Here is a 57,671-nt window from a genome sequence, read left to right on the forward strand (position 1 = left end):
GGTGGTTATATTCAAAATAGTCAAATATTTAGTGTTTTTAAATTTGCATCGCTGGCGTTTGAAAGGCTAGCGTTTGAATGCTTACCGTTTAAATTAAGGGTCTGTCTTAACATCAAACCACTTCGCCGCAAACAAAACCACTGGCCCACGCCCATTGAAAGTTATAGCCGCCAAGCCAACCGGTGACATCGAGCACTTCACCGATAAAATATAGCCCGTCTTGATATTTGCTTTGCATGGTCTTTGATGAGACTTCATCGGTTGTGATGCCGCCGCGTGTGACCTCAGCGGTTCGATAGCCTTCAGTGCCAGACGGTTTTAGCTGCCAGCCGTTCAGCGTCGCGCCAAGCTCTATCAAGCGCTCATCTTTAATATTGGCAAGCTCGGTGTCTTTGATATCGTCCCACAAATGCGTTTGTAGCGCTGCCAGCAGTTTTTTCGGCAAAGCATTGTTGGTATTGTCTGCCAAGACCGTGCGGATAAGCTGGCGTGGGTGCGATTTTTTATGAGCAAGTAAAAGCGCCGTCATATCTATTTCGGGTAGCAAATTGATGGTGATGGTTTCGCCAACATGCCAATAGTTGGACAGTTGCAGCATAGACGGACCAGAAAGGCCGCGGTGAGTAAAGAGCAAGGGCAGTTTAAAGGAGATGCGCTCATTACTGGCAATCACCGGCAGACTGATACCTGCAAGTGTTCGAATCAGCTCACCCGTTTTATCGGTAAAGGTAAATGGCACAAGGCTGGCATCAGTTGCGACTAACGTATGACCAAACTGCTGCGCCAGCTCGTAACCAAAGCCGCTCGCACCTAAGGTCGGAATTGATAAGCCGCCCGTCGCTACCACAAGCGACTCGCAGCGATAACTGGTTTGCGGCAGCTTACTTTGATTGCCGTTATCTTTTCTCTCTTGTTTTTCTTTTTTACTCAGGTTTTTGCTGGTAATTAATTCAAAACGGGATTTTTCATTATTCTCATCAGTTTTTACTTGTTCAATGTGGGTATTGAGCTTGACTTGTACACCCACAACAGCGCATTCATCAAGGAGCATAGTTAAAATATCTTGCGCCGAATCATCACAAAATAGCTGCCCATGCTCGCGCTCATGGTAAGGGATTTTATGCTGCTCAACCATAGCAATGAATTCCCAACTCGGATAACGGCTCAGCGCGGATTTACAAAAATGGGCATTGCTACCGATAAAATGCTCAGGCTCGACGAAGTAATTGGTAAAGTTACAGCGCCCGCCACCTGACATGAGGATTTTTTTACCAGCTTTATTGGCGTGGTCGAGCACCAAGACGCGGCGACCACGGCGACCCGCGGTGAGCGCACAATATAATCCCGACGCACCAGCGCCGATGACGATGACATCGTAGTGATTGTGTGCTGCTGTATTGCGCGGATTTTCCATGATAATAGGCTCCAAAAAGCGCTAAACTTTAAAAAATAGAAATAAAAAAGCGTAAAATTAAAAATCAGCCGAGTGGGCGTTTTAATGATAAAAGGTAGCTATTGTTCATGTTTTATAGCAGGTTACAAGGATTAAATATTTTTGCCCAGTCAACTTATAAAAGTCGCTACCCCTGATTAAGTATACAGCTGTGCAGCGAAATTGTTGTGTTTTGCGCTCGACGTCTTGCAACGACGCTGCTTATTTGTCAAACTAACTTAAGTGTCAGACATTATGGAAGATGACTCTTATCACTTGTATAGGCCACCGTTTGCCGTTCATATTTAACGCAAGCCGTTTAATGATAGTCGCAACGACAACCGCTACAAGTCAGAATAATTAAAAAAGGATGACTACGATGACTCAAAAATCATTTCCTATCGCGGCTGAGTTTGTCGCCGCTGCCAATACTAGCGCTGAGCAATACACCAAAGAATACCAACAATCTATCGCGTCACCTGAGGCGAACGATGCCTTTTGGGCCAAGCGTGCCGAGCTGATTGATTGGATAAAAAAACCCACCAAAATCAGTGATGTCAGTTATGACTTAGAAGATTTCCATATCAAATGGTATGAGGACGGTGAGCTTAATATTTCAGTCAACTGCCTTGATCGCCATGTCGAAAATCACCCTTATAAGCCTGCTATTATTTGGGAAGGTGACCATCCATCGCTACACAAAATCATCTCATTTAAAGAGCTGCACGAAGCGGTGTGTCGTCTCGGGAATGCCATGCGCAAACTTGGGGTCAGAAAAGGCGATCGCGTCACTTTATATATGCCAATGATACCAGAAGCGATGGTCGCCATGCTGGCGTGTACGCGCATTGGCGCAGTGCATTCGGTTGTATTTGGCGGTTTTTCTGCCGAGAGTTTGGGCAATCGTATTATAGATAGCCAATCAAAATTGGTCATTACCGCCGACGAAGGTATTCGCGGTAATAAACGCACACCGCTCAAAGCCAATGTCGACCGAGCGTTAGACATGGATGGTACGGAAAGCGTGACCAATGTCGTGGTCGTCCATCGTACGGGTAATTCTGTGCCGATGAGCGGTCGCCGCGATGTGTGGTATCACAGTTTGGTCGATGGCGAATCAAAGCATTGCGAACCTGAGGTAATGAATGCCGAAGACCCGCTGTTTTTATTATATACCTCCGGCTCAACCGGCAAGCCTAAAGGCGTGCTGCATACCACCGGTGGTTATATCACTTATGCGCTTTCGACCTTCCGTGATGTGTTTGATATCAAAGAAGACGATGTCTACTGGTGTACGGCCGATGTCGGTTGGGTGACGGGTCATACTTATGCCACTTATGCGCCGCTTGCCAATGGTACGACGACGGTTATGTTCGAAGGTGTGCCAGAATATCCAACCTGGGCACGTATCGGTCATATTATTGATAAACACCAAATCACGGTTTTATATACCGCACCGACCGCCATCCGCGCGATGATGAAAGAGGGCGATACCTTTGTCCGTGAATCTGACCGTTCAAGTTTGCGCTTGCTTGGCTCCGTTGGTGAGCCAATCAATCCAGAAGCGTGGGATTGGTACTATCATGTCGTTGGCGGCGGTAAATGTCCGATTGTCGATACGTGGTGGCAGACAGAAACCGGCGGTATCTTGCTGGCACCAATACCGGGTACTGTCGATATGAAACCAGGCGCGGCGATGAATCCGCTATATGGCATCGAGCCGGTCGTCGTCGATGCTGATGGCCATGTCTTAGAAGGTGCGGCAGAAGGTAACCTTGCGATTAGTGGCGGCTGGCCGGGGCAGATGCGTACCATTTATAACGATCACGAGCGCTTTTTAAAAACCTATTTTACAGAATATCCGGGCTATTATTTTACTGGTGATGGTGCGCAGCGTGACGAAGACGGTCACTACTGGATTACCGGACGCGTGGATGATGTGCTCAATGTTGCCGGGCATCGCTTGGGCACGGCAGAGATTGAAAGCGCGGTGGTTGCACACCCAGCAACGGCTGAGGCGGCGATTGTCGGTATGCCGCATGACATTCGCGGCATGGGGGTTTGTGCCTTTATCATTCTAAAATCGGGCGAAACCGCAACGGATGCTTTAAAATCCGAGCTCAATCGCCACGTGCGCGCGGAGATTGGCCCGATTGCTAACTTGGATGCTATTTATATGGTGGACGTCTTACCCAAGACGCGTTCTGGTAAAATCATGCGCCGTATCCTGCGAAATCTTGCCGCAGGGCAGTATGTTGGATTGGGCGATTTATCGACCCTCGCTGATAGCGCTGTCATCAATGAGCTGATTGACGTGGTCAAAGCGGAACGCGGAGATTAAAGAGTATGATTCGATAATTGGATATACTAAAAGGATATGCACTAAACTAATTTTTCCCTTCTTCAAAAGCCATACTATCGTAAATAGTATGGTTTTTTTAGCTAGAGGTTATTGCTATTGGCGCGCTTTAAAGTTTCAATAACTTTTGTTTTTCTCTACATTTACAAGGTTTACCGTCATTATGCCGAACTCTTCTTTGCAGCCTACGCAGGCATCAGCGCCAAAAATTGCTATTATCGGTGCTGGCTTAACGGGGCTATTTACTGCCACCTTATTAGAACGCGCTTTTAGCCAAATGAATGAGCAGAAAATTAATGACAAATCCTTAATACCAGAAATCACTATTTTTGAGAAATCACGCAGCGTCGGGCGTCTAGCAACACGTTACCGCAGCGATAGCCTTACTGATAAAAACTGGCAATGGGCATTTGGAGCGCAGTTTTTTACCACCAAAACCACAAGCTTTCAACAATTTATTGAGCCGTGGTTGCAGACAGGTTTGCTACAGCCTTGGTGCGCGCGAGTAGTGAGCTTAACGCCAATGTCTGAAAATAATCCCACAGCTGATATGCACCTCAAAGAGCAATGGGGCAGTACGCAATCGCGCTATATCAGCACGCCAAAGATGACCAGTTGGGGGCGAGCATTGGCTGATGAATTGCAGCATAGCACCATCAAGTTTAATACCCGCGTCGCGCCATTATCTCAATATAAGCAAACGCCAGATAGCAACAACAATAATAAAACTAACGACAAAACCAGTGAAAAAACCAGTAATAAAACTGAGCTATTCGATGAAAATGGCAACAGTCTTGGTCATTTTGATTGGGTGATTTGTACGGTGCCAAATGGTCAAGCCGTCGAGCTGATGGCAGATAGCGGCTTTAGTGAATGCGCAAAAATCACTGAGCCAACAATGCAGGCGTGCTATAGCTTAATGCTTGGTTGGAATGAGAACCAACCATTACCTGAGGCGCTAAGCTGTTGGGACACGGCGTGGGATGTGGCTTATGTACAGAATTCTATCATTGATAGAATATTTATCGAACATCATAAGCCTGAGCATCATGCGCTATTACCCAGCATGACCATTCATGCGCGCAACGACTGGTCAGAGCAGCACGTCGATGACGATATCGATACCATAAAAGCAAAGTTGTTAGAAGCCGCCAAGCAAGCACTAAACTGGCAAACCGACAGCGCGCCAAGCCAAGTTAACTGTCACCGTTGGCGTTTTGCTGCAACCGTAACCGCTTCTCATAAAGAGCAGTTAGGAGTATTGGTTGATGATAAGCAACAATGGATTGTCAGCGGCGATTGGTGCGGGCAAGGTAATATCGAAAGCTGCTATCAAATGGCAGCGCAGACGGTGGCAGCGATGGTTTAATTTACAGATAATAAAGGCTTTAAGGAATTAAACTTAGACGTATTACATCATAATAAATTTGAATTTATATAAATCATTAACTTACCGGCAAAAAAAGAGCCCACGAAGGAGGTGTCGTGGGCTGAGGAAAACTTATCATGCGACCGAGCTACTACTGAATAACGAGCCACAAGTAAATTGATCAAGATTTATTATTGTTAATATAAAGATGACGACAAAATCTATGATTTCAAGAAATTATCACATCTGCTTACAATTTCCAGTGTACAACTGTATTTATTACACAGTCATCATAACTGAAATTGGTCGATTTACCTAGCTTGCTTACATGTCATTACGTTTTGGTTAATTGTCCGCCGATTATTAGCTAAAAATCATCATCATAATCGTTTTGCTAAGCATCTTTTGCTCAAAAACACTTGCAATTGAGTAAAGCCAAAACCAACCGGCACAGAAGCATGACGACATGGCTGAAAAATGCTAAGCTAGCCACATTCTTATCGTTCACTATAAACTGGGTTTGTCATGACCGAGAGTACACCGCTGCACACACCAGAACAAAAACCGCTACCAACGCCAAACGACAGAAGTATCTTTAACTTACCCAACAATCTTACGATTGCGCGTATTTTAATGATTCCGCTATTTGTGGCGATTGCTTATTGGCCACCCGCCATGGGAATTGGCATGCCAGCGATTTCGGACAATGTCATCGCGCGGGTAGGTATGAGCGAATTTAGCGACAGTTTGCTGCGCCATTTGCTGCTAACCGGTGTGTTTATTATCGCCGCGGTGACCGATTGGCTCGATGGTTACTTTGCCCGTAAGCTTAACGTGGTCTCTGCGTTTGGGCGCTTTTTAGACCCAGTCGCTGATAAGCTCATGGTCGCAGCCGCACTGATTATCTTGGTACAATGGCATCCCAATATTATTATGGCGATTGCCGCGATTGTTATTATATCGCGTGAAATTGCCGTCTCGGCGCTACGGGAATGGATGGCAGAGCTTGGCAATCGTACCAGTGTTGCTGTCTCGTATGTCGGTAAGCTCAAGACTGCTTTTCAGATGATCGCCATCACTGTGTTATTGTTAAATTGGCAATCGCTTGAAATGATAGGGTATGTCTTGATGGTGGCGGCGGTGATTTTAACCTTATGGTCGATGATGATTTACTTAAGAGCTGCATGGCCGTATTTAAAACAAAGCGGTTAGTATGTAGAATAAATGCTATTAGTCATTAAGTTTACATGCTTAAGTTTAAACCGCTCATAAACAAATACGCCAGTCATGATAAGTGACTGGCGTTTTTTATTTATCATAGTTTTAACTGTATTTAATGATCAAATAATTACAACTCAATAGAGAAATTTTCCCCTAAGCTTTTTTCAATCGCCGTATCGGTAACTGCCGCCGCCGTCATTTTGACCGCGCTGGTAATGGCATTACCATTTGCCCAATATTCTGCGCCATGTGGCGTGACTTTTATCAGCTGTACCCTTGGATCTTCTTTGCCCTGCTCAAAATAGGCGTTATACATAACCGACCATAGTTCATCGAGTTTTTCCGCATCCTCGACCAACTCAGCAGTACCAGAAATAGACAGATACCTATCATCACCTTTCGAGGTATAAGCCAAATTTACTTCCGCATTTTGTTTAATGTTATCAACAGTCTCAGAAGGCGTATGACCAATAAACCAGATCTCTTTGGCGCCAATGCTGGTCTCCGTGGTATTCATTGGGCAAGAGTGCAGATGGTCTTCGCCATTGCGCGTGGTCATCATGGTATATTTAATGTCTTTTACCATCGCTTGGATGGTATCCATTTGCGCTTGTTTGTTCATAATAGTTGTCCTTTACTATTGAAAGATGCTATTCAAAATTTTAGATATAAAGCTAGCGGTAAATAATTAATGATTAATAGCTTTATACCAATCATTTGTTAGATGTAGAAACAGTTATTAATATAATAAAGTTGCTTAATAAAACGATATAGCTGCTCTGTAATACGCTGTGACGCTTTGTAAGCTTTAAGGTTTTGATAAAATAAAAAAACGCCAGTAAATTAATAACTTACTGGCGTTCAAATAGATGTCTTATTTTTTATTTTTTATTATTAAGACAGCAAAACTTACAGAAACCGAGGTTATAGAGAGACGGAGAAAGTCTCGCCTAAATCTTCAGCAGTTTTCCCTTCTTGCACTGCTGCGGTTGCCATTTTGAACATATTGACCACTGAACTACCGCTAATCCAGCACTCGGCACCATGTGGCACGACTTTAATCAATTGGACGTTTTCATCTTCTTTGCCTTCGGCAAAAAAGGCGTTATAAACAGGCGACCATAGCTCATCTAACTTGTCTTTATCGGTTGATAATTCAGCGTTACCACTAATAGAGACATAGTTTTTTTCATCTTGAGTAGCGTACGTTAATCCAATTCTTGCATCGTTTTGGATGTCTTTGACGACGTCTGAGGTTTTATCACCGATAAACCAAATTTCTTTGGCAGCAACATCCGCTTTATTGGTAGTCATCGGCCAAGCATGAATGTCACCTTTTTTATTGGTAGTACTCATCATGGCAAATTTTACGTCTTTGATAATTTCTTGAATTTTGGCGATATGCTCTTGGTTACTCATTGGGTTTGTCCTTTTATCATTATAGTAAGTGGTTCTTTGTTTAACTTATGGTTGCTTATTAATCGTCCAGTTTAGACAAGCCAGCGCCGTTTATAGTAATTTTTATGAGCAGATTATAGGTATAGTTATCAAGCTCGTTATGAGGCGCTTAACTCATCGCAACTGCCAACTATAATAGCGATTATCACTCTCTTATTTATATAGGTCGCCAGTAATGCGATGTGAGTGTTTGTAAGGCTTACAAGAATTAGGTAAAAATTGTGACGCCAGCTAAGCAATATTTCTGTTTTGAAAAGCTTTTTATCTCGGTTTTGACCTGCTTATTACAGGGCTTCTTGTTATAATACGCAGACCATTTACTTTGCATGGCAGAGATGCCTTGATCTTACGGATTATGCCTTTATGATGACCATCGCCGGACAACCGTTTCTTACCGATTTTCAGACGCAGCAACTCATCAGTCAGTTTCAACAAAAAACCGAGCTAAATGTCAGCCAAATTCATACTCAACAAGTTTATGTGTTATCGCGCGACCTCGTAGGTGATGAGCAGAAAAAAGCGCTGGACCTATTTGGGGTTAAGGCAGACACCCAACTTGCCGCTCCACAAAGCAACCAATTACAAGTCATCGTAGGCCCGCGTTTTGGTACGATTTCACCGTGGGCAAGTAAAGCGACCGATATCTTTAATAACTGTGACATTGAGATTAAACGCGTCGAGCGCGTTATCGTTTATACCCTAACGATTGATGCAAAAGCAGACGGCGACGTAGGTGCACCTAATAACAAGCTTCCTAAAGCCGCTGAGCAATTATTGTTTGACCGTATGACCCAAAGCCTAGTTTATGATTTAAATGACGTAAATAAACTGTTCGATGATGAACAGCTAGCGTCGCTTAATCGCATCGACGTCATCGGGCAAGGTCAATCAGCACTAGAAGCCGCCAATAAAGAATTTGGTTTTGCCTTGTCGAGCGAAGATATCGACTATCTAATGAATGCCTACGTCAATGAGCTTAAACGTAATCCAACTGACGTTGAGCTGATGATGTTTGCGCAGGCCAACTCAGAGCATTGCCGTCATAAAATCTTTAATGCCCAGTGGACGGTCGATGGCGAAGTGCAGCCAAAATCACTGTTTCAAATGATTAAGAATACTTATAAAGCCAATCCACAAGGTATCTTGTCGGCTTATAAAGACAACGCTGCGGTGATGGCTGGTGCTAAGGGGCTGCGTTACTATCCAGTGCCGACTGATGCCACGGATGTAAATTCTGCCCATCCTTATGACTTTCATCAAGAAGAAATCGATATCTTAATGAAAGTTGAAACTCATAACCATCCAACGGCGATTGCCCCTTATGCCGGTGCGGCAACGGGCGCGGGCGGTGAGATTCGTGATGAAGGTGCAACGGGACGTGGCGGTAAGCCAAAAGCCGGTCTGACGGGTTTTCATGTATCACATCTGCATATTCCAGAGCTTGCGGAAAAATGGGAGCAGTCGGGGCAAGTCAGCACGCAAGACTACGGTACGCCAGATCGTATGGCCACCAGCCTTGAGATTATGACCGAAGCACCACTTGGCTCAGCAAACTTCTCAAACGAATTTGGCCGTCCAAACCTATGCGGGTATTTCCGTAGTTTCCAATTAGATACCTCAGCGGCAAAAGATGGTAGCCAAATGCGCGGCTATCATAAGCCCATCATGCTGGCAGGTGGTTACGGCAATATCAAACGCAACCTGATTGAAAAAAATGCCATTCAACAAGGTGACTTATTAATCGTCCTTGGCGGCCCTGCGATGCAAATCGGTTTGGGCGGCGGCGCAGCATCATCTGTCGATAGCGGCGAACTGGATGAAGGTTTGGACTTCGCTTCTGTGCAGCGCGATAACGCCGAGATGGAGCGTCGCTGCCAAGAAGTCATCGATCGCTGCTGGGCCTTAGCTGGTAATGGACAGTCTGGTAACGATATTGACGCTAGTAGTAACAGTAAAGATGGCAACCCAATCGTCTCGCTACATGACGTTGGCGCCGGTGGTCTATCAAACGCCATGCCAGAATTGGTCAATGACCACGAGATGGGCGCCCATTTAAACCTGCGTAAAATCCCGTCGCTAGAAGCAGGCATGTCGCCGATGGCGATTTGGTCAAACGAGGCGCAAGAGCGTTATGTGTTAGCGATTCGCCCTGAAAGCAAAGAGCAGTTTGATGCCATCTGTGCCCGTGAGCGTTGCCCGTATGCCATCTTAGGTGAAGCGACGGAAATACGTCAGCTTATCGTTGATGATGAATTGCTCGATGAGCAGCCAGTCGATATGCCGATGCAAGTATTACTCGGTGGTACGCCGCAGATGCAGCGCAGCTTTGAGCGTCAAGAGAAAGAATTGCCGCCGCTTGAGCTTAATGACTTTAATTTAGCTGAATCTATCAAAGATGTGCTACGTCATCCAACCGTTGCCAGTAAGTCTTTCTTGATTAGCATTGGTGATCGCTCAATTACTGGTATGGTCGTTCGTGATCAGTATGTTGGTCGCTATCAAGTGCCGGTTGCTGATTGCGCCGTTACCGCGTCTGGTTTATTAGCGCTAGATGGTCAGCTAATGAGTGGTGAAGCAATGAGTGTTGGCGAGCGTACGCCTGTTGCTCTTATTAGTCCAAAAGCTTCTGCGCGCTTAGCCGTTGGTGAAGCGATTACCAATATTGCTGGCGCGCGTATTAACCAGTTATCTGATATCACTATGTCAGCGAACTGGATGGCAGCCTGCGGCGATGACAATGAGGACGCTGCATTATTTGACGCTGTGCATGCGATCGGTGAAGAGCTATGCCCAGCACTTGGTATTGCCATTCCAGTGGGTAAAGACTCGCTATCGATGCGTGCCAATTGGACGGATAGCACGGACGAAGGCAGCATTGATAAATCTGTCGTTTCGCCAATGAGCCTTGTGATTACGGCTTTTGCACCTGTTATTGATGTGGCAAAAACCTTAACGCCAGAGCTAATCAATGGTGATAGCGCCTTCTACCGTATTGATTTATCAAAAGGTAAACTGCGCCTTGGCGGTTCAATCCTTGCGCAAACGGCAAGCCAATTGGGCAATGAATGTCCTGACCTTGAAAAGCCAAGCGATTTAATAGACTTCTTTAACTTTATCCAAGCGGGTAACGCGCAAGGCGTTATTAGCGCTTATCACGATATCGGCGATGGTGGTTTGCTGGCGACGATTGCTGAGATGCAGTTTACCAGTCGTCAAGGTATCAAGCTGTCATTGGACGATAAAAACCTACTCGGTCAATTATTCAGTGAGGAGCTGGGCGCGGTTATTCAAGTATTACCGGAAAACGTCGCTGCTCTTATGCAATTGGCAGAAGAATTTAACGTCAGTGATATGCTAAGCCTTGTCGGTCAAAGCTGTGAGGAAGACAGCCTTATCATTCAAACGCCGCTACATATGGGCAATGATACTTTACGCTTTAGCCGTTCTGAGCTACAACAAGAGTGGAGTCAGGTCAGCTATCAAATTGCCCGACGCCGTGATAACCCAGCGTGCGTACAGCAAGAGTATGACTTGATTAGCGATGCTAGCCATCAAGGTCTTATCGCTGCACCAAACTTTGACCTCAATCAAAAAGTTGAAGAACCATACTTAAACAGCCGTGAAACTAAACCAAGAGTCGCCATCCTGCGCGAGCAAGGCGTCAACGGTCAGACTGAAATGGCAGCAGGCTTTACCCAAGCTGGCTTTGAAGCGGTCGACGTCCATATGAGCGACCTGCTAGAAGGTCGCATTAATTTACGTGACTTCGATGGTTTGGTCGCTTGTGGTGGCTTTAGCTACGGTGACGTATTGGGCGCTGGCTCTGGCTGGGCAAACTCTATCTTATTCCATGACGAATTGCGCATGCAGTTTGTGCGCTTCTTTGCCCGTCCTGATACCTTTAGCTTAGGTGTCTGTAACGGTTGTCAGATGATGGCGCAGTTAAAAGACCTCATACCGGGTGCGGAAAACTTCCCAAGATTTATTGCCAATAAATCTGCTCGCTTTGAGGCGCGTACGGTCAACGTCAAAGTCGAGCGTACCAAGTCTATCCTGTTCAAAGGTATGCAAGACAGTATTTTACCAATCGCTGTCGCGCACGGTGAAGGCTATGCCACGCTGGACAATACCGAAATCGACGGTATGGAAAAACACGGTCAGCTCGCCATGCGCTTTGTCGACAGCCACGGTCATCCAACCGAGACCTATCCGCTCAATCCAAACGGTTCGCTCGGCGGTGTCACGGGTCTGTGTAGCACCGACGGTCGCGTCACCATCATGATGCCGCACCCTGAGCGTACGCTACGTGCCTACAATCATAGCTGGAAACCAGAAGCATGGGATGAGGACGGTGCGTGGATGCGTATGTTCCGTAATGCTCGTGCTTGGTTGCGTTAGGATAATTTGAGTTAACTTTAGACATAAAAAAAAGGTGGGCCTAGGCTCACCTTTTTTGTGTTTGGGGTTTGAGTTTTAAGAAGTAGGCGGAGCTAATCCTGCTTTTCGCTACTATCTTGGTTAGCACAGGGGGATTCGCTAAGATTAGGATCGTTCCTGACTCAGCGATAACGCTCCTAATCAAGCGTCTGCAACCCTGTGCTGCACCAAGTATATCCGCTTCAATCAGGGCTAAACCGTGTCTCAAGGCAACTATTAATAGTTAACGAAGATTTTCAGACATCAATTTATCTTGATTATCCCAGTATTTAGCTTCACTTTCGTATGAGCGAGCTATATCTTCGAACATTTGAGCTACATAAGGATGAGAGATGATCCAAGGCTTAGCATATTCTCTATATTCATCTGCTAAAACCCTTTCTTGTTTTCCGCCTTTGTCCCTCCAGTGAGCCCCCCTTTGATTGACAGTACCTAAATAAAACCCTCGTCTCAAATTTTCAGCGTCAAATAAATCTAAAATATCTGCAACCATTGGCATTATACATTTGTCATTATCTTCACACGGTGAGTGAGACAATATCTGACCAAGTACTCTATCACAAGAATCTAAAATACCAAGACCTTCGCTTTGAGCTCTAACTTCCTTAATAAAAGCTTTAAAGTCAGGTTCATTAAGCTTCAAGTCTTTATTGATACTTGGTAAAAATGCACACTCATCAAGTATTTTATAGTTGTGCAGAGTTGTAGATTTATCTTGTTTCGGTGCATCATCATTTTTCAAGTAAAATGACTGAAGTAATTGCACAAAGAAATTTGGGTCATTCATTATATTTCTATAAAGAGTTTTTAGCCTGATCGCTTCATGGTACCCAAACAATGAAAACAGATGATACTCTATATACACCAATCTTGACTCGTCTAAACCATTTTGCTCTTCAAGATATTCGATCATCTCTTTGATTGCGTGACTGTCAAAATTTTGATATTGATCCTCAGGGTTGTTAATAAAAAGCTCTAAAGTTTGTAGAAGCTGTTCGACTGGTAAGACTGTAAAATTCAAGCTAATAGCATTTAATAAAGCCACTGGACGTTGTCTTTCTATAAGCTTCCCGACACAGTATTCCTTATCTTGTATGTTGCCTATCCAAGCTAAATAACCACTAAACCTATCCCAGTATTCATCTTCGAGGTTATATAGTCTTGCTGTATCCCATACATCTTTATTAAGTGGTAGGGGTAGGTTTAAAAGCAAACTAACTTTATCTTCATCATTCAACATAGAAGATATATTGGATTCATCCATGATTAATTTGAAGTTTGTAATAGCTTTTGAGCTACCCTCAGACCATACGATACTATCTAGAATACTAAGATCATATAAATCGATATTTCGAATTAATAAACCTATGATGTCTTTAGGTAGTAAAATTTTGGAATGAATAATTGCAGCTGAGCAGAGTCTTTTACTCTCTGATTTAGCCAATAGTTCAAATATTGCTTCTTCCCCATGATTTTCATTAATTGCTGTGATTGCCTCAACCCTTTTTTGATCGCCTATTTTTTGGCGCTCTTTGTAATCATAATCATTAGAATCCCTTTTAAAAAAGCTATCAGCTCGGTCAGTGAATAGCCATAAGCAATCATTAACTATAGACTTGGGTGTAAATAATTCAATATAGTGATCAAGCTGCTGATCTACTTCCTCAGATTTCAAAGAGGTTCTAGGGTTGCGATTTTTGAACTGTCTCAATTTATTTTGGAAACGTATACGAACATCGTCTTTTATCTCTGACTTGGCCAACTCATCAAGCAGTTTAAGTACTTTTTGCCATAAGTCAAAACTATCAAGTAAGTACAGCTCAAGAATTTTATAAATTCTATCTGGATTCAGGTTTGCTAAGTCTACTAATTTTTCGTTAGCGTATTCGATAGCTTTGTACCTATCAAATTCTAATACGATATGCCCAGCATTATCATCTCTATAAACGGGTTGGGCATTAGGGATTGCATGATCACCCCTCAAGTCTCTTTGTCTTAAAAGTATTTCAAAGCCAGTTTCTTCGTCAAGCGTGATTATCTGATTCAATAGTTCTATGCGTTGTTCTACCGTCGTATTAGTCTGTGGAAACCACGGTCTAAAGAAAGAATAAAGAGTATTAAATGGATTATTAGTCCAGTTTGAAGGAACTATGAATTTATCTAACTCGATTAAAATTTTGCAGACACGAGTGATATATCTAGGATTCCAAGCTAAAACTTCAAATGCCCACAATAGGTTGTTGAAGTAACGCTGACCAGTCATGACGTCACTACTACTTTCTGTAAATAAAGTTTGAATTAAAGGATTTTCTCTTCGAAGGTCTTTTTCGATTGAGCCCAAAAACTCTTCTGGACTCGCTTCTGCAAAGCTTCTAAAGTAAGGCTCTAGTGTCAACCAGTTTTTTCTACTACCACTTGATAAAATTTCTTTTATTAAGCGATTGATTCTAAATTGAAAGCTAGTAGAACTTAGTTCAATAAAATCATCTCCTATTACAGCCAATTTAATTAATGAGTTAGCAATACCTTCAAGTAATACTTCCGAATAAGGGAACTGCTTACCAATGACATTAGCCATATAACGTTGACTGACATCTAGTTCAAGTTTTGGATGCTTTATTGAAAATAATTCTAGTAAATTATCAAAGTAACGCTCGACTAACTCACTGCTAATAGCATTACTAACAAAAGGTAATACTTCTACAGGAGATTTTATCTTCCATACCTGATCAATTTTAATGACAGGCGTATCATCAACAGAAGCTAACTGTAAAAGCTCAGATTCGATATTTTTATATTCAGTTTGTGCAATAGAGGACACAAACGACTTATCGTTTTCATTGTTTCCATCCCATGAACCAGTTAAGGATAATAAATTAAGAGCCAAAGAGTTCCTTTCTGACCATTTAGGTTTCGAGATAGCTGGGTTGATAGCTTTAAGCCTTCGGTAAATGGACCATGACCTACCTGCTTGATGTGATAAGCGTTTTGCATCGCTTTCTTCTTCCCCTAATGCTACTAAAGCTTTCTCAAACTCTGAATAACTGGCTCGTTCTAGAATAATATTTTTCTCATCAATAGGTTTGTTGCCTAATGACTGAGGTGATATTAGTGTTAAGTCGTTTTTAAAACTAGGTTGTTTAGATATTTCAGGTGATGCACAAATTACGATTTTAACTTCTGGGTTATTTTGAACGTACTGCCAACCTTGTTCATCAGTAATTACTAAAGAGTTTAAGAGAAGCTTGTTATTATTCGTTACGGCAACGATAGCACTTATCACAGACTCTTCAATACTGTCAGAGTACACACTAATAACTGAATAATTATCCTTAGTAAAATTATCAGTAAATTCTTTATCCAGTGACTCGAAAGAGCTTTCCCTTCCCGATATCAGCGCTTCTTTAGTTATAGCTGGTTTACATTGATTTGCCCAATCATTAAAATAAGCTTCTGCGCTCTTAACGCCATAGCCACCAATTCCTAGTATCTCTGCAATATACACAGCATTTGAAGGTTGACTATCAATCCATTCTTCCAAATCAGTGGCATCGTATGCTCTAACCTCTTTCCAGCCGCCTTTATTTTTATTATCAGTAATCCACTTTTCTTTATTCTTCCAACGTCGAGGAGTAATAAAAATATAGGTGTTCTCAGCTTTGAAGTCTTCTGAACTATCTTCTGTTCTTTTTATAAAATCGCTATTTGCTTTGCTACCTACGGAGCTATCTGTACCTATTTCCCAAACTGATTCCCCAGCAGGAACCCAAGCACTGCCATTTATTGAAACAAGTGTGCCATCCCACGATGGCATGAAAGTAGAGTCGCCAGCAGGGAACGAGCTTGCCTTTGTATCTTGTGCATCAAAGCAGAGCCGTCTTATTATTTGAGGTAGCTCTTGTTGCGCCAATTTATTATTATTCTCTACCCAGCTAATTATATTTGATGCGGATACTTTCAATTTGAATCCTCAAAATTTTGTGAATTAATAATACATTATCATAGATTAAGTGAAAGCTTTAGTTTGGTTTTCAATCTATATTCAAAAAGAATGTGAGCTAAAAAACCTGCTTATTGTATTTTAGGTCTATATTTCACAGACCTACTTTTTACCTTCCTTCTTAGCCTCAGCAATCAACTCATGAATCCTAGCGCTTTCTTTTAGTACACAAGCTTCATACGCTGAAAGCTGCTCAGGTTCTTGTTCCTTTCTCATTTTCTCTTCTTGCTCCTGCCTCGCTTTTTCTTCTAGATATTTCTGTAGCTCGTCTTGTTCATTTTGCTCGTCTTGCTCGTTGTATTGTGAGTTGCTCATGGCTTATGTCTCCTAATATTTTTTTATCCATTAATAAAAGTCATCACGACCAGCATACTTCTTATTGAGTGCGCGTAGTATCGCATACGTTTCTAAATCCAGCTCGCCCGTTGGCTGCTGCGGACGGAAATGCAATTGAAAGGCATACACCACATTGCGACTGGCTTTATCCCACGCGTCTGTGTCATTGATTTGATAACCATAATCGCGAAACGCTTGCTTAATCTCAGGTATCGTTGCCGCTGCAAAAGCGTCTTGATTCATAAAGTATTGCTTATCAAATTCATCATACCAAGCGCCAATGCCGTAATCGAAATACAGTCGCTGCCAAGGGAACTTGGCACCGGGGTCGATTTTACGCGAAGGTGCCATATCCGCATGACCGATGATATTCTTTGCTGAGATATTATATCTTTTTGCCAAATCTTGTACCAGCTGCGCTAATTTTTTAATCTGCAACTCATCAAATTCAACATAGTGCTCATAAGGATGATAGTCGAGCGCGCCGTTTTTTAAGGCATCTCGATATTCAGGCTTGATGCCTGGGTTGACAATCTCAATGCCGATAGAGGTATCGTTGAGTATCGTTCTACCAGCAAAACCGCCATTGCCTGCATGCCACGCGCGTTCGCCCTCGGGCACTAAGTTATAAATTTTATTATCGTTATTATCCAATATTAGATAGTGGGCGCTGACGTCGCCGGTGGTCAAAAGCTTAATAGCGCGGGCATTATTACTCACCGTATAATGCAAAATGATAGTTTTAATACGCTCGCTTTTACCCGTCGCTTGATAGGTTTCGCTATCAATGACGAAAGGCTCGCTGGACGCTATTTGGACATTATGAGTGGTCACGCAGCCAATTAAAGGCAGCGTTAAGATACATGCTAATGCTAAAAAGATATTTTTTGCCATGAAATGCTAACCCTTCCTAATTTTCTTCGCCAAAACCGCTTTCCAACTGTCCTCCAAACACTCAATCATGAGCCACGGCTCAATCACCTTTGCAGCAAATTTCTCTTTTGAGTTTGATAATTGCCATAGCTTTTCAAGCGTCGCAAAAGGATAGGGGCGTTCGATGAGATAAACCGGCAAATCAGCGTGAATCATACCATCACGTACAACCTGAAAATACCAGCCAGCGATACCTTGCTTAGTCACCCAAGAGGCGATATTTGGCACTTTGTTCAGTTTAAACTGTCCAATTTGGTCATTGATTTTGTAGCAGGGGCGGCGCGGCTGCACGATGCGAAGTTGGACGCTGTCGTTATTATCAGTATTGCCATATTGCCTACCGTATTGAAAAACATCGCCGATACACACAGTCGACTCATCCATTGCAGGCAGACCATTTACTGCTTCAGTCGTTAAGTTTTCACCCAGTGTGCCAACGCGTACCTTTAAGCCAAACTCTGTATTTATCTTGTCATAAGTTGACGTCGCTAGCTGATGTACAGCTTTTAGCGGGCCGCCATGATGGCGTCGGTCGGCTTGTTCATCAGTGCTCAGACCCATAAAATTGACCGCAACAGGCGCGTTGATGGGTGCTTTATCAATGGCGCTCATCTGCTCACGGGCAAATGGCATGGCTTTGCCAGCGCGGACGCAGACTAGATTGGCAATATGTAGCGGTAAAGGTTGATTGAAATCAGCGCTATTTTTTTGGCTAGAAGATGCTATTTGCTCTATGCTCATGGATTATCCTAATCGATAGGGATTTATTAGGCGAGTGGTTAATTCATTAGTGATGTTAAAGATGGCTATTATCTTAGCCTAATCAGGCATGTGATTATATGGCTTTAGCGATTTAACCTTTATCTGTACCAAATTTTAGACAAAAAAAGACCAGAGTAGAATCTGGTCTTCTTCTTAAACAGTGCTGTTAACAAACAAGATTATTTGTTTTTATTGCGGCGACCTGCGGTTTTCTTCTCACGTGGTACAGCGACCAGCTCAGCCAATTGATCAGGTGACGACCATAGGCCTTCTAAGTCATAGAACTCACGCGCAGCTGGCGTCATCATATGCACGACAACAGAGCCTAAATCAATCAGCGTCCAGTCAGAATCGGTACCGCCTTCACGGCCAAGTGGCATAAAACCCGCTTGCTTAACTTCAGCGCCGACGCTGTCTGCCATCGCACGGACGTGGCGTTTTGAAGTACCGTCAGCGATGACGATGCGCTCCATCACGTCCGTTAGATTTTCTACGTTTAAAACAGTGATATTTTTTGCTTTCATATCATCAAGCGTGTTTTCGACTACCGCTAAGCATTCTTTTAAGCGTTCTTCAGTCATGGTATTGGTCATAAATGGTCTTCTCTTCAATCATAAATATTAAAAATAAAATAGTAAATCATCACATTGCTTGTGCTCACGCGCCCTTGAAAAATAGGTAAATAGGCAGGTGTTTTTGCGGCAACATGGATAAAATAGGTAAAGTTAAACGTATAAGGCGATTTTAACGGAATTGAGCAGCAGAATATAGCTGATGGTCGATAATATATTGATAAACGGCAGGATTTAGCCATTTAACGAATGAATTGGCTACAGTCGGGTTAATGATAGCATTTATTGGCTGTAAAGTTGCGTTTTGCGAACCTTGCTTGCGCAGCTGTTGACGTACTTGGGTGCTTGATATCGCTGCCACAGGGCGCGGGTCTATATAAATGCGTCCTTGAGCGGCGTTTTTCAAGTTACTGCTGTCTGTTAAATGCTGCAAAGCTGGCGCGACAAGGTCAGTAGCCGAGTCAGTGATGAAGTATTGCAAGGATACGGGCAATTGAGATTGCAGAGCGCTGGGGTTTGACGCGATTAAATCTGTATTAACGAGCTTTTTATTTGTCTCAGCGTTTGTATCATTATTAATAGGGTCATTTTCGCCAATACTCAGCCGATTAAATACCCATAAATTGACATGATCGGTCAGCGCCAGACCATTTTTCCATTTATCCAAACTCTGCGCACTGTCCATACCCATGATAAATATCAGGCTATCGTGCGGGTAGCGCGTGCGTAAGGTGTTTACGCTATCAATGGTATAGACCGGCGGTGTTTGCCACAGCTCAAGCTCATTGATTTGTAGTGGGGTATCTTTTATAGCCAGCTTTAGCATAGCTAGGCGGTGCTTAGGGTCGGTGCTGTCTGCTTTAAACGGCGAGCGCGCATTGGGCAATAATGACACCTGTAGCTCGCGCTGCTGTTGCTTTGCTATTGGTAATAAACTTTGATAAACATACAGCGCCATTTGCAAATGACCATTGTGTACAGGATCAAATGAGCCGCCCAAATAGGCACGAATGGCGGGTTTGGCGTTTTTCGTTAGGTGATAGTCTTTAGAATGAGGCATAAATAAATGAGCAAAAAGCGCTGCGAATGGACAGTGTCGTTAAATGAACTATAGCATTATTGGAGAGCGCTCAGTAGGGTCGTATGTTTTAAAGCCCTAAAGCTTTAACAAAAATAGTCCATAAAAAACCGACCATCATGATGATAGTCGGTTAAATGTAGAGCGATTAAGCATGACTGTAAAATATAAGCTGTAACGAGATTAAATCGCGTCGCTATGCGCTTGGATGGCGGTCAGGGCGATGGTATAAATAATATCATCGACCAAAGCGCCACGCGATAAGTCATTAACGGGCTTATTCAAACCTTGCAACATCGGTCCGACACTGACCACATTGGCGCTACGTTGTACCGCTTTATAGGTGGTGTTACCAGTGTTTAGGTCAGGGAAGATAAAGACGTTTGCTTGTCCGGCAACCGGTGAGTCAGGGGCTTTTTGTTTACCGACGCTCATGACCGAAGCGGCATCATACTGTAATGGGCCATCGACGGCGAGGTGCGGCGCACGCTGACGGACGATTTCGGTTGCACGAATGACCTTTTCGACATCAGCGCCCGTACCAGATGAACCCGTTGAGTAGCTAATCATCGCGACTTTTGGATTGATACCAAAGGCGGCGGCAGACTGCGCCGATTGAATGGCGATTTCAGCGAGCTCTTCAGCGTTCGGGTCAGGATTAATGGCACAGTCACCATAGACCACCACTTGCTCAGGTAGCAGCATAAAGAATACTGACGATACCAGCGAATACTGCGGCGCGGTTTTAATCAGCTGAAACGCCGGACGCACGGTATTTGCTGTAGTGTGTATCGCCCCAGAAACCAAACCGTCAACCTCGTCCATCTCGAGCATGGTCGTACCCAAATAAACCGTGTCTTTGAGGTATTCAGCAGCGACTTCGGCGTTGGTTTTACCCTTACGGCGCTCGACCACGGCATTGATATATTTATTCATATCAAGGGTATCGGGGTCGATAATCTCAAGGCCCTCAGGCAACACCAAATCGCGATTTTTCGCTACTTGCTCGACCTCACTACGCTTGGCAATCAACACGCAATTGGCGATACCGCGGCTTTGGCAAATGCACGCCGCTTCGACCGTACGCGGCTCTGAGCCTTCTGGGAGCACGATACGTTTTTTGGCGTTTTGCGCTTTTTTGACCACTTGATGACGAAATGCCGAAGGTGACAGGCGCATCTCATACTCTTGGCTAAAGTACTCTTTAATCCAGTTGAGGTCTAAATGCGCGGCAACATAACGTGCCACTTCTTCAGCGCGCTCGGTATCATCGCTTGGAATCTCAGAGCTCATATGCATCAGGCTTTGTACGGTCTCATAACTGTCACTTTCGACACTCATGATAGGGATGCCGGTTTTGAGCGCCGATTGCCAAAGCTCAGCGACTGTTTCGCTTGGGACTACGCCGCCTGTTAATACCAGTCCTGCTAAAGGGATGCCGTTGATACAAGCAAGTCCCGCCGCCAACAGTAAGTCGTCGCGGTCACCCGGCACAACGATAAGCGTACCACGTTTAAAGACTTCATCAACGCGAGCGACCGAGCGCGCGGTCAAACTGATACGGTTGATACGGCGCGATTTTGCTTCGCCAACGTTTAGCCAAGTGGCGTCGAGCTCAGCGGCGATATCCCACGTACGCGGTACAGAGAGCGAGTCACTAAAGGGTACCACGCCGATTAAGCGAAACTCTTCGGTATTAAAGTGCGGTGACAGGCGCTGCACTTCTTGCATAAAGCCTTCGTCTAAATTGACGATGGCTTCGCCTGGGGCGACCATTTGATTTTCGAGGGTGCTTTGGGCGTTTGGCAAATCGTGCATCCGCATCAAGATACAACCAAGCGTGCGCTCACTCGCGATACCGCCAAATTCACGGGCGTAGACGTCAAGCTTGTCAGCCAAATATGCAGGCTTACTGGTATCTGCGGTGCTGACAAAAATGACTTTGGCATCTAAAGCATGGGCAATGGCGCGGTTGATTTGTGAGGCATAAGATGTCTCGGTCGTCGATACTAAGCCTTCACAAATAACCACATCGTAGTCGTCGCCTAAGGTATGATAATTGACGACGACTTCTTCCATCAAATCATCAAGATTGTCGTCGCCAAGCATACGCTCAAGGCGCTGACGGCTGATAGATTTGGGTGGATTTAGACCAAATGCGTGCATTGCCAAAGCGCTTGAGCTGTCTAAACTGTTTTGCTTATCTAAGGTATCGTCTTGCAAAAACGGCTTCATAAAGCCGGCTTTGATACCGTTATAATCAAAGGCGCGAATCAAGCCTAACGCCGCTGACGTCACACCGATACCGCGACTGATGGGCACAAGTAAAAAAGTTTGCATAATGTATCCTACTATTTATTTTATTCTATTTTTTAAGCGCGTTTTATCCTTGTGCCATACAAACGCTTCTTGTTTTCTTATGGCACAAGTCATGGTTTGTTTAGCAATCTGACGCTTATAAACCTAAGGCTTCGCGCGTTTCTTGGGCAATGCGGCATTCTTCATCGGTTGGTACCACCCACAGCTCGATGCTGCTATCATCGGCATGGAAACTGCCTTCTTTACCACCGACCAAGCTGGCGTTTTTAGCGCTATCTACCTTGATGCCAAAATGCGGCATCATCTCTAAAATACGCGTCCGCGTGGTCACTGAGTTTTCGCCAATCCCGCCAGTAAAGACAATGCCGGTAAAGTCAGGTAGCGCACAGCTAAAGCTGGCAAGATATTTGGCAACGCGGTAGCAGAACATCTTAATCGCAAGCTTAGCGTCTTGATGACCTTCATTTGCTGCTTGCTCAATGGTACGTAAATCATTGGATAAACCTGAAATACCCAGCAGGCCACTTTCGTTATTGAGCATCTTATCGGTTTCTTCTAAGCTCATGCCTAACTGACGTTTAAGATGAATATGCAAGCTTGGGTCGACATCGCCGCTGCGCGTGCCCATCATTAGCCCTTCAAGCGGCGTCAAACCCATACTGGTATCGAGACTTTCACCATTATAGACAGCCGTCGCCGAGCAGCCATTGCCTAAATGCGCGGTCAACCAACCGTGTGGCCCTTTAGCACTGGTGATTTCGCTGGCGCGTTCGGATACGTACGCGTGCGAGGTACCATGAAAGCCGTAACGACGGATTTTATATTCATCATAAAGGACTTTTGGTAGCGGATAACGAAACGCAACCGGTGGCATGGTTTGGTGGAAGGCAGTATCAAATACCACCACTTGCGGAATCTCAGGATAAATCGCTTGTACTGCTTCGATACCGAGTGCATTGGCAGGATTATGGAGCGGTGCTAATATTTTTAGGCGTTTAACTTCTTCTAGCACATGCTGGTCGACACGCACCGCTTCTGAGTACTCGCGGCCGCCATGCACGACGCGGTGACCGACGGCAATAAAGTGATATTGTTCTAATAGCTCAAGAATTTTCTTTAAAGCAAGTTCATGACGACCGCCAGCGATGGCGATTTCTAGCTTTTCACCATTTAGCGTGGTGTGTTTGATACGAGCAGTGTCGAGGCCTAAGTTTTCTGCCAGACCTGTGATACGCGTAGTATTGTCTTCGCTGATGAGTGCGTATTTGATTGAAGAGGAGCCGCAATTTAGTACTAAAGTGGGGTTGGTTAGATTCGATGTTGCAGAGTCTTTATCGTTAAATTTGGTGGTTACGCCAGCGCTCATACTCTATCCTTAGAAGTTATTTTTTGGGTGGTGAATCGACATCGATAGTCACCGATTACATAAAAAAACCAGCCATATTCTCGTCGCCGTAAGCCAAACAGCTGCCATACGCAACAATCCTATCGCTGATTTTTATCATTGCTTTTAGTCTTACTTTTAGCATTGTTTTTCGCATTATTTTTAATGTTTTTCTTAATATTGTTTTTCGCATTTCAGGCTTGTAGTGTTTTTAAAATATCTTAAAAGCGCATAATTGTCCAAAATGCTCGCAGCGGTTAATGGCTATTAAAACCTATATTAGCGCTTCATTGCTGCTGCAAGGGTTCACTATAATGTACCATATTTTGAATTTTATACCACGATAACTATAAGGCTTTAATCACGCCATTTTATACAAGTGTACACCGAATATCATCAACCGCCAGTAGAGATAATAGGATAAAAGCAGTTTTTATAGAATTGTAAGTAAGTTTGTCTGTGGTTCTCTGTCTGTAGCTATTGATAGCGTTTATAAAATCCCATTTTGCCTATCGTTAGTCGTTAATTCTTATAAATTTATGTGCCAATCAGCAGCAGGGGGCGCACAACTTTATCGAATAATGCTATGATTAAAAAATTGTCCTATTTTTCTACTGCAGCCTTATTTTCGCTGATAGTGATTGTTATCGCCTGCAAACCATTGCAAGATGAAAGGTTAGCCATTCTATGTTTACTATACGCCGTACCTCAAATTTTAACAGCGCTAATTTAAGCGTTGATGTCAAATCTGCTGTTTATCAGGTAACTATAACGACGCTGGTAATCGGGGCAACTGCCTTGGCAGGTTGCGGACAAAAAGGCGATTTGTATTTAGCAGAATCGAGTAGCCAAACGGTAAAAGACAATACGGCTGTGCTTGAGAGCACCAGTCATCCGCAAGATGCCGCCTTTGCTAAGCTCAATGACAATGCAAATAACGCGCAAAACGCTGAAGATTTTCAGTTGCCTGCGCCGAGTACGGATCCTAACGATTATTAATGCTTGTTTATTAATGCTTACTTATTAAAAGCCAAATATTCAAACGATTCTTAGCCTATCCAAGCTGCTAAACCCATTAATCCCTTAATACATTGATTAAATTAGAGACAACTTTATGAGTCAGTCAGTCACGACCAAAACTGAGCAAGGATTGTATGTGCATCCTGAAGCCTTAACCGCCCATTTGCCCGCGCTCGATTATCGCGATGGCGCGTTATATATGGAGCAGGTAAGTATTGATGAGGTGGTCAAGCACTATGGTACGCCGTGTTATGTCTATTCAAAACAAGCGATTTTAGACGTTTATCGGGCTTATACCACAAGCTTTGCCAGCCTAAAGCATCAAATTTGCTATGCGGTGAAAGCAAACTCTAACCTTGCCGTACTTGGCATCTTGGCGCAAGCAGGGGCAGGATTTGATATTGTCTCACGCGGTGAGTTGATGCGGGTTTTGGCAGCGGGTGGAAAAGCTGAGCGCGTGGTATTTTCAGGTGTTGGCAAAACCTATAGCGAAATCGAATATGCCCTTAATCAAGGTATTGGCTGCTTTAACGTTGAGTCGATTAGTGAATTGGCGCTGATTAACGAAGTGGCAAAAGCGCTTGATAAAACCGCGCCGATTTCATTGCGGGTCAATCCAGACGTCGATGCCAAAACCCATCCGTATATTTCAACCGGTTTAAAAGACAATAAATTTGGCATCAGCCATGAAAATGCCGTTGCCGTTTATGAACAAGCGGCACAGTTGTCGCATATTGATATTGTCGGTATCGACTGTCATATCGGTTCGCAACTGACCGAGGTTGCGCCATTTGTCGCGGCACTCGATAAAGTGATTGAGCTGATTTATAGCTTGCGAGCTAAAGGTGTTGAGCTGCGTCATATCGACTTGGGCGGCGGGCTTGGCGTACGTTATATCGATGAGACGCCGGTATCTATCGAGACGTTTGCGCAAGCATTACTGCCTAAGCTGAGTGAGCTTGGTTTAACGGTATTCTTTGAGCCGGGTCGTAGTATCGTGGCCAATGCCGGTGTATTATTAACCAACGTTGATGTACTTAAACCAACCGAGCACAAGAACTTTGCTATTGTCGATGCGGCAATGAATGATTTGATACGTCCTGCTTTATACCAAGCTGAAATGGCAGTGATTCCTGCGACATTGCCCAAAGACGGTTTAGATACCGATGGCACACAGCCGTGGGATATCGTTGGGGCGATTTGTGAAACTGGTGACTTTTTAGCAAAAGACCGCTTATTGTCATTAGCAACAGGTGATATTTTAGCCATCACCGGTGCTGGTGCGTACGGCTTTACCATGAGTAGCAATTACAATTCGCGCGGTCGTGCTAGCGAAGTGATGGTAGCCGATGATAAGCATCAACTGATTCGTAAACGCGAAACGCTTGAATCTTTATATGCTGATGAAGTGTTGTGGCAGGATAAATAGTTTTTTAGCCATTTTAGTGCTCAAGAGTTTTTAATTAAAAATAACCCATTGTGATAAAGACAGTGGGTTTTTTATTGCTTGCGTTAATGAAAATTTGGATAAAAAATATTTGTTCGGTGATAGAGCCCTAACTTCGCGTTTGATAGCGGTGATAATTATGATTGTATCTGACAGCGTGCTACTATAAGGCATACATAAAAATAGGATAGGATAACAAGGATATGCTAATAGAATTTACAAAAATGCATGGGCTGGGCAATGATTTTATGGTCATCGATTTGGTGACCCAGCGCTTAGAATTGACCAAGGAATTGGTACAGCTGCTGGGCGATCGTCATTTAGGCATCGGCTTTGATCAATTGCTCGTCGTTGAGCCGCCGATGCGCCCAGATGTTGATTTTAGTTATCGCATTTTTAATACTGATGGTACAGAGGTTGAGCAATGCGGCAATGGCGCGCGCTGTTTTGCGCGTTTTGTGCAAGCGCGTAAACTGTCGTTTAAGCAGCGCCTGCGTGTTGAGACGGCAAGCGGGATCATCTCCTTAACGACCGACCGTTACGGCTGGGTCGAAGTCGATATGGGTAAGCCCAAATTTGAGCCAAGTGAGATTCCCTTTACCCCAAGAGCGACGACCAAAATCCAAAACGCCTATCATTTAAACGTCAATGGTACGCCGGTGCAGCTGTATGTCGCCAATATGGGCAATCCGCATGCGGTCATCAGGGTTGATGATGTCCTAGAAGCCGATGTCGAAACTTTGGGTAAAGCCATCGAATCACATCCGGCCTTTCCAGAGCGCGTCAATGTCGGCTTTATGCAAGTCATGAATCAGCGTCATATCCGTCTGCGGGTTTATGAGCGCGGGGTCGGTGAAACCCAAGCGTGTGGCACGGGCGCTTGTGCAGCCGTGGCGGTTGGTATCCGTGAGGGTTGGCTTGATGAAGGCGAAGACATACGCGCGCAGCTTTATGGCGGTAGCATGATTATCAAATGGCAGCCGGGGTATTCTGTGATGATGACTGGGCCAACGGCGTTTGTCTATGAAGGGGTGTTTAGCCCAGATGGCTTAATGGCGCAAGCGGGCATTAAGCCAAATCCAGAAGGCTAATCAATCATGACGACAGCGCCTAGCTCAAATATTCAGTCAAACATTACATCAAACACTGAGTCAAACAAATGGCTATCGGCGGAATTGGCAACAACCATCGAAGCAGATAGCACGCTACGTGAACTGCTAGCGCCAGTGCATCGTTGGCTAAATACGCTGTCGGTACGCAACCACTCCGAACACACATTGGTGGCTTATTTTGCAGGGCTAAATCAATTGGCGCTGTTTTTACGCGGCAAACGTCTGACATGGACGCGCTGTGATAAGCGCCAATTGGCCCAGCATATCAGCCAACGCCTCGATGAAGATAAGCTGGCGTTGGCGAGCGTTCAGCAAGAGCTATCGGCTATCCGTCATTTTTATGGCTGGTTGATAGAAGGGGGTTTAGCGCGTATCAACCCAACTACCGGCTATCAGCTTAAACGCAGCCCTAGACCGCTGCCGTCTATTGCCGATGTGGATTTATTGACGCAATTGCTTGACCAAGAAATCCCTGATACACCCGAGCAAGCACGCTTATGGTTGCGTGATAAGGCAATGTTTGAATTGCTTTATAGTAGCGGTCTGCGTGTTGGTGAGCTGGTGGCGCTTGACGTGGTCGATATAGACTTGGCTGATTTGCGCGTGCGCGTGACGGGTAAAGGTAACAAAACGCGCTTGGTGCCATTAGGTATCAAAGCTGCCGAGGCAATTAAACGCTATCTACCGCATCGCAATCTGTGGGTCGAGCAGATGGACAGCGCCTTGTTTATCAGTGAAAAGTTAGGTACACGTTTATCCACACGGGCCGTGCAGCAGCGTCTCAAAGTTGCAGCTACGCGCGCTGGGATTGCGCAAAACATGTATCCACATTTACTCCGTCATTGCTTCGCGTCGCATATGTTATCCGGCAGCGGCGATTTACGCGCGGTACAAGAAATGCTTGGGCATAGTGATATCAGCACCACGCAGATTTATACCCATGTCGATTTTGCTAAATTGACCCAAGTTTATGACCGCGCCCATCCGCGTGCGTCGCATACGCAAAATGACGTTGATATTACTTAAGTTCTGATTATTTTTTTAAGCATTTAATCCTACATTTATGCCAAACGATGGCAGTCAAAGATTGGCATCTTTTGCCGTCCTTGCGCTTGGTCAGCTTTATCTAACGTCGCTAAGACCAGAGCATAATGTTTCTGCTCTTTATTAGTAGGGTTCTTCAACGCACTATCTTCATAGCTATTGATAATCGTGCCGTCATAAGCAGTAATCGTGCTATGCCCCCATGTTTGCCGACTATTGCCATTCTTATAAACATGCTCACCACCTTGTGCGGCGCCAATGACCATACACTGACTGTCTAACGCGCGCGCGCGTAGCAATAGCGACCAATGTGCTTGCCCAGTCAAATAAGTAAAGGCTGATGGCGCACTTAACACCTCTGCGCCCGCCTGACGTAATCGCTGCGCTAAGGCTGGGAAGCGTAAATCAAAACAAACCATCATACCAAGCTGATAAACGGCATCATTTGCTTCTACTGTTGTAACCACTGTTTGCGTGCCGGGCTCAAAGGTCGCCGCTTCATTATAGCTGCCTTGTTTATCGGCAACGGTTGCAGTAAATAAATGGATTTTGTCGTAGCGTGCCACACGCGTACCATCGGGCGCAAATAGCTGACTGACTTGACGCAGTCTACCATCAGGTACGATGATGCCATCAGGGCGATAAGGGCAGGGCAGCGAGCCTGCTAATAGATAAATACCAAAAGCCCGTGCATACTCGGCCATTGCGTCGGATAACTCATCAAAACGTTCGGCAGTAGCAAACTGTCGACCCATGCTACAGCAGTTTTCTGGTAAAACGACTAACTGCGCGCCTTGCTTACTTGCCTCGCGAATAGCAGCTTTTATATCGGCTAAATTGGCTTCGATATCTTGCTGACTGCTCATTTGTACAGCCGCAACGGTCAACGGTTGATTTTTAGTAATCTCATTCATAATATTATTCTCAATTTTTAAGCTTTATAGGGTTCTGCCCTTATTTATTTTTTATCCTGTTATATTTAAAAGCTTGGCATCCCTGCAAAGCTATTGCAGTTTTATAAGGTGAACAAAAGCTAAAAAATAGCTTATCTGAACAGAATATAAATTATCATAGCAACATTGTAGCAAAAAATGCTATCGTCATGACCTGATAGGCCAAAGCGTTTTTTAATGATGATAAGCGCTAATAAGCGCAGGCTTCAACTAGCATAACATATAGAATCTCACCACGATCGAAAGGTAATCAGTCACCCATGAGTATGTCGTTTGGATTGGCGACCACGCTAAATACCTCGCAAAAGCTAACCCCGCAAATGCAGCAAGCCATCAAATTGCTGCAGCTCTCTAGTCTTGAGCTCGCGCAGGAGGTGCAGGCGAAGCTTGATAGCAATCCTTTGCTTGAACGTGTGGAAGAGGATGAAGATGACTATGATCATTGCGATAGTTACGACAGTCATAATGGTGAGCCGCTCAATGAGTTTGGCGAGCCGTTAACATTAGATAGTTGGAATCAAAATGCTAGCGTTGATTCGTTTGCTAAATCTAGCCACTCTTCAGATGATGGTTTCGACTATTTTGACAATAGCAGTGATGCCAATATAAGTGATGCCAATATAAGTGATGCCAATATAAGTGATGCCAATATAAGTGATGCCAATATAAGTGATGCCAATATAAGTGATGCCAATATAAATGATGAATACAGTGGCGATAGCTTAGATAAATTACAGCAAGCCAGTTTTGATGATGAAGCAATCGATAACTATGCTGTAGAGGGCGACGATTATAGCGGTTTTGACAGCGGTAATTATGCCTCTGCCGCGACAGGTTCAGGGAGTCTTTCAACTCATTCAGCTAACGGCAGCAATGAAGACTTTGATAGCTATCAGGGCAGCACCAGCGCCACCATTCAAGACCATGTACGCTGGCAGCTGAACTTTAAGCGCCTCTCGGAAACAGATACACTGATCGCCGAATACCTCATGGATTCTATGGATGAAATGGGCTTTATACGTCTCGATATCGATGAGTTGCTACAAAGCTTCAATACCATCGCCAGCTTTTATCAATGGGACGAGCGTGTCGAGCACGATGAGGTCATGGCGGTACTGCGCATGATTCAATCGTGCGACCCGCTTGGCGTTGGGGCACGCAATCTCAATGAGTGCTTAGCGCTGCAATTGTGTAAGCTTGATACAAATACAAAGTATCTTAAAGAAGCCCAAGCGCTTCTCTCAGCCAGTGAGCATTTGGTCAGCAATAATATCAAAGCCTTGACTGAACTCACGGGCCTCGCGCCTGAACAGATTACCCCAGCGCTTAACCTGCTACGTACGTTAAATCCATCACCCGGCCTACTATTTCAAAGCAGTCAGCCCGATTATATGCAGCCATCAGAAAGCTACGATATTCCTGATGTATTGGTCACGCCGATTCGCCGCCACAATAGCAATCACACCACCGATAACAAAAATGGAAACGACACGACTGCACAAGTAGATGGCTGGCAGGTACGTCTTAATCCTGACACTTTGCCTAAATTGCGGGTCAATCAAGAATATGCCAATTTGGTCAAACGCGGCGATGACAGTCCTGACAATCAATATCTGCGCGAAAATCTCACCGATGCGCGCCTGTTTATTCGCAGTATCGAAGAGCGCAATCAAAACCTTTTAAAAGTAGCGACCAGTATCGTGCGCTACCAGCAAGAGTTTTTGCAACATGGCGCAACTGCCATGCAGCCTTTGATTTTAAAGGCTATTGCCGAAGAAGTTGATTTGCACGAATCGACTGTCTCGCGCCTGACTACGAGCAAAACCATTTTGACACCACAAGGGTTGTTTTCCCTTAAGCATTTTTTCTCATCTCACGTTAGCAGTAGCGACGGTGACATCTCCTCAACCGCCATTAGCGCCATGATTAAACAGCTTATCGCAGATGAAGACCCGAGAAAGCCGTTATCTGATAGCCGCATAAAAGATTTTTTATTCGCAGAAGGCATCGATATCGCTAGACGCACGGTTGCCAAATATCGTGAAGCGATGAACATCGGTTCCTCCACTCAGCGCAAACAAAAATATTAAATGTTGTCATTCAATGACTTATAAATGTTATTCCACAATATCTAAGTCAATTTAAACGTAAATAAAAAATAAAATTTTTTGATTATATAGAAACATAACGGAAACATCATTTTTTATTACATTTACTTACAATTTGATGGCTTGCTACTATTAGGTTTTCATGACAAATTAGAGTCATACCAATAAAGAAAACCAAGTATCGGTTTGGCCGATTTAGTTAATTTAACAGATGATTAAAATGTATTTTAATTTTTTATTTTGATAAAGGAGTAGAGCTGTAAAGCCGTTGGTCATTAAAAAATGATAAGCCAAACTTGATGATAAGAAAGGTACTGGATGAATTATTGGTAAGGCAGCATGACAAAAGCTATAAAGCTAACTCACTGCTGATTGTATGTAACAATATAAGTAATAATAAAAGGACGATAATATGAATGTTTCTATCAGTGGTCACCATATCAGTGTTACCGAAGCCATGGACAACGCCGTTCGCGAAAAGCTTGTAAAAGTAGAACGTCATTTCGATCAGATTCAAAGTATTCAGGTAAAATTATCGCTAGATAATAGCGGCTCAAGTGAAGGTGGGAAAAAGACCCATAAAGCCGAAGCGATTATGCGAGTTGCAGGTCAAGAAATGTTCGTCCAAGCCTGCGAAGACGATATGTATAAGGCCATTAATGAGATGGCGGACAAACTCGATAGACAAGTACGTAAATATAAAACCCGTCAGGATCGTAAGAAAACTCAAGGCCCAGGGCGCGATGAACGCTACGAAGAGCTGACAGTTGATGATGCAGCACCTGCCATGTAATGGGTTTATCATTGCTCTAAGTAGTATTCACTACAGCAACCGCTATACATAGTAGCTGATCTTGTTATTATGACTGCTTGGTAAATATAGCCTATAAAACAATTATTATAATTGGTGTATTTATTGAGCATGCATATTTATAATAGTAGCCTCATATATGGTTAAGTCACTAAAAGAGTTTAGTTATTAAAAGTATGACAAATAAAAAAAAGACCTCAACGTATTCACGTTAGAGGTCTTTTTTATTGCTTAATTTTTACACATGAAAAAATTAGCGAGCTAATATTCGCTTAACCACCGCCAACTGCTTGGACGACTTCTATATTCATACCTTCAACGATACGCATTTTATCCAGCTCACTTTTTGGAATCAGCTCACCATCGATTTCGACCGCATAGCGACCTTTACTCAGTCCAAGCTCATTGACGACCATTTGGACGGTTTGATGCGTGGTCTGCAATTTTTTACCATTGACACTAATATTACTCATAATATGTGCTCCCTAAAAGTTAATAATCCTTTATTACTCATCCATTAACCCATTTTGTTATTCAACTTAAGCAGTATGGCCTAAACGAAATGTCGAAACAGCAAGCCATAGCCAACCTAAAATCATCAGCATACCGCCGATAGGAGTAATGGCGCCTAGCCAGCGCGGTGCCCCAAGCGTCATGGCATATAAACTACCGGCAAAAATAAGTGCGCCGATTTGTAGCAGCCATGCCGTCGTTTGGGTCGTATAATTAAGACGAATAAGGATGCCTACGAGCAATAATCCAAGCCCGTGTACAAACCAATATAGAGTCGCCGTCTGCCACCATTCAAGCTGCTGAATGCTGACTGAGTTCTTAAGCCCATGAGCGCCAAACGCGCCCAAAGCGACGGCGAGAGCCATATTAATAGCGGCGATACTTATCCAATTTAGCATGGTAAAACTCGTGTTATAAATAGGACTGTTATCATAGGTAAGTTTTAACTAACAAGCTGAAATTTATTGGATATCATCAGGCAAAATAACGCTATCGATGGTCATGGCTTCACGGATTTTGTCCATAGCGTTTTTTTCGATTTGGCGCACGCGTTCTGCTGAGATAGAGTAAACCGCGGCTAGCTCATGCAAGGTTGATTTTTGCTCAGAAAGCCAGCGCTGCTCAACGATATCGCGTGAACGGTCATCTAGCGTATCCATTGCTGCTAGTAGAGCCGATGAATTGTTCTCTTCCCAGTCATCCTCTTCAACCATCTCTGCAGGGTCGATACCATCTTCTAAAAATAGCTGCGGCGCGTAGCGACCATCGTCATCATCGCTCGATTGCGCTTCAAACGACGCATCATACGAGGTCAGGCGCGACTCCATTTCTAGCACTTGTTTACGCGTTACGTTTAAATCGTTGGCAATGGCATCGGCTTCTTCGAGCGTTAGCTGATTGTTGGTCTTTTTCAGACTGCGTAAGTTAAAGAATAGTTTACGATGTGCTTTGGTGGTTGCAACTTTGACAATACGCCAGTTACGAATGACAAATTCGTGAATCTCAGCTTTAATCCAATGCACAGCAAAGGATACCAAACGCACGCCTTTATTAGGGTCAAAGCGTTTTACCGCTTTCATTAGCCCTAAATTGCCTTCTTGAATCAAATCGGCTTGCGGCAGACCATAACCTGAGTAGCTACGGGCAATATGAATCACAAAGCGCAAGTGCGACATGACGAGCAGACGCGCTGCTTCAACATCGCCCTCATCATAATAGCGATGGGCAAGTTCTTGCTCTTGAGTCGGTGTCAAAATCGGAATTTGATGCACGGTATTAATATAAGCGCCCAAGTTTACGCCAGGCGCTGATAAATGCGTTGGCATAGCGGGCACTAAGTCACGGGTACGCGTATCGCCAAGTGCGCTCGCATCGTAAGGCGGACGCGCCGCAGCAGCTTTTAAAGCGGCATCACGTGCTTCATTTTTTTCAGGTGCTACGCTGTCTTTTTTACGGGTATTTGCAGCGTTATTAGAAGTATTAGCCATATTCTTGACCTTGGTTAAATAGATAAGCAATGAGTCAGATAAAAATCTTATAGTTATAATTGTAAAGGATAGCGCCGCTTAGTTGCTATCAGTTTTGGTAATGATGAAGTGATATATTGTATCAACAGCAGTACTGGTTTTTGCTCCTAGCGTTTTCTCGCTACTTGCCGCTGTTGCTTGATTAATAAGTAATAATAAGGGATTTGCTATGCCCGTTTGCTGGCTTTGCTGACAAAAAGCGCTGATATCAGCTTGTGAGTTTGGGTCGGTTGCAACGACATATAGCGACTCACCAACCGCTACTTCTCGTAGCGCCACTTTGGTTTTTAATAGCGGCATAGGGCAGGCAAGACCGCGCCCATCGACCATATTTTTAATAATGATTGGCTGTCTTTGCTCTGCGCTATCCGTCGAGTTAAAATTTTCCACTAAGTTAAGAGTATCTGTCGGCAATAAAACGAGCAGCTGCGTTATCGATTGCTGCTGCGCGTCAGACACAGTTTCGGCAAAACAAATAGGATATGAGTCTCGCACAATGACAGATTGGTTATCAGTAGACATAAAATAAACCTTTAAAATATCAATGTTTGAGAAAGTATCACTTGTAGTCCATGGATAACAAGCGCTTATCACGACCTACTATTATAGCAAATTGCTACCGCTCAATTGCAGTTGAATATAGTTATCATAATCATTGGTCAATCAGCACATCTAATGACAACCGGGCGGTAGGATAAACTTTACATTTAATACTTCGCTTTATAACGCTTAAGTTTACATAAACATGTTGCACAAGCATGACGCGTGGCAGCGTTATTGGTAGCCAGATGCAGACGGCAATTGACCTTAACTAAACAAGCTCGTATAGTCAAAAAGACGTTAAGATTACTCGGATAGGATACGCACTTGTATTATTTTCATAGAGCAGCGCTGCTTAAAAAATCTTTGCTTAAAAGAACGCTAAAAACGTTAACAGACGCTTTTGTGCTAAAGGTGGGTATATCGGCTACCTTGCTGGCATTGGCAACCACCGCCAATAGTGCTGGCACGCAAGCCGCGCCATTTGCTTATGGTTCATGGCAGACGTCCAGTGCTGAAGAATTAGATTTACCCAATTTACGCGGGCAGGGGCTAAGCTTTGCTGAGCAATATGAAAATAAACTGCTTGGTGAATGGTCATTAAGAAACATCAATAGTCGCGCGAAGATGGAGCACGACCCTTGGATTTATGAAACCATAAAAGAGATGACGTGGCGTTTAAATGCGCAAGCTCGCCAGCAAGCGCCGCTAGGTTTGGTTATTATTGATAACCCTAGCATCAATGCTTTTGCAGCGCCCGGTGGGGTAATTGGCCTCAATACTGGAACGATACTGGCGGCAAGCAGCATGGATGAGCTTGCCAGCGTCGTTGCTCACGAGGTGGCTCATATTAGCCAGCACCATTATGAAAGCGGCGCGGATGAGCGCAAAAAAGCCTTGCTGATGCAAATAGGCGGCATGTTGGCGGCGATTGCAGCCTCAGCAGTCGATGGTGATGCGGCGGCGGCAGTCATGATGGGCAGCCAAACCGCTACCATGAATAGCAGCATGGCTTTTAGCCGTAGTAATGAGCGTGATGCCGACCGTGTGGGCATGCAAATCATGAACCAAGCGGGTTACGATCCACGCGCCATGCCGCGATTTTTTGCGACAATGAATCAAAAAAGCCAATTGAACCAAACTGCCAATCAATTCCTACCCAGTTTTGTGCGCTCACATCCTTTGAGTAATGAGCGTTTAAGCGAATCGCAAAGCCGCGCTCAGCGTTATGATGCTCTGCCATTGTCCAAGCAGCAGCGCCATCAAGCGTTGTTTGATTTGCTCTATTGGCGTACGCAAAGTACGGGCGAGCATGTCTCTGAAACCGCGTTGACGACCGCCGCAAAAAATAGTATTGGCGCAAAATTGGCGCTGATGTATTGGTATGGCGAGCAGCAGCGTTTTGGCGAGGCCAATGAGATATATACTGAGCTGTCAGCGCTACCCGCAGCCCAGCGCCAAATACTCGAGCCGTTATTGTCCATTACCCAAAGTCAAATTCTCACTGAGCAAAATAAATGGCAACAAGCGGCGGAACTGCTTGAGAGTCAGCAGCGCTTATATCCTGAGCGCCGCGACTTGCGTCTTTATTTAGCGGAAGCACTGACCAATGGCAATCAGCCAACCAAGGCGCAAGCACTGCTTAAGCCCTTGACCGAGCAGCAGCCAAGTGACCGCTATGCGTGGCAAAGCTTGCAACTGGCCAATGAAAAAATCGCCAAAACTACCGAGTCGCTGCAACTGGCAAAAATCGCGACCATCAATGCGCTGCGTTATCGCAGCCATGACCAGCTGTGGAGCGGACGTTATGAGCGCGCGCTGACTTCCTTAACGCAAGCCAAGCAATTGACTGAGCAAATGCAAAAAACTGCGCAAGCGAGCAGCGCCCGACCGTTACTTGCCAATATTAATGCAGAAATCAAAGCAGTAAAAACCGCCAAAGACTTTAAGCCTTAGGCGGTTGTTTTTATCGCTTGGGTCGATACGCAGATTAAGACTATATAACTTTTTTTAACTTCAATTAACCTTGCAAAGCGTCTTTGACCAGTTTAGAGATTAATGCGGGATCAGCACGGCCAGCGGTTTTATTCTTTAACACGCCCATCACGCTGCCCATATCGCGCATTGAGGTGGCGCCTTGCTCTTTGATTTCGGCATTGACCAAAGCGGCAAGCTCGGTATCATCCATTTGTTTTGGCATAAACTCATTAATAATATCAATCTCGAACTGCTCTTTACTGGCCAAATCATCGCGGCCGTTTTCGGTAAAGATAGACAAGGACTCATGACGCTGTTTGAGCTGCTTTTGTAGCACTTCTAATACTTGCGCATCGTCAAGTTCAGTTTGGCGATCAATCTCAATCTGCTTAACCACAGATTGGACGTTGCGCAGTACTTTGACGCGCTCAAGCTCACGCGCTTTCATCGAGGTTTTGATGGTGTCAGATAACGTCTGTTTAAGTTGGCTCACTGTTATTATCCTTATAAGTATGGGTAAAATAGTTTTTGGTAAGTGTTAAATAAAAATCTGCTGAGTATTTATCAGCAGCAATAACAAAAATTGTAGCATAAAAAACGCCACTGTTATTCATCGATAACAGTGGCGTTAGTGTAGCGCTGGTAGGTAGCTAATCGTATTAGTGATTAGTACATACGAGTGGTACGAATAGTTTCGCGTTGTAATTTTTTCTTATAACGCTTTACAGCAGCGGCTTTTTTGCGCTTACGTACTTGCGTTGGTTTTTCATAAAATTCACGCTTACGTACGTCTGATAGAACGCCGGCTTTTTCACAAGCACGTTTGAAACGACGGATAGCGATGTCAACTGGTTCGTTTTCTTTAACCTTAACTGCAGGCATGAAATCTCCTTGATTAGGATGAGATATAAAGGCATTAGTTTGGCTGTGTATTAGTATTTAGCCGTAATATCTCAAGATTATCGGCATCAGCTCAAACTAGGATAGTCTTGCGCACTAGCACAAGGGCGCCTATTTTAATCAAAAATTGCAGTAAAGTCAAAGGCTTTAGCGTATTTATACATAATGAAGGCTTAAATAGAGGTCAAATAATAGACAATAAAATTTAACGACGGCGTATATAGATAGTGAGAATTAACTTAAGGCGTGAGTGTTAATACTTTTAATAATCTTTTAACAAATAATCAATAAATTGTGGACAAAACAGCTGTTTAGCAATAACGGCTTATAGGGAGTCTATGGTATCCTATACTCAGTCTGTCGCTCATATTTAAGCTGCTTTAAATTTCAAGATTTAGCTGTTGAAACTAGACGCTTAAAAAGATGCCGAGACAGACGTTACAAGGCTTTTATAGCTATTATTTTGAGGATCTTTGAATGAAAAATGGCATGAAGAAAACAGCGATTGGTACCGCATTATGGGCGACATTGTTTCTGACGATGGGCGTCAGCTTAAGTGCTTGTAGCACTGACAAAGAAGAGGCGGGCGCTGAATCAGGTGAAGTCTTAGCAAAAGATAAAGTCGATGAAGCTTCAGAACTTGCACGTGCAAATGCACCTGAAGCAGAAGATATGGACTTCCCAGAAACAGCACCGATGCCTGCTGCTGACACGGCAGAAGGGACAGAAGAAGGCGCTGCGGGTACTGAAGCTGCGACTGCAGAAGATGGCGCAGCGACGGATACGGCAGGAAACACAGCTACTGCAAGTGCTGATACAGAAGCGGCTTCTACTGCTAATACAGAAACGACGGATACCGATGCGGCTGCTACGACTACTGAGCCTGCAACAAATTAATAGCAGTGGCCAAAAGTGAGTAAGTAAGCGCGTACTCAGTTCATAATATCGATTCATCACTGCCAGCTACTATTACTATTATTACTACTAATATGCCAGCAATGACATTGAGGTTTACATCAACAATCTATAGATGAGGGAATAACTATGACTATGCAGCAAAATACAATAAAGAAAAAATCCGTCGCTAAATTGGCGCTCACAAGCCTAAGCTTGAGTGCACTTTTGGCACTCAGTGCTTGTAGTGGCGGCGACAATACTGCAGCTGAAGAGCCAGCTGCTACCAATGAAACTGAAGCAGTGGCGGTAGAGCCTGAAGCGCCTGCTACAGAAACAGAAGTAGTCACCCCTGAGCCTGCGGTAGAAGCAGAAGCAGAGCCTACGGAAGTGCCAGTTGTAGAAGCAGAACCTGAAGCAGCTGCTGAGCCTGAAGTATTGGCCGCCGACGCTGGGGCGCAGCTGTACGAAAAACAGTGTAAAGTTTGCCATGAAAATGGTTTGCTTGAAGCACCGAAATTTGGTGATAAAGAAGCGTGGGCACCGCGCCTTGCTAAAGACATAGAAACGCTACACATGCATTCTGCCAAAGGCTTTAATAAAATGCCGGCACAAGCGGTTGGAGACGTCACGGAAGCACAAGTTCATGCCGCCGTTGATTATATGGTTGCTGCCGCTCGCTAATATTACTTATTGAAATTTGCTAGAATGACCGCCATTGTAAGCTAACAGTGGCGGTTTTTTATTAATGCTACAAAGCAAATATAAAGGCACATAGATGAAAGTATTGGGTTTAGAGACCTCCTGCGATGAGACGGGTCTGGCGATTTTCGATAGCGAGCAGATAGATAGCGATAATAAAGGCTTGCTTGGGCAAGTGCTGTATTCACAGATAGAGCTGCACGCGCTTTATGGCGGAGTGGTGCCTGAGCTTGCCAGCCGCGACCATATTCGTAAGCTAGTGCCGTTATTTAACGAATTGCTAGAGCAGTGCGATATTACTAAAGATGAGATTGATGCCATTGCTTATACCAAAGGCCCAGGACTTATCGGCGCGCTGATGACGGGTGCCTTATTTGGGCGCAGCTTGGCTTATGGACTGGACGTGCCAGCAATTGGCGTTCATCATATGGAGGGTCACCTCTTAGCCCCTTTGATGGGCGCTAATCCACCAACGTTTCCATTTGTGTCGTTATTGGTTTCTGGCGGTCATACTTTACTGATTGCCGCATACGGTATCGGGCAATATGAAATCCTCGGTGAGTCTATAGATGACGCAGCGGGTGAGTGTTTTGATAAAGCGGCTAAAATGTTAGGTTTGCCATACCCTGGTGGACCAAATATTGCCAAATTAGCAGAAAATGGCGATCAAAATGCCTATGACTTACCGCGCCCGATGTTACATCGCGGTTTAGACTTTTCCTTTAGCGGTATGAAAACGGCGGTGCATAATCTTATCAAGGACACGGATGGCTCTGACAGCGATCCAAAAGTGCGTGCCGATATTGCGGCAAGCTTTCAACATGCGGTAGTTGATACGCTAGTAAAAAAATGCGTTAAAGCACTCAAACAAGCCGAGATGAACCGCTTGGTCATAGCGGGCGGCGTCAGTGCCAATAGCCATTTGCGTGAGACATTAGAGCGTGAGCTTGCTAAAATTAATGCTAGCGTTCATTATGCGCCGCCAGCCTTATGTACCGATAATGGGGCGATGATAGCTTATGCCGGTTACGAGCGTTTGCAAGCCGGTCAAGCAGATGACTTGGCTGTTAGCTGCGTCCCGCGTTGGCCAATGACCGAGCTGCCTGCGCTATTATAAATGCTAAATGCTAAATGCTAAATACTAAATGCTATAAGCTATCTTATACTTAACCTATTAAACTTTATCTTACTCAAGGATAGCTTATGCAGTGGCTTGCGATTGGACTAGGTGCTGCCATTGGTGCTTGCCTGCGCGGCTGGTTGGCGCGTTTTAATCCGCTGCATAGCTGGATACCGCTCGGTACGCTTGGCGCCAATGTCTTAGGTGGACTTTTAATAGGATTAGCATTAGTTTGGTTTGAGCGTATGGGTAGCGACTTGTCTCCTAATGTCAGGTTGTTTGTGATTACAGGTTTCTTGGGTGGACTGACGACTTTTAGTACTTTTAGCGCTGAAGTATTTACTTTTATTAATGAAGGGCGGTTGCTGGCAGGCTTAGGTCTGATTGGGCTACACGTAGGGCTGACATTACTGGCAACGGCAATTGGATTTTACTTCTTTAAATTGGTTTTGTAATAATAAAAATGTCGCAATAAAAAAGAGCCATATTAATTTTTAATACGGCTCTTTTTTAAACAACTTTTTAAAAAAAAGCACTAGCTATACCGGTTTTACAATCCTTTCTAATAAACTGGCGAACCCTTGCATATAAGCCATATCTTGGCTTGCGGTGCGCGTCGCCGCATAGAGCTGACAGTAGACGCCACTGCCTAACGGGCGCGAAACCACCCAACCTTTTTTCTCATACTCGCTTACCACCCAATCAGGTAATGCCGCCACCCCGCGCTCGCTAGCAACCAATTGAATTAGCATCGCCGTGAGCTCGGTGGTACGAATCGCTTTAAAATTGACATCTTCTGGGGTCATAAAATTAGCAATAATATCCAGGCGCTTAGCTTCCACTGGATAAGCAATCAAGGTTTCATCGACTAAGTCTTGGGCATGAATAAATGGTTGCTCAGCCAAGTCATGAGTCGGCGACAGCACCAAACGGCTTTCGTATTCAAACAAAGGCTGATAGCTGATACCTTCTATTGGTAAGTTACTGGTGGTAATCAATAAATCGATATCACCTTCTTGTAGTAAGTGATGCGGCTCAGGCTCAAAACCGGTGGCAAAATCTAGCTCGACATCTGACCATTCGCGGCGATAATGATTAAGAATCGGCATCAACCAATCAAAGCAACTATGACATTCAGACGCAAGGCGCAATCTGCCTGCCTGCCCATGTGCCAAGCGCTTTAAGTTGGCTTTGGTGCGCGTGACCTGCGGCATGATACTGTCTGCCAGCGCCAGTACCGTTTTGCCCGCTGGCGTAAAGGTCAGCGGACGCGTGCGTCGGTTGACCAAGCTAATATCGTAGTAATTTTCCAATTCTTTTAACTGATGCGAGACTGCAGAGGCGGTGACATGCAGCTCATCGGCAGCAGCGGCTAATGAGCCATGGGCTCGCAGCGCAGTTAGTGTATTAAGATGACGGAGCTCTAGCATAAAATAACCTAACCACTGACGTTAAAGAAATAGGAAAATAGGTGTTTAGAATCTTGAAAAATTATAGGCGCTTTTTGCCTAAAATTACATTGCCATTATTTTACCGTAAAAATTAAAACTAGCGCCGACGCAGCAGCAATTGCGAGATAACCACCAAAACTAATGAAGCGACCAATAAAATGGTCCCAATAGCATTGACCTCAGGTTTAAGTCCCACGCGCACCATAGAATAAATACGGAGCGGTAAAATCTCATAGCTAGGGCCAGTAACAAAGGTCGATACCACCACATCATCAAGCGATAAGGTAAAGGCAAGTAACCAGCCAGCCATCACCGCTGGGAAAATAACTGGAATCAACACCGTACGTACCATTGTTGATTCGCTAGCACCCAAATCTCGCGCTGCTTCCATTAAACGCTCGTCTAAACTGCTTAAACGCGCAAAGACAGTGATAACGACAAACGGCAAGCAAAAGGTAATATGAGCTAGTAACAGCGAGACAAAACCGAGCTGCAGGCCGATTAATAAAAACAGCGCCAATAGCGATATCGCTAACACAATCTCAGGCGACATCATTAGCACAAATAATAGGCCGTTTAGTAGCCCTTTACCGCGAAAGTCATAACGATGTAGCGCAAGAGCAGTCAAGGTGCCGATAACGGTCGAAACCGTGGCGGCAACCAAGCCTAAAACAATAGAATGCCAAAAGGCATCAAGCATTGCCTGATTATTCAGTAGCGACTCGTACCACTTTAAACTAAAGCCGCCCCAGTTATAACCGATTTTTGATTTATTAAATGACATCACCACCAAAACGATGATGGGCAGATATAATAAAATATAAATCAGACCGAGATAGCCTTTGGCGGCGATACTGCCGATACTAGTTGGCTTGATAGGTCGCTTGATAGAACGTTTGGTTTTTATGGGTGAGCTATTGATTGACGAGTTATTAGATGAATTACCAGACATTAAGCCACCTCGTTAAAGTCAGTCTTGCCAATACGGCGGCTACTGGCGCGATACGCGAGTAATAATACTGCCATGGCTAGGGTCAATAGTACACTGGCAGCAGCGCCAAATGGCCAGTCACGCGCGTCTAAAAACTGGTTTTTGATAATATTACCCACGAGTAAGTTGCGCGAGCCGCCCAAGATATCGGCGACATAAAACATCCCCATCGCTGGTAATAATACCAACAGCACTCCGGAGATAATCCCGGGTGTCGTTAATGGTAATACCACATGCCAAAATGTCTGTCGCTTTGAAGCACCCAAATCTTGCGAAGCGAGCAGCATATCATTGCGCAAATCACTGAATACTGCATACAGCGGCAGCACCATAAACGGAAATAACAAATAGGTTAAACCGGCAATGACCGCGCCTTGGGTATATAAAATATCTATGGGCGCATCGATAATACCGATGGCTAATAAGGATTTGTTAATCAAACCATTACTGGCAAATAATAGTTTTAGCGCATAAGTCCGCACCAAAGAGTTGGTCCAAAATGGCAATATCAGCATAAGCATCAACAGTGGCTGCCAGCGTTTATCCACTCGAGAAACAAACCAAGCAAACGGGTAGCCAAGTAATAAGCAAATGACTGTGGTAATGCCCGCCATCCATAATGAATGGACAAAGACATCAAAATAAAGCGGGTCAATCATGCGCACGTAACTGTCGAGAGTGACCGGCAAACTAATAAAAGCGGTGCTATCACGCGTTAAAAAGCTGACGGCAATCACCAGTATATTTGGCAATAGCGCAAAGATAAGCAGCCAACCCCAAATTAGCCATAGCGTGGCAGTACGAAAAGGGCTTTTATTGCTCAAGTTTTTATGACTTGCTTTTTTATTGCCTACGTTAGGACGCGCCATTAGCTGATATCCTTTTGGTCAGCTAATTTGCTCGGGCTATTATTTAGCCCGTTATCAATGCTGCTAGCAAGCGTATCATCTTGTTCTTCTGGCAACACCCATTCCCAGCCATCGACCCATGACACTTTAACGCCTTCGTTAAGCTTATAATCAAAACTTGGGTCGTCTTCATCGAAGAACTCCGAGGCTTTAATAATATGGCCGTTGGTTAGCTCAATAATAGAGTCTAAGGTACTGCCTTTATAATTACTTTCAATCACCCGCCCAAGTAAACCACCATGTTCTTTATCATTTGGGTCATAAATACGCAAATCTTCAGGGCGCAATAGTAAATTAACAATATCTCCAACTTGTACGTCATTGGCAAAGTTGGGGCGGCGCAAATTACGTAAAGTAATCGGGCCTTCCTGCGCTTGCGCTTCGCAGACCTCGACCTCAATACGGCCATTGGTCACGCGCCCATCACGATCGGCTTGTTCAGGATAAACGCCTTTAACTTCCGCTTTAAATAAATTGGTCTCACCGATAAATTTGGCGGTAAAGAGATTGGCAGGGGTTTCATAAATCTCAATCGGTGTGCCAATTTGCTGAAATCTGCCGTCTTTCATTACCGCAATACGATCCGACATCGACAGCGCTTCTTCTTGATCGTGGGTGACAAAGACAAAGGTAATGCCAAGCTCGCGCTGCAGACGTTTAAGCTCAGATTGCATTTGCAGGCGCAATTTATGGTCGAGCGCTGATAATGGCTCATCGAGCAATAATAGTTTAGGACGATTAATCACCGCACGTGCAATCGCCACGCGTTGCTGCTGACCACCAGATAAATCTTGCGGTCGGCGATTGGCAAGGTGTTCAAGTTGTACCATCGCCAGCATCTCACGTACCCGCGTTTGAATCTCATCTTTCGGCACTTTTTTTAATTTAAGTCCGTAAGCGACGTTTTGTGCCACCGTCATATGCGGAAATAACGCATATTGCTGAAACACGGTATTGACCGGACGCTTATCCGCTGGCAAGCCTGCCATTTGCATCCCATCAAGATAAATCGCCCCTGCATTTGGCTGCTCAAAACCCGCAATTAAGCGTAGCAAGGTCGTCTTACCGCAGCCTGATGGCCCAAGCAAGGTTATAAACTCGCCATGCTGAATATCAAGGTTGATATCCTTTAATACTTCGGTTTGATCATAAATTTTTTGGAGACCAGTCAGCTGCAGCAGCGCCTTGTCAGTAGTGGGCGACACCGGTGCGGTTTGCAGGTTTACATTTGATTCGGTCATAAGGTTGATTCCTAAAACACCAAATGCGCAGCAGCGCTAAAATACTAGTGACTGGCAGCAATTTGCATGTTGTTAAGTCTGGCGATAAGCGTTGGCTATATATGGAGTATGGTTGCTGCGTATTATAACAAACCCTTGTTATAAGTCAGTGCAAGTTCGTTATCGGTTGGTTTAGGTTGTTAAAAAAAGAATGAGCAAAATACGTGGCTGCAAATTTCTTGTCTTGCAATGCTTTGACTTGCGATGCTGCCATCTTACAATAAAGAATTTTTACCGTTTTTTTGCCTTGCTTGCGCTACAATAATTTTGTGTATGCTACATACAAGGATATTTGCAATAGCAAACGGCTAACTTTAAGAGATAAGCTTAAAAGATAAGCATAGCTGAAAGCTGTATCTTAAAGTAGAAAACAGAATGCTAGCGCAATTTATAATTTAAACCATTTTGATAAACAAGGACCCCTTATGCCTAACAGTAACCGCCCAAAAACTGGACAAGAAGCACTGGCACTACTCAAAGAAGGAAATGTACGCTACGTAGAAAGTCTGACCAGCACTGACCCTTGCATGCAAAAACGTCCCGAGCTGATCAGCGATCAAGATCCGTTAGCAATTATTTTGGGTTGCTCGGACGCCCGCGTTCCGGTTGAGATTGTGTTTGACCAAGGTTTGGGCGATTTGTTTGTCATACGCGTGGCAGGTAATGTGGTTGCGCCATCGCAAATCGGCTCGATTGAATTTGCGGCGGAAAAATTTGGCACCAAACTGGTGGTAGTGCTTGGGCATTCGCATTGCGGCGCGGTCACTGCTTGTGTCGATGCGCTGATCAATCCTGAGCAAAACTATTCGCCGAATCTACAGTCAATCGTCGATCGTATCCGCCCAAGTGTCTATAACTTACATGAGCTGGCAACGGCCAATGGTCAAGACGTCGATGCAGATGAACTGGTCGATCGCTCTATTCGTGCCAATGTGCGCATGTCGGTTAGCCAATTAAAGCATGGTTCGCGCGCGCTAGAAGATTTAACCAGTAGCGGTCAGCTACTCGTCGTTGGCGCTGAATACAATTTAGAGACTGGAAAAGTACGCTTTTTAGATACTTAATAGCTATTTATCATTAAACGTTCGGAATGGTGGCTACGATTTAATTTTGAAGGTACCCGTTATCAATGATTTATAATGGATAAATGACGATTAAAATACTTAGATATTGGAAAGATTATGACGGATTTAACAAATTTAGATGCTAATAAAAACAGTATCGCTCAGCCTGAGAACAGCGTAAAAGCAGAAGGCGTGCAGCCAATTTCAGCGCAGACAGCAGGTTATACCTTTAACCACACCATGCTACGCGTCAAAGACCCAGCTAAATCATTGGCCTTTTATACGGGTGTTTTAGGCATGACGTTATTGGCAGTAAAAAAATTCCCTGCGATGGGGTTTGATTTATATTTTTTAGCCAAGTTAACTGAGAGCGAGCGGGAAAATTTGCCAGCGGGTGATGATTTAGAAATTTTCGCCTTCCGTCAGCGAGGTATTTTAGAGCTGACCCATAACTATGGCACCGAAACCCAAGCGGACTTTAGTTACCATGATGGCAATGGTGAACCACAAGGCTTTGGTCATATCTGCTTTAGTGTACCAAGCCTTGACGAAGCGGTTGCTTGGTTTGATCAAAACAACGTTGAGTTTAAAAAACGTCCAGAAGACGGCAGTATGAAAAATATCGCCTTTATCAAAGACGTTGACGGTTACTGGATTGAAATCGTCCAAGCCGACTTAATGGGTTAAATAAGTCACTCTTTAACCAATAAAAAAGCCGCTATATTAACAATAGCGGCTTTTTTGTATCTGAAAGCGAATACTCGTTAGTCTTTTTTCACTTTAAAATCGGTATGGCATGATTTACAGCTGTCACCAACTTGTCCAAGCGCAGGCAAAACTTGATCGACACTGGTTGCCGTTTGTGCCGCCGCATTCAAGTTAGCAGTGGCTTTTTGGAAGTCATCTGCCTCAGCACGGAAACCATCAACGTTGCTCCAAACCGCTTCTGTGGCATTACCTGCGGCTTCTTGGTTTTCAAAGTGGCTCCAAGGATTGGCAGAGTCTTTTGCTAAAAATGCCGCTTGTTCTTTAAAGACTTCGGCATCAAAGGTATCAGGCGCTTCAGCCATATCACCCATGATACCCATCGCATCGCCCCAGCTTTTCATGGTGTCTTGACGCGCTTTGACGTCAGGATCAACTGGCGTACTACAAGCTGTTAGACCTAAGGCGGCTGCTATCAACGTTACGCCGACGATAGACTTGAATGATTTATTATTAGAAACCTGTGCCATCTGTATTGCTCCTTTATACGTGGCTAATAAAAAGGTGCCGAAGCACTTGCGTGCTCGCCACCTGTTATATTGCTACTATGAATTGAATATTATGTGGTTGTTCTAAATGTTAAAGACAGCTAAGTTCTGGTCTTTTACCATATAGCCTTTTCAACCTACAAAGCTGTAAATCTATAACGCTTTAAACCCATACTGCTATTAATTAAACCTCAACAAGCTAAAATAAAGTAGGATAATAAAGTACCTTTTTGTAATGTCATTTTTGTAATGGCATTTTAATCAGCTATGAATGTTCGCCAAAGCGCGTTTTATAAGCTAAAAGTCAAAATGCCCTGTTTAACAGTTTAGCTGCTCTTAGGCTGCTCTCAAATAAAAAATAGTAAATAATAAAGGTCAGCAGTAACGCTGACCTTGATAGTGTTTTTCTGAAATTTTAAAGAGAGCAAATAGGCTGTTTATCCAAGAACCAAAACGCTGTCTGCGGCTTATTATGCCAATGAAGACTATAAAGTCAACCAATCACGCGGTTTTAGATAAAAATCGGTCAATTCAAACTCAGGCGTCCCGGGGGCAGGTTCAAAGCGATAATGCCAGCTAGCAAGCGGCGGCATACTGACTAAGATGGACTCAATGCGTCCATTACTTTGTAGTCCAAATAGAGTGCCACGGTCATAAACAAGGTTGTATTCGACGTAGCGTCCGCGGCGATAAAGCTGAAATTCACGTTGTGCTTCGGTATAAGAGGTGTTTTTACGCTGCTCAAAAATTGGCAATATACCTTCAAGATAACCATTACCGACCGCTTGCATAAATTCAAAGCAAGTCTCAAAATCCCAACCACGGCTCTCGGTATTGACGTCGTCATAAAATAGGCCGCCGATACCGCGCTGCTCATCGCGATGGCGCAGATGGAAGTACTCGTCACACCACTGCTTAAAGTCAGGATAGACGCTGTCGCCAAACGGCGCGCACAGGTCGTGACAAACCTGATGCCAATGTACGCAGTCGGCAAGCACCGGATAAAACGGCGTCAAATCAAAACCGCCACCAAACCACCAAATAGGCTCTTCGCCCTCGGCTTCAGCAACGAATAAACGCACGTTGGCATGGCTGGTTGGCACATTGGGGTTTTTAGGATGCACGACCAATGAAACGCCCATCGCCTGCGCTTTACGGCCAGCGATATCAGGATGCCGCGCGGTTGCGGAAGCGGGCAGGTTATGCACATGAATATGGCTAAACATCACGCCCGCTTTTTCGATGACTTCACCACCTGCGAGCACGCAAGAACGGCCGCCGCCGCCCTCAGGACGTTCCCAATCGTCAGGTACAAAGGTTGTCGGCTTATCATTGCTGCTGCCGTCACGTTCTTGCGACTCTAACGCTTGGCAGATACGCGCTTGCAAATCCACCAAAAACTCACGCACGCGCGTGATGTCATTGTGGGTTGGCGTCACGGCAGAATTGGTCTCTGGCAAATTGTCATGATTGTCTATATTTGGTATGGTCATAAAATATCTAATTATTTACTATTTATTAAGGTGTAAGGCGGTATTGAAATCTTTATCGAGCAGATGGCCCATGCGGTCGCGTTTGGTCGCGAGATACTCAGCATTCATATCGTTCACCCCAACCAATAACGGCACGCGCTCGACGACATTAATACCATGCTCGGTTAAGTAAGCCACTTTATCGGGATTATTGGTAATCAGGCGCACGCTATCGACGCCGACATGAGCAAGCATCGGCCCGCACATATCATAAACGCGCGCATCTGCTGGTAATCCCAACATAAGATTGGCATCTAACGTATCATGCCCTTGATCTTGCAAGGCATAAGCACGGATTTTATTGGTCAAGCCAATGCCGCGTCCTTCTTGACGCAAGTATAATATCGCCCCGCAGCCGGTTTCTTGTATCGCCTGCATCGCGGTATTAAGCTGGGGACCGCAGTCACATTTTAATGAGCTAAAAGCGTCACCCGTCAAGCATTCCGAATGAATACGAATGAGCGGTATGGGCGCTTCTTTTGGCGCATCGCTGTCTTGATTAAATGCCGTGCCTTGCTGATTTAAAACGTCAGTTTGCTTGGCCACAGGTAAACCGACAGTAAGCATCACATGCTCTTGACCGTCCGCATTTTCAAAGATATGAATATCAAACTCGCCGTGACGAGTCGGTAGTTTGGCATTGGTGATAAATTGATATGACATTAATGTCCTGCATAAGCCGATCATCGTGACGCTAGCGGTCGGTTAAAGTTTTATAATAATAAAGGTGTGACATAAGCGCTGCTAACTAAAATAGCATACGAAAGCTGTTTGGTGGAAATACACACAAAGTTCACAGACGGCGCACGATGATTAAAGCGACAATTAAAAATAAATGCTATTATGCCATACTATTTTGACGGATACAGTGACAAGTCTTAGCCCTTGCATTACTATGTCGTCACTGTCGCCCGATATGCGCCCAATATGAAAGCAAAATTAGCAGGCGCTATAGTGTTTTATATGAGGACATAGTCTCATTTTAAAATGCCTATAAAATTGAAAGTTTGTTTTATTTTAAATCGTTATTTACAGCTATTTTAAGCGCTGTATCAATAAACATATAGTCGATGACATTTGTTGATTTATAATGTCCGCACTATTATTAACGCCACTTAGATGCTGGCTAGTGATAGCCCGTATCTAAGGTAGCATCTTGTTAGCAGATTGGTAGGTATCGTACGTTTTATGCAGCAGTCACCTCATTCCCCACAGTCTAAGTCATCATCTGCGTCAGCCATTGATTCTGCTGCATCGCTATCGCACCTGCAAAAAACTTATGCAGTCATTCCACGTGAGCGTCCGCATACGCCGCTACTTGATACAGTAGACGCTCCGATTGATTTAAAAGCGTTTAGCGAAAGTCAGCTCATTACTTTAGCCGATGAGCTACGGCTTTTTCTGCTTTATTCAGCCGGGCAAAGCGGTGGCCATTTCGGGGCCAATTTAGGCGTCATTGAGTTGACCATTGCCCTGCATTATCTGTTAGATGCGCCGCAAGATCAGATTGTTTGGGACGTCGGTCATCAGGCCTATGCCCATAAAGTGTTGACAGGACGCCGTGAAAAGCTTGGAACTATTCGCGCAAAAGATGGCTTGACCGCTTTTCCAGAGCGCGCTGAGTCGGTTTACGACACTTTTGGCGTTGGGCATTCATCGACGTCTATTTCAGCGGGTCTTGGCATGAGCCTGGCGCTACGCTATCAAGGCCGCGCGCAAACCGTTGCCTGTATTATAGGTGATGGCGCAATGACCGGCGGCATGGCGTTTGAAGCGATGAATGACGCCGTCCAACAAGATGCGGATTTGCTGGTCATTTTAAACGACAACGACATGTCGATATCTTGCTCGATTGGTGGTTTTTCACGGCATTTAGCGACATTGTGGGAGTCAGGCTATCAGGTTGATATCTCTGATGCTGGCGAGCCGATATTATGCCAGCGTCCTGACATGCAAGCCTACGACCGCCGTAAACGTCATAACGAGCTGCGCGATGTGCCGCAATTAGAAGACAATCTATTTAAAGCCATTGGTTTTACTTATTTCGGTCCGTTTGATGGCCACAATATCCCTGAGCTACTGCGCGTACTATCGCTTGCCAAGCAATTAAAAGGCCCAGTATTGGTGCATATCTATACCACCAAAGGTAAAGGGTTTGCGCCTGCTGAATTAGATCCAGTTGGCTATCATGCTATCAGTAGATTGCCTGCTGAAGATAGCGAGAAGAAAGCCCCAACCGATAGCTTAGCATCGAGTACACCGCTATTAAAATACTCGCAAGTCTTTGGTCAGTTCTTATGTGATAAAGCTGCTACTGACGAGAAATTGCTTGCGATTACCCCAGCCATGGAAGAAGGCTCGGGCATGATTGAGTTTGCCCGTCAATTTCCCAATCGTTTTTTTGATGTAGCGATTGCTGAACAACACGCGGTAACGTTAGCAGGCGGCATGGCAACCCAAGGTGTCAAGCCAATCGTCGGCATCTATTCAACCTTTTTGCAGCGTGGCTACGATCAGCTAATTCATGATGTGGCGCTACAAAATCTTGATGTGATGTTTGCTATTGATCGCGCCGGTCTAGTCGGTGAAGATGGTGCTACTCATGCCGGCGTGTTCGACTTTGCCTTTTTACGCTGCGTGCCGAATATGCTGATAGCCGCGCCAAAAGATGAAAACGAATGTTATCACTTGCTCAATACTTGCTATGAATATCAAGGCTGTACGGCTGTGCGCTATCCGCGCGGGGCTGGCGTTGGCGCGACGATTACCCAGCCCGCACAGGTTTTTTCCATTGGTAAAGCGGTAGTAGAGTCAGTTTTAGGTCAAGATAACGCACCTAATAAGTTGGCATTATTAGCCTTTGGTACCATGGTTGCGACGGCTCAGCAAGCGGCAGAAAGCTTGATTAACGATAATATAAACTCAAACTGCCAAGTACATGTGGTGAATATGCGCTGGGTAAAACCTTTAGATACGCACTTGCTTGACAGCTTAATCAAGCAAGGCGTTACCCATATCGCCACTTTGGAAGAGCATACAGTTATGGGCGGCGCGGGCAGTGCAGTAAATGAATATTTACTTAACGAATCAATAGCGTTTAAAAATAGCCGTCCAGTAATCTGTAATATCGGTATTCCTGATCGCTTTATTGCTCATGGTTCACCAGCAGAGCAAATGGCTGATTGTGGTCTGGATGTTGCAGGGGTCGTGAGCCAGCTGCAGCAATTGCTAAAATAAAACCCTATCGCTCAAAAAAAATTGCTAAAATAGCGGATTGAAAAATAAAGCATTTTTGTTTAAACCTCGCCTACTTGCCGTAGGTGTGAATTATTTGACAACTTGGGCGGCACTACTGCTGGCAATCATTTATTTGGTTCGCTAGGCGGCGATGGTTTTCATGAGTTATTAATCCGATTTAATTTTAAGCGGCTTTTATTTTTCGTACATTTTATCAGTCCTATCTTTTAAGTAGTATTCATTCATCAAGCAAATAGGTAATTTATGGAACCCATGGTCGTCATCGCAGCGCGTGCTGCTGAAAAAGTTGGTAAAGAGATTTTATATGCGCATCAAAACCGCCACAAAATCGAGCTAGATATTGAGTCAAAAGGGCTTGATGGTTTAGTGACGCGCATTGATCGTTTCAGTGAAGAGCTGACGATCGAGACCCTAAAAGCCAGCTATCCAAATCACTCGTTTTTGGGTGAAGAGTTTGGTATGCAAGAAGGTCGCGGTGAAGATGCGGATTGGTGCTGGATTATTGATCCGCTAGATGGCACTAAAAACTTCGTCCATGGCGTACCGCAATTTTGTGTCTCTATTGCCGTGCAGCATAAAGGCGTGACCCAGCATGGCGTCATCTATGACCCTGTGCGTGATGAGATGTTCTCTGCTAGCCGTGGTAAAGGCGCGCGTTTAAACAATCGCCGTATGCAAGTGAGCGAGCGTAAAACCATTGATGGTGGTCTATTTACCACCGGTCATCCGCTTGAGCGTAAACGCAATGGCGAAGTCATCTCTTATGCCAAGCAGCATTTTGAAAGCTTACAAAAAATCTCTGAAGCGGGCGGTCAAATTCGTCGTTTAGGCTCAGCCGCCCTTGATTTATGCTATGTCGCCGCTGGTCGATTTGACGGTTATTTTGAGATGTCTATCAAGCCGTGGGATATCGCCGCCGGTGAGCTTATTGTCACCGAAGCACGCGGTGTGGTCGTTGACCATACAGGCGCACACAACTCAATGACATCAGGCTCTATCTTTGCTTGTAACGTCAAATTACTAAAACCGTTAATGCAAGTAGTTGTCCCAACCTGGGGCGATATTTTGTAGTTTTGATTTATTAAAGATTTAGAAAATTGATATTGAAAAAGCTGGTTCCATTATGGCGCCAGCTTTTTTGTTTTGCCATTTTTCTTGTCACTACTTTTATCTGTCACCGTAATGCCTTGAAATTCAAGCTCTTTACTGGTTCGCTCTAACAGCTGCAGCTCCTCTTCTATGAGGACGAGCATATCTTGTACATGCGGTAGAGCTTTGCTGCAAGCGGTGATGCCAAATTCAATCTTATCCAAATAGCTGGCGAGAGTGATATTCATCGCTTGTCCATTAAATACAATCGATGCCGGATACAAAGATTGCAGCCGCGCGCCGTTCCAATACAGCGGCTTTTCTGACCCAGGGACGTTGGAGATAATCAGGTTAAAGGCCTGTTTTTTCGGGAACAGCCCAGTTGCCAAATTGATGCCTTCCCACGCATAAGAAATCACACTGTAATTGATAACCTGCGCTTGATTCATACGGCGGAAACGGCGTTTGCCATTATTCATACTGCGATGAATCAGCTCGATACGACTGAGTGGATCGTCTAAATGCGTGCCCAAATTGGCAAGAACAAATGACAACTGGTTGCCCGCCACGCTGTTATCGGTACGTAATGACATGGGTACAAAAGCAATCAAAGGCTTACTTGGTAGCGCATCTATCGACAGGAGATAACGGCGAATAGCGCCAGCACAAACGGCAAGCACCACATCGTTTTTACTGATATTTAAACGCTCAGCGATATCATTAAAGCGCTGTATCTCATAGGACTGTGCGGCGATACGCCGCGAGGCTGAAATGCGTTTATTAAGCACACTCATCGGCGCGGCAAAGGTACTGACATAACTGTCATCACCGAAGTTTTTTAAGTTATCGAGCAATTCTGTAAATACCGGTTTAATGGTCGATATTTGCTCTTTGATAATGCGCCGCGCCGAACGCTCTTTTGGCAAAATCGCATCGACTTGGTTACGGTGGCGCGCCATTAATGACCAAATCGGTAGCGTCACCGGTTCGGTTGGTGATTGTGATAAGGATTTTTTGACCAAGCGCATGGCAGCGATGCCATCAACGAGCGAATGATGGATTTTAAAATATAAGGCAAAACGTTCAGGCGCGCCTTCGCTTTCTGGCTGAATTCCTTCAATAACGTGACATTCCCATAGCGGCATTGCCCGATCTAGCAGGCGACCATGCTCTCTTGATACGTACATCAAAAGCTCGCGTACACGCGCGGGCTGTGGTAGCGCTACATGGTGCAAGTGATGCTCAACATCAAAGTGTTTGTCTTTTTTCCAGAATATCAAATGCTCAAGCACTTGGTTAAAAGGAAAGGTCGGCGGCACATCAGAGTGTTGCATCTGCTTGACCAATTGACAAACAAAACTGCTATCCGCATTTTCTGGCAATTCGAATAAAAATAGACCCCCAACATGCATGGGTTGTTTACGCGACTCAAGAAGTAAGAACAACTGGTCGACTGCTGTGAGAAGTCGCATAATAAATCCTTTTATGACGATGAATGAAAAATGACAATAAAATAAATAGGTATTCAGTTAAACAAAGATAAAGCATAACAAGGATAAGGCATTTAGCAAAAACGATTAAAAACCTAAAAGTAGTCACAAAAATATCTTAATATAAAAATCATGGGTCACGGGAATTTTATTATTCTTAGATTAACACATGAAGTGCAATACCAAATGTGAGGTGAAAAAAAGACCTAGATGCGCTAGCATCAAAGTTTTTATCCACCGACCAAAGTGAGATTGCAACCATGAGCTATACACATCTAAGCCTAGGTGAACGATACCAGATTTATGCCCTAATAGGGGCAAAACATAGTATTAATTTCATAGCTCGAGAGTTAAACAGAAGTCCCAGTACCATATCAAGAGAGCTTAGGCGTAATAAAAGCCTACGCGGTTACCAAGCAAAGCATGCTAATAACAAGGCTTGTGATAGACGGGCTAACAACGCCACAACTATTGTGGCTGACATCTGGGCATGGGTGACAGACAAGCTAAAAGAGAACTGGAGTCCTGAGCAAATATCTGGCGTTCATGCTGGTATCAGTCATATGAGCATTTATCGCTATATTTGGCGTGATAAGAGGCAAGGCGGCACATTGTGGCAGTGTCTCAGACGTAAAGCCAAACCATACCGGCAGCGTCTAACCGCTGAGACTCGAGGCCGTATCAATGACAGAGTCTCGATTCATGAGCGCCCTTGTATTGTTGAAGAACGCTCACGTATTGGAGATTGGGAAGCGGATACCGTTATCGGTCAGCATCACAAGCAAGCGATTGTCACGCTCGTTGAACGTAAAACAGGGCTACTGAAGATGAAGCGTGTGGGTCATAAAACAGCACAGCAAGTATCAGAGGCAATGATAGAACTCTTAGCGCCAGTGAGTTTGCAGGTTAAGACCATTACCTCTGATAATGGTAAAGAGTTTGCTCAGCATAAGAAGGTGAAACAAAAGCTCTTTAGCCCTTTCTTCTTTGCCGATGCTTATGCGTCATGGCAGCGAGGAACCAACGAAAATACCAACGGCTTGATCAGAGAGTATCTGCCTAAAGGCTGTGACTTTAGACAAGTCTCTGATAATGAAATACAGGACATTGAGAACAAACTAAACAACAGACCAAGAAAACGCTTAGGGTTTAAAACGCCTATGCAGGCGTTCTATAATATTAATTAGCGTTGCACTTGGTGTGTTAATCTAAGATTTAATTATCCCATAACCCATATTTTTAGCGGTTTTAGCTTATGAAATTAAGCAAATTATAGGTTGAGCTTTAAAAGCTTAAGACTAAAAAATATAAGCTAAAAAACTACTGAAAAAAGTAGCCAGTCTGCGGTGAGCTAGCAATGGCCATTTTACGCATCGGCATACGACCTGCTAAGAACGCCTGACGCCCTGCCCATATAGCATGTTTCATGGCCTGCGCCATCAACACGGGATTTTGTGCATTGGCAATCGCTGAGTTCATCAGCACGCCATCACAACCAAGCTCCATCGCAATCGCGGCATCAGAAGCGGTACCGACGCCAGCATCAACCAATACGGGTACTTTAGCATTTTCAATAATAAGGCTTAAGGTATGGCGATTAAGCAAACCAAGACCAGAACCAATCAAGCTACCAAGCGGCATGATCGCCACACAGCCCATGCTCTCTAATTCTTGAGCGACGATGGGGTCGTCAGAGGTATAAACCATGACTTCAAAACCATCATCGATTAGCACCTTGGCGGCTTTTAGAGTTTCCATCACGTTTGGATAAAGGGTTTTTTCATCGCCTAATACTTCTAGCTTCACCAGATTATGCCCGCCTAATAGCTCGCGAGCAAGCTTACACGTCCGAATCGCGGTTTCGGCATCAAAACAGCCTGCGGTATTGGGTAAGATGGTATATTTATCCGGTGAAATCACATCTAATAAATTTGGCTCATTGCTATTTTGACCAATATTGGTACGGCGAATAGCAACGGTGACAATCTCAGCTTCTGACGCGCCAATCGCCGCACCCGTCTCAGCCATGTCTTTATATTTACCAGTACCGACCAACAATCGAGAAGAGAATGTACGACTACCAACCGTAAAGGTATCATTCGATAAGGCATTTTGTGAAAATGATTGAACATTGGCAGGAGTATTTGCGGCTTGTGACATAAGGATAATCCTAATAGCGGGCTGACAAAAGTGACTAACGAGGTTATTAAGTTTGTTACTGTGTTTAATGAGAGTTTTTATTAAATAGTAGTAGAGGCAAAACGTAAATAGGCGTTATGTGGCCAAAGGCTTGCGATGTTAAATGCTAATAATATAACTGCTTTAAAAGCAAAGTCATAAATCCAAGCAAAGCCTTGCTACTTGCTTAAAACAAAATGTTATTATAACAAACTCATACGCGCTTACTGACAATCTTTACCAAAAACCGCGCAGAAAGCCTCTACTTCTAAAGTAGCGAGATGAATGCGTTATTGGTAGCAGTCCTTACTACCTATGGTATTATAATTAATAATCATACCACTTATTAACAACAAGCAGCGATGCCAAAGCAAATCCTAAAAGCCCATAAAGTCAGACTATATCCGACCATTGACCAGCAAGTATTCTTTGCCAAGTCATTCGGCTGTGTGCGCTTTATTTGGAATAAGATGCTTAGCGATAAGATTGAGCACTATAAAGAAACTAAAACAACCCTCAAAAACTACCCTGCTCAGTATAAAAAAGAGTTTGAGTGGCTACAAGAGGTCGATAGCCTGGCACTGTCTAAAGTTGAGCGTCATTTGCAAAAAGCCTATCAGTCGTTCTTTAAAAACGGCACAGGCTTTCCCAAGTTCAAGAAAAAAGGGCAACGCGATAGCTACATCACAAACAACCAAAAGGGCACAGTGGCGATCACAAACAACACCGTTAAACTGCCTAAGATTGGCCATATCTCCGCTAAATTCCCGAATAAAATAAACGGTTTGATTAAGAGCGCTACCATCAGTAGAACTCCATCAGGCAAATACTATGTCAGCTTATTGGTTAA

48 protein-coding genes (1 of these 48 running past the window's edge) are annotated in these 57,671 nt (G+C 44.3%); 21 read left to right on the forward strand and 27 right to left on the reverse strand.

Annotated elements, in window-relative coordinates; genetic code table 11:
• Positions 1–112: 112 nt before the first annotated feature.
• A complete protein-coding gene (locus CXF58_RS06985) occupies positions 113–1,414 on the reverse strand; it encodes a BaiN/RdsA family NAD(P)/FAD-dependent oxidoreductase (protein WP_102077003.1) in 1,302 nt (433 codons plus the stop codon).
• A 397-nt stretch (positions 1,415–1,811) separates the two neighbouring features.
• Here CXF58_RS06985 and acs point away from each other — a divergent pair, with 397 nt between their 5' ends.
• From acs to pgsA, 3 genes are all read left to right on the forward strand, one after another.
• Entirely contained in the window at positions 1,812–3,773 is a 1,962-nt protein-coding gene (gene acs, locus CXF58_RS06990) for an acetate--CoA ligase (protein WP_102077004.1), read from the forward strand.
• Between the two features lie 181 nt (positions 3,774–3,954).
• Positions 3,955–5,160, forward strand: a complete 1,206-nt coding sequence (locus tag CXF58_RS06995) for an NAD(P)/FAD-dependent oxidoreductase (protein WP_102077005.1) — start codon at positions 3,955–3,957, stop codon at positions 5,158–5,160.
• 525 nt (positions 5,161–5,685) lie between these two features.
• Positions 5,686–6,372: a CDP-diacylglycerol--glycerol-3-phosphate 3-phosphatidyltransferase gene (gene pgsA / locus CXF58_RS07000; RefSeq protein WP_102077006.1), complete on the forward strand. Its 687-nt coding sequence runs from the start codon at positions 5,686–5,688 to the stop codon at positions 6,370–6,372.
• Positions 6,373–6,508: 136 nt separating this feature from the next.
• Here pgsA and CXF58_RS07005 read toward each other — a convergent pair whose 3' ends face one another.
• Together CXF58_RS07005 and CXF58_RS07010 are read right to left on the reverse strand one after the other, a co-directional pair.
• A complete protein-coding gene (locus CXF58_RS07005) occupies positions 6,509–7,003 on the reverse strand; it encodes a pyridoxamine 5'-phosphate oxidase family protein (protein WP_102077007.1) in 495 nt (164 codons plus the stop codon).
• Between the two features lie 302 nt (positions 7,004–7,305).
• Positions 7,306–7,800 carry a pyridoxamine 5'-phosphate oxidase family protein gene (locus CXF58_RS07010; protein WP_102077008.1) on the reverse strand — a complete coding sequence of 165 codons (495 nt, stop codon included), beginning with the start codon at positions 7,798–7,800 and terminating at the stop codon, positions 7,306–7,308.
• Positions 7,801–8,202: 402 nt separating this feature from the next.
• Here CXF58_RS07010 and purL point away from each other — a divergent pair, with 402 nt between their 5' ends.
• A complete protein-coding gene (purL, locus tag CXF58_RS07015) occupies positions 8,203–12,237 on the forward strand; it encodes a phosphoribosylformylglycinamidine synthase (RefSeq protein ID WP_102077009.1) in 4,035 nt (1,344 codons plus the stop codon).
• A gap of 262 nt (positions 12,238–12,499) precedes the next feature.
• On the opposite strand, the gene CXF58_RS07020 is transcribed toward purL, so the two are convergent.
• The 8 genes from CXF58_RS07020 to CXF58_RS07055 form a co-directional block, all read right to left on the reverse strand.
• Positions 12,500–16,237, reverse strand: a complete 3,738-nt coding sequence (locus CXF58_RS07020) for a hypothetical protein (protein ID WP_102077010.1) — start codon at positions 16,235–16,237, stop codon at positions 12,500–12,502.
• A gap of 141 nt (positions 16,238–16,378) precedes the next feature.
• Positions 16,379–16,591 carry a hypothetical protein gene (locus CXF58_RS07025; protein WP_102077011.1) on the reverse strand — a complete coding sequence of 71 codons (213 nt, stop codon included), beginning with the start codon at positions 16,589–16,591 and terminating at the stop codon, positions 16,379–16,381.
• 30 nt (positions 16,592–16,621) lie between these two features.
• On the reverse strand, positions 16,622–17,506 hold the full coding sequence (locus CXF58_RS07030; RefSeq protein WP_102077012.1) for an N-acetylmuramoyl-L-alanine amidase: 885 nt from the start codon (positions 17,504–17,506) through the stop codon (positions 16,622–16,624).
• A 6-nt stretch (positions 17,507–17,512) separates the two neighbouring features.
• Positions 17,513–18,286, reverse strand: coding sequence for an MOSC domain-containing protein (locus CXF58_RS07035; protein WP_102077013.1), 774 nt, complete (start codon positions 18,284–18,286; stop codon positions 17,513–17,515).
• A 200-nt stretch (positions 18,287–18,486) separates the two neighbouring features.
• Positions 18,487–18,900 (reverse strand): ribosome silencing factor, encoded by a 414-nt coding sequence (gene rsfS / locus CXF58_RS07040; RefSeq protein WP_068406254.1) that lies wholly within the window; start codon positions 18,898–18,900, stop codon positions 18,487–18,489.
• Between the two features lie 151 nt (positions 18,901–19,051).
• On the reverse strand, positions 19,052–19,939 hold the full coding sequence (locus tag CXF58_RS07045) for a nicotinate-nicotinamide nucleotide adenylyltransferase (RefSeq protein ID WP_102077014.1): 888 nt from the start codon (positions 19,937–19,939) through the stop codon (positions 19,052–19,054).
• Positions 19,940–20,140: 201 nt separating this feature from the next.
• A complete protein-coding gene (gene pta / locus CXF58_RS07050; RefSeq protein WP_102077015.1) occupies positions 20,141–22,297 on the reverse strand; it encodes a phosphate acetyltransferase in 2,157 nt (718 codons plus the stop codon).
• A 115-nt stretch (positions 22,298–22,412) separates the two neighbouring features.
• Positions 22,413–23,642 carry an acetate/propionate family kinase gene (locus CXF58_RS07055; RefSeq protein WP_102077016.1) on the reverse strand — a complete coding sequence of 410 codons (1,230 nt, stop codon included), beginning with the start codon at positions 23,640–23,642 and terminating at the stop codon, positions 22,413–22,415.
• Positions 23,643–24,347: 705 nt separating this feature from the next.
• Here CXF58_RS07055 and lptM point away from each other — a divergent pair.
• The 4 genes from lptM (at position 24,348) to CXF58_RS07075 (ending at position 28,265) form a co-directional block, all read left to right on the forward strand.
• Positions 24,348–24,659, forward strand: coding sequence for an LPS translocon maturation chaperone LptM (gene lptM, locus CXF58_RS07060; RefSeq protein WP_102077017.1), 312 nt, complete (start codon positions 24,348–24,350; stop codon positions 24,657–24,659).
• 115 nt (positions 24,660–24,774) lie between these two features.
• A complete protein-coding gene (lysA, locus tag CXF58_RS07065; RefSeq protein WP_102077018.1) occupies positions 24,775–26,109 on the forward strand; it encodes a diaminopimelate decarboxylase in 1,335 nt (444 codons plus the stop codon).
• 221 nt (positions 26,110–26,330) lie between these two features.
• The gene (dapF, locus tag CXF58_RS07070; protein ID WP_102077019.1) at positions 26,331–27,218 is read left to right on the forward strand and encodes a diaminopimelate epimerase; all 888 of its coding nucleotides are present in this window, start codon (positions 26,331–26,333) and stop codon (positions 27,216–27,218) included.
• 6 nt (positions 27,219–27,224) lie between these two features.
• Positions 27,225–28,265, forward strand: a complete 1,041-nt coding sequence (locus tag CXF58_RS07075) for a tyrosine recombinase XerC (protein WP_102077020.1) — start codon at positions 27,225–27,227, stop codon at positions 28,263–28,265.
• A gap of 35 nt (positions 28,266–28,300) precedes the next feature.
• On the opposite strand, the gene CXF58_RS07080 is transcribed toward CXF58_RS07075, so the two are convergent.
• Positions 28,301–29,197: a carbon-nitrogen hydrolase family protein gene (locus CXF58_RS07080; RefSeq protein ID WP_102077021.1), complete on the reverse strand. Its 897-nt coding sequence runs from the start codon at positions 29,195–29,197 to the stop codon at positions 28,301–28,303.
• A 299-nt stretch (positions 29,198–29,496) separates the two neighbouring features.
• On the opposite strand from CXF58_RS07080, the gene CXF58_RS07085 reads away from it, so the two are divergent.
• Entirely contained in the window at positions 29,497–31,326 is a 1,830-nt protein-coding gene (locus CXF58_RS07085) for an RNA polymerase factor sigma-54 (RefSeq protein ID WP_102077022.1), read from the forward strand.
• 430 nt (positions 31,327–31,756) lie between these two features.
• A complete protein-coding gene (gene hpf / locus CXF58_RS07090) occupies positions 31,757–32,137 on the forward strand; it encodes a ribosome hibernation-promoting factor, HPF/YfiA family (RefSeq protein WP_102077023.1) in 381 nt (126 codons plus the stop codon).
• 290 nt (positions 32,138–32,427) lie between these two features.
• Here hpf and thiS read toward each other — a convergent pair whose 3' ends face one another.
• From thiS to CXF58_RS07110, 4 genes are all read right to left on the reverse strand, one after another.
• Complete coding sequence (gene thiS / locus CXF58_RS07095; protein ID WP_102077024.1) at positions 32,428–32,628, reverse strand: sulfur carrier protein ThiS; 201 nt, start codon at positions 32,626–32,628, stop codon at positions 32,428–32,430.
• Positions 32,629–32,694: 66 nt separating this feature from the next.
• Positions 32,695–33,066: a DUF423 domain-containing protein gene (locus CXF58_RS07100; protein ID WP_102077025.1), complete on the reverse strand. Its 372-nt coding sequence runs from the start codon at positions 33,064–33,066 to the stop codon at positions 32,695–32,697.
• Between the two features lie 63 nt (positions 33,067–33,129).
• On the reverse strand, positions 33,130–33,993 hold the full coding sequence (gene rpoH, locus CXF58_RS07105; protein WP_197488882.1) for an RNA polymerase sigma factor RpoH: 864 nt from the start codon (positions 33,991–33,993) through the stop codon (positions 33,130–33,132).
• 240 nt (positions 33,994–34,233) lie between these two features.
• Positions 34,234–34,716, reverse strand: coding sequence for a sulfurtransferase TusA family protein (locus tag CXF58_RS07110; RefSeq protein WP_102077027.1), 483 nt, complete (start codon positions 34,714–34,716; stop codon positions 34,234–34,236).
• A 423-nt stretch (positions 34,717–35,139) separates the two neighbouring features.
• Here CXF58_RS07110 and CXF58_RS07115 point away from each other — a divergent pair, with 423 nt between their 5' ends.
• Entirely contained in the window at positions 35,140–36,690 is a 1,551-nt protein-coding gene (locus CXF58_RS07115; RefSeq protein ID WP_228706560.1) for a M48 family metallopeptidase, read from the forward strand.
• Positions 36,691–36,754: 64 nt separating this feature from the next.
• On the opposite strand, the gene CXF58_RS07120 is transcribed toward CXF58_RS07115, so the two are convergent.
• Positions 36,755–37,204, reverse strand: a complete 450-nt coding sequence (locus CXF58_RS07120) for a GatB/YqeY domain-containing protein (protein ID WP_102077029.1) — start codon at positions 37,202–37,204, stop codon at positions 36,755–36,757.
• Positions 37,205–37,377: 173 nt separating this feature from the next.
• On the reverse strand, positions 37,378–37,593 hold the full coding sequence (gene rpsU, locus CXF58_RS07125) for a 30S ribosomal protein S21 (RefSeq protein WP_010195908.1): 216 nt from the start codon (positions 37,591–37,593) through the stop codon (positions 37,378–37,380).
• Between the two features lie 495 nt (positions 37,594–38,088).
• Here rpsU and CXF58_RS07130 point away from each other — a divergent pair, with 495 nt between their 5' ends.
• The 4 genes from CXF58_RS07130 to crcB all read left to right on the forward strand — a co-directional run bounded on the left by CXF58_RS07130 (position 38,089) and on the right by crcB (position 40,782).
• Positions 38,089–38,508, forward strand: coding sequence for a hypothetical protein (locus CXF58_RS07130; RefSeq protein WP_228706561.1), 420 nt, complete (start codon positions 38,089–38,091; stop codon positions 38,506–38,508).
• 147 nt (positions 38,509–38,655) lie between these two features.
• The gene (locus CXF58_RS07135) at positions 38,656–39,189 is read left to right on the forward strand and encodes a c-type cytochrome (protein ID WP_102077030.1); all 534 of its coding nucleotides are present in this window, start codon (positions 38,656–38,658) and stop codon (positions 39,187–39,189) included.
• A 94-nt stretch (positions 39,190–39,283) separates the two neighbouring features.
• Positions 39,284–40,324, forward strand: coding sequence for a tRNA (adenosine(37)-N6)-threonylcarbamoyltransferase complex transferase subunit TsaD (gene tsaD / locus CXF58_RS07140; RefSeq protein WP_102077031.1), 1,041 nt, complete (start codon positions 39,284–39,286; stop codon positions 40,322–40,324).
• An 86-nt stretch (positions 40,325–40,410) separates the two neighbouring features.
• Complete coding sequence (gene crcB, locus CXF58_RS07145) at positions 40,411–40,782, forward strand: fluoride efflux transporter CrcB (RefSeq protein WP_102077032.1); 372 nt, start codon at positions 40,411–40,413, stop codon at positions 40,780–40,782.
• An 84-nt stretch (positions 40,783–40,866) separates the two neighbouring features.
• Here the strand turns inward: crcB and CXF58_RS07150 are convergent, their stop codons facing one another.
• The 4 genes from CXF58_RS07150 to potA all read right to left on the reverse strand — a co-directional run bounded on the left by CXF58_RS07150 (position 40,867) and on the right by potA (position 44,918).
• Complete coding sequence (locus CXF58_RS07150) at positions 40,867–41,757, reverse strand: LysR family transcriptional regulator (RefSeq protein ID WP_102077033.1); 891 nt, start codon at positions 41,755–41,757, stop codon at positions 40,867–40,869.
• Between the two features lie 118 nt (positions 41,758–41,875).
• A complete protein-coding gene (gene potC / locus CXF58_RS07155; RefSeq protein ID WP_102077034.1) occupies positions 41,876–42,730 on the reverse strand; it encodes a spermidine/putrescine ABC transporter permease PotC in 855 nt (284 codons plus the stop codon).
• Positions 42,730–43,638, reverse strand: coding sequence for a spermidine/putrescine ABC transporter permease PotB (gene potB / locus CXF58_RS07160; protein WP_102077035.1), 909 nt, complete (start codon positions 43,636–43,638; stop codon positions 42,730–42,732). The genes potC and potB overlap by 1 nt, the downstream gene beginning before the upstream one ends.
• Positions 43,638–44,918, reverse strand: coding sequence for a spermidine/putrescine ABC transporter ATP-binding protein PotA (gene potA / locus CXF58_RS07165; RefSeq protein WP_102077036.1), 1,281 nt, complete (start codon positions 44,916–44,918; stop codon positions 43,638–43,640). The genes potB and potA overlap by 1 nt, the downstream gene beginning before the upstream one ends.
• Before the next feature lie 464 nt (positions 44,919–45,382).
• On the opposite strand from potA, the gene CXF58_RS07170 reads away from it, so the two are divergent.
• Positions 45,383–46,021, forward strand: a complete 639-nt coding sequence (locus CXF58_RS07170) for a carbonic anhydrase (RefSeq protein WP_068406318.1) — start codon at positions 45,383–45,385, stop codon at positions 46,019–46,021.
• 117 nt (positions 46,022–46,138) lie between these two features.
• A complete protein-coding gene (gene gloA, locus CXF58_RS07175) occupies positions 46,139–46,708 on the forward strand; it encodes a lactoylglutathione lyase (protein ID WP_102077037.1) in 570 nt (189 codons plus the stop codon).
• 77 nt (positions 46,709–46,785) lie between these two features.
• On the opposite strand, the gene CXF58_RS07180 is transcribed toward gloA, so the two are convergent.
• The 3 genes from CXF58_RS07180 to ribA form a co-directional block, all read right to left on the reverse strand.
• On the reverse strand, positions 46,786–47,256 hold the full coding sequence (locus CXF58_RS07180) for a c-type cytochrome (protein ID WP_102077038.1): 471 nt from the start codon (positions 47,254–47,256) through the stop codon (positions 46,786–46,788).
• A 503-nt stretch (positions 47,257–47,759) separates the two neighbouring features.
• On the reverse strand, positions 47,760–48,767 hold the full coding sequence (gene hemF / locus CXF58_RS07185; protein ID WP_102077039.1) for an oxygen-dependent coproporphyrinogen oxidase: 1,008 nt from the start codon (positions 48,765–48,767) through the stop codon (positions 47,760–47,762).
• An 18-nt stretch (positions 48,768–48,785) separates the two neighbouring features.
• Complete coding sequence (ribA, locus tag CXF58_RS07190; RefSeq protein ID WP_102077040.1) at positions 48,786–49,469, reverse strand: GTP cyclohydrolase II; 684 nt, start codon at positions 49,467–49,469, stop codon at positions 48,786–48,788.
• Positions 49,470–49,994: 525 nt separating this feature from the next.
• Between ribA and dxs the strand changes: the two genes are divergently transcribed.
• Entirely contained in the window at positions 49,995–52,043 is a 2,049-nt protein-coding gene (gene dxs / locus CXF58_RS07195) for a 1-deoxy-D-xylulose-5-phosphate synthase (protein ID WP_102077041.1), read from the forward strand.
• Positions 52,044–52,307: 264 nt separating this feature from the next.
• Positions 52,308–53,135, forward strand: coding sequence for an inositol monophosphatase family protein (locus tag CXF58_RS07200; protein WP_068406329.1), 828 nt, complete (start codon positions 52,308–52,310; stop codon positions 53,133–53,135).
• 50 nt (positions 53,136–53,185) lie between these two features.
• On the opposite strand, the gene CXF58_RS07205 is transcribed toward CXF58_RS07200, so the two are convergent.
• Complete coding sequence (locus CXF58_RS07205) at positions 53,186–54,625, reverse strand: WS/DGAT/MGAT family O-acyltransferase (protein ID WP_102077042.1); 1,440 nt, start codon at positions 54,623–54,625, stop codon at positions 53,186–53,188.
• A 278-nt stretch (positions 54,626–54,903) separates the two neighbouring features.
• On the opposite strand from CXF58_RS07205, the gene CXF58_RS07210 reads away from it, so the two are divergent.
• Positions 54,904–55,830, forward strand: coding sequence for an IS30 family transposase (locus CXF58_RS07210; protein ID WP_102077043.1), 927 nt, complete (start codon positions 54,904–54,906; stop codon positions 55,828–55,830).
• 133 nt (positions 55,831–55,963) lie between these two features.
• Here the strand turns inward: CXF58_RS07210 and CXF58_RS07215 are convergent, their stop codons facing one another.
• Positions 55,964–56,803 carry a thiazole synthase gene (locus CXF58_RS07215; protein WP_102077044.1) on the reverse strand — a complete coding sequence of 280 codons (840 nt, stop codon included), beginning with the start codon at positions 56,801–56,803 and terminating at the stop codon, positions 55,964–55,966.
• Between the two features lie 380 nt (positions 56,804–57,183).
• On the opposite strand from CXF58_RS07215, the gene tnpB reads away from it, so the two are divergent.
• Positions 57,184–57,671, forward strand: the start of a protein-coding gene (gene tnpB / locus CXF58_RS07220; RefSeq protein WP_102077045.1) for an IS200/IS605 family element RNA-guided endonuclease TnpB. It continues 664 nt past the right edge of the window; only the first 488 of its 1,152 coding nucleotides appear in the window; the start codon lies at positions 57,184–57,186; its stop codon lies off the right edge, out of view.

It is taken from the genome of Psychrobacter sp. Sarcosine-02u-2 (assembly GCF_002836335.1).
In the GTDB taxonomy this organism is placed as follows: domain Bacteria; phylum Pseudomonadota; class Gammaproteobacteria; order Pseudomonadales; family Moraxellaceae; genus Psychrobacter; species Psychrobacter faecalis.

Coding starts and splice junctions, on each gene's coding strand:
- CXF58_RS06985 (WP_102077003.1), bottom strand. CDS start 1,414: ATGGAAAATCCGCGCAATACAGCAGCACACAATCACTACGATGTCATC.
- acs (WP_102077004.1), top strand. CDS start 1,812: ATGACTCAAAAATCATTTCCTATCGCGGCTGAGTTTGTCGCCGCTGCC.
- CXF58_RS06995 (WP_102077005.1), top strand. CDS start 3,955: ATGCCGAACTCTTCTTTGCAGCCTACGCAGGCATCAGCGCCAAAAATT.
- pgsA (WP_102077006.1), top strand. CDS start 5,686: ATGACCGAGAGTACACCGCTGCACACACCAGAACAAAAACCGCTACCA.
- CXF58_RS07005 (WP_102077007.1), bottom strand. CDS start 7,003: ATGAACAAACAAGCGCAAATGGATACCATCCAAGCGATGGTAAAAGAC.
- CXF58_RS07010 (WP_102077008.1), bottom strand. CDS start 7,800: ATGAGTAACCAAGAGCATATCGCCAAAATTCAAGAAATTATCAAAGAC.
- purL (WP_102077009.1), top strand. CDS start 8,203: ATGATGACCATCGCCGGACAACCGTTTCTTACCGATTTTCAGACGCAG.
- CXF58_RS07025 (WP_102077011.1), bottom strand. CDS start 16,591: ATGAGCAACTCACAATACAACGAGCAAGACGAGCAAAATGAACAAGAC.
- CXF58_RS07030 (WP_102077012.1), bottom strand. CDS start 17,506: ATGGCAAAAAATATCTTTTTAGCATTAGCATGTATCTTAACGCTGCCT.
- CXF58_RS07035 (WP_102077013.1), bottom strand. CDS start 18,286: ATGAGCATAGAGCAAATAGCATCTTCTAGCCAAAAAAATAGCGCTGAT.
- rsfS (WP_068406254.1), bottom strand. CDS start 18,900: ATGACCAATACCATGACTGAAGAACGCTTAAAAGAATGCTTAGCGGTA.
- CXF58_RS07045 (WP_102077014.1), bottom strand. CDS start 19,939: ATGCCTCATTCTAAAGACTATCACCTAACGAAAAACGCCAAACCCGCC.
- pta (WP_102077015.1), bottom strand. CDS start 22,297: ATGCAAACTTTTTTACTTGTGCCCATCAGTCGCGGTATCGGTGTGACG.
- CXF58_RS07055 (WP_102077016.1), bottom strand. CDS start 23,642: ATGAGCGCTGGCGTAACCACCAAATTTAACGATAAAGACTCTGCAACA.
- lptM (WP_102077017.1), top strand. CDS start 24,348: ATGTTTACTATACGCCGTACCTCAAATTTTAACAGCGCTAATTTAAGC.
- lysA (WP_102077018.1), top strand. CDS start 24,775: ATGAGTCAGTCAGTCACGACCAAAACTGAGCAAGGATTGTATGTGCAT.
- dapF (WP_102077019.1), top strand. CDS start 26,331: ATGCTAATAGAATTTACAAAAATGCATGGGCTGGGCAATGATTTTATG.
- CXF58_RS07075 (WP_102077020.1), top strand. CDS start 27,225: ATGACGACAGCGCCTAGCTCAAATATTCAGTCAAACATTACATCAAAC.
- CXF58_RS07080 (WP_102077021.1), bottom strand. CDS start 29,197: ATGAATGAGATTACTAAAAATCAACCGTTGACCGTTGCGGCTGTACAA.
- CXF58_RS07085 (WP_102077022.1), top strand. CDS start 29,497: ATGAGTATGTCGTTTGGATTGGCGACCACGCTAAATACCTCGCAAAAG.
- hpf (WP_102077023.1), top strand. CDS start 31,757: ATGAATGTTTCTATCAGTGGTCACCATATCAGTGTTACCGAAGCCATG.
- thiS (WP_102077024.1), bottom strand. CDS start 32,628: ATGAGTAATATTAGTGTCAATGGTAAAAAATTGCAGACCACGCATCAA.
- CXF58_RS07100 (WP_102077025.1), bottom strand. CDS start 33,066: ATGCTAAATTGGATAAGTATCGCCGCTATTAATATGGCTCTCGCCGTC.
- rpoH (WP_197488882.1), bottom strand. CDS start 33,993: ATGCCAACGCATTTATCAGCGCCTGGCGTAAACTTGGGCGCTTATATT.
- CXF58_RS07110 (WP_102077027.1), bottom strand. CDS start 34,716: ATGTCTACTGATAACCAATCTGTCATTGTGCGAGACTCATATCCTATT.
- rpsU (WP_010195908.1), bottom strand. CDS start 37,593: ATGCCTGCAGTTAAGGTTAAAGAAAACGAACCAGTTGACATCGCTATC.
- CXF58_RS07130 (WP_228706561.1), top strand. CDS start 38,089: ATGAAAAATGGCATGAAGAAAACAGCGATTGGTACCGCATTATGGGCG.
- CXF58_RS07135 (WP_102077030.1), top strand. CDS start 38,656: ATGACTATGCAGCAAAATACAATAAAGAAAAAATCCGTCGCTAAATTG.
- tsaD (WP_102077031.1), top strand. CDS start 39,284: ATGAAAGTATTGGGTTTAGAGACCTCCTGCGATGAGACGGGTCTGGCG.
- crcB (WP_102077032.1), top strand. CDS start 40,411: ATGCAGTGGCTTGCGATTGGACTAGGTGCTGCCATTGGTGCTTGCCTG.
- CXF58_RS07150 (WP_102077033.1), bottom strand. CDS start 41,757: ATGCTAGAGCTCCGTCATCTTAATACACTAACTGCGCTGCGAGCCCAT.
- potC (WP_102077034.1), bottom strand. CDS start 42,730: ATGTCTGGTAATTCATCTAATAACTCGTCAATCAATAGCTCACCCATA.
- potB (WP_102077035.1), bottom strand. CDS start 43,638: ATGGCGCGTCCTAACGTAGGCAATAAAAAAGCAAGTCATAAAAACTTG.
- potA (WP_102077036.1), bottom strand. CDS start 44,918: ATGACCGAATCAAATGTAAACCTGCAAACCGCACCGGTGTCGCCCACT.
- CXF58_RS07170 (WP_068406318.1), top strand. CDS start 45,383: ATGCCTAACAGTAACCGCCCAAAAACTGGACAAGAAGCACTGGCACTA.
- gloA (WP_102077037.1), top strand. CDS start 46,139: ATGACGGATTTAACAAATTTAGATGCTAATAAAAACAGTATCGCTCAG.
- CXF58_RS07180 (WP_102077038.1), bottom strand. CDS start 47,256: ATGGCACAGGTTTCTAATAATAAATCATTCAAGTCTATCGTCGGCGTA.
- hemF (WP_102077039.1), bottom strand. CDS start 48,767: ATGACCATACCAAATATAGACAATCATGACAATTTGCCAGAGACCAAT.
- ribA (WP_102077040.1), bottom strand. CDS start 49,469: ATGTCATATCAATTTATCACCAATGCCAAACTACCGACTCGTCACGGC.
- dxs (WP_102077041.1), top strand. CDS start 49,995: ATGCAGCAGTCACCTCATTCCCCACAGTCTAAGTCATCATCTGCGTCA.
- CXF58_RS07200 (WP_068406329.1), top strand. CDS start 52,308: ATGGAACCCATGGTCGTCATCGCAGCGCGTGCTGCTGAAAAAGTTGGT.
- CXF58_RS07205 (WP_102077042.1), bottom strand. CDS start 54,625: ATGCGACTTCTCACAGCAGTCGACCAGTTGTTCTTACTTCTTGAGTCG.
- CXF58_RS07210 (WP_102077043.1), top strand. CDS start 54,904: ATGAGCTATACACATCTAAGCCTAGGTGAACGATACCAGATTTATGCC.
- CXF58_RS07215 (WP_102077044.1), bottom strand. CDS start 56,803: ATGTCACAAGCCGCAAATACTCCTGCCAATGTTCAATCATTTTCACAA.